General features: G+C 62.8%; 53 protein-coding genes (2 of these 53 cut by a window edge). 27 read left to right on the top strand and 26 right to left on the bottom strand.

Annotation, left to right across the window (positions count from 1 at the left end):
- Positions 1-684, bottom strand: the 5' end (the start) of a protein-coding gene (locus B0G75_RS08495; protein WP_106303112.1) for a GMC family oxidoreductase. Its footprint begins 1,029 nt before the window's first position; 684 of the gene's 1,713 nt are visible here — the first part of the coding sequence; the start codon lies at positions 682-684; the stop codon falls past the left edge of the window.
- 137 nt (positions 685-821) lie between these two features.
- Positions 822-2,360 carry a CoA-acylating methylmalonate-semialdehyde dehydrogenase gene (locus B0G75_RS08490; RefSeq protein WP_106303109.1) on the bottom strand — a complete coding sequence of 513 codons (1,539 nt, stop codon included), beginning with the start codon at positions 2,358-2,360 and terminating at the stop codon, positions 822-824.
- 145 nt (positions 2,361-2,505) lie between these two features.
- Between B0G75_RS08490 and B0G75_RS08485 the strand changes: the two genes are divergently transcribed.
- Together B0G75_RS08485 and B0G75_RS08480 are read left to right on the top strand one after the other, a co-directional pair.
- Positions 2,506-3,405, top strand: coding sequence for a LysR family transcriptional regulator (locus B0G75_RS08485; protein ID WP_106303106.1), 900 nt, complete (start codon positions 2,506-2,508; stop codon positions 3,403-3,405).
- Positions 3,406-3,720: 315 nt separating this feature from the next.
- Entirely contained in the window at positions 3,721-4,257 is a 537-nt protein-coding gene (locus B0G75_RS08480; protein ID WP_095417868.1) for a class IV adenylate cyclase, read from the top strand.
- Positions 4,258-4,306: 49 nt separating this feature from the next.
- Here B0G75_RS08480 and B0G75_RS08475 read toward each other — a convergent pair whose 3' ends face one another.
- Complete coding sequence (locus B0G75_RS08475) at positions 4,307-4,798, bottom strand: Lrp/AsnC family transcriptional regulator (protein ID WP_012434824.1); 492 nt, start codon at positions 4,796-4,798, stop codon at positions 4,307-4,309.
- Positions 4,799-4,945: 147 nt separating this feature from the next.
- On the opposite strand from B0G75_RS08475, the gene phhA reads away from it, so the two are divergent.
- Together phhA and B0G75_RS08465 are read left to right on the top strand one after the other, a co-directional pair.
- The gene (phhA, locus tag B0G75_RS08470) at positions 4,946-5,836 is read left to right on the top strand and encodes a phenylalanine 4-monooxygenase (RefSeq protein ID WP_219908272.1); all 891 of its coding nucleotides are present in this window, start codon (positions 4,946-4,948) and stop codon (positions 5,834-5,836) included.
- Between the two features lie 94 nt (positions 5,837-5,930).
- Positions 5,931-6,221 (top strand): 4a-hydroxytetrahydrobiopterin dehydratase, encoded by a 291-nt coding sequence (locus tag B0G75_RS08465; protein WP_106303100.1) that lies wholly within the window; start codon positions 5,931-5,933, stop codon positions 6,219-6,221.
- A 105-nt stretch (positions 6,222-6,326) separates the two neighbouring features.
- On the opposite strand, the gene B0G75_RS08460 is transcribed toward B0G75_RS08465, so the two are convergent.
- Positions 6,327-6,551 (bottom strand): DUF3717 domain-containing protein, encoded by a 225-nt coding sequence (locus B0G75_RS08460; RefSeq protein ID WP_012434827.1) that lies wholly within the window; start codon positions 6,549-6,551, stop codon positions 6,327-6,329.
- Between the two features lie 238 nt (positions 6,552-6,789).
- Here B0G75_RS08460 and B0G75_RS08455 point away from each other — a divergent pair, with 238 nt between their 5' ends.
- Together B0G75_RS08455 and B0G75_RS08450 are read left to right on the top strand one after the other, a co-directional pair.
- Entirely contained in the window at positions 6,790-7,476 is a 687-nt protein-coding gene (locus B0G75_RS08455; protein WP_007180058.1) for a response regulator transcription factor, read from the top strand.
- 134 nt (positions 7,477-7,610) lie between these two features.
- A complete protein-coding gene (locus tag B0G75_RS08450; RefSeq protein WP_106303726.1) occupies positions 7,611-9,116 on the top strand; it encodes a sensor histidine kinase in 1,506 nt (501 codons plus the stop codon).
- Between the two features lie 65 nt (positions 9,117-9,181).
- Here the strand turns inward: B0G75_RS08450 and B0G75_RS08445 are convergent, their stop codons facing one another.
- The 7 genes from B0G75_RS08445 to mnmC all read right to left on the bottom strand — a co-directional run bounded on the left by B0G75_RS08445 (position 9,182) and on the right by mnmC (position 18,393).
- Positions 9,182-9,706 (bottom strand): SET domain-containing protein, encoded by a 525-nt coding sequence (locus tag B0G75_RS08445; RefSeq protein WP_106303097.1) that lies wholly within the window; start codon positions 9,704-9,706, stop codon positions 9,182-9,184.
- 218 nt (positions 9,707-9,924) lie between these two features.
- Complete coding sequence (locus B0G75_RS08440; RefSeq protein WP_106303094.1) at positions 9,925-11,037, bottom strand: NADH:flavin oxidoreductase/NADH oxidase; 1,113 nt, start codon at positions 11,035-11,037, stop codon at positions 9,925-9,927.
- Between the two features lie 74 nt (positions 11,038-11,111).
- Positions 11,112-11,825: a glutamine amidotransferase gene (locus B0G75_RS08435; protein ID WP_106303091.1), complete on the bottom strand. Its 714-nt coding sequence runs from the start codon at positions 11,823-11,825 to the stop codon at positions 11,112-11,114.
- A 127-nt stretch (positions 11,826-11,952) separates the two neighbouring features.
- Positions 11,953-12,591 (bottom strand): MarR family winged helix-turn-helix transcriptional regulator, encoded by a 639-nt coding sequence (locus B0G75_RS08430; protein ID WP_106303088.1) that lies wholly within the window; start codon positions 12,589-12,591, stop codon positions 11,953-11,955.
- Between the two features lie 537 nt (positions 12,592-13,128).
- Positions 13,129-14,244 carry a YbdK family carboxylate-amine ligase gene (locus B0G75_RS08425; protein ID WP_106303085.1) on the bottom strand — a complete coding sequence of 372 codons (1,116 nt, stop codon included), beginning with the start codon at positions 14,242-14,244 and terminating at the stop codon, positions 13,129-13,131.
- 130 nt (positions 14,245-14,374) lie between these two features.
- Entirely contained in the window at positions 14,375-15,577 is a 1,203-nt protein-coding gene (locus B0G75_RS08420; protein WP_012434834.1) for a cation:proton antiporter, read from the bottom strand.
- Between the two features lie 845 nt (positions 15,578-16,422).
- Positions 16,423-18,393 carry a bifunctional tRNA (5-methylaminomethyl-2-thiouridine)(34)-methyltransferase MnmD/FAD-dependent 5-carboxymethylaminomethyl-2-thiouridine(34) oxidoreductase MnmC gene (mnmC, locus tag B0G75_RS08410; protein ID WP_106303079.1) on the bottom strand — a complete coding sequence of 657 codons (1,971 nt, stop codon included), beginning with the start codon at positions 18,391-18,393 and terminating at the stop codon, positions 16,423-16,425.
- Between the two features lie 494 nt (positions 18,394-18,887).
- Between mnmC and B0G75_RS08405 the strand changes: the two genes are divergently transcribed.
- Positions 18,888-19,166 carry an HU family DNA-binding protein gene (locus B0G75_RS08405; RefSeq protein WP_006050811.1) on the top strand — a complete coding sequence of 93 codons (279 nt, stop codon included), beginning with the start codon at positions 18,888-18,890 and terminating at the stop codon, positions 19,164-19,166.
- Positions 19,167-19,290: 124 nt separating this feature from the next.
- Here B0G75_RS08405 and B0G75_RS08400 read toward each other — a convergent pair whose 3' ends face one another.
- Positions 19,291-20,607, bottom strand: a complete 1,317-nt coding sequence (locus B0G75_RS08400) for a GTP-binding protein (protein WP_106303076.1) — start codon at positions 20,605-20,607, stop codon at positions 19,291-19,293.
- Positions 20,608-20,749: 142 nt separating this feature from the next.
- A complete protein-coding gene (locus tag B0G75_RS08395) occupies positions 20,750-21,196 on the bottom strand; it encodes a lytic transglycosylase domain-containing protein (protein ID WP_106303073.1) in 447 nt (148 codons plus the stop codon).
- A gap of 515 nt (positions 21,197-21,711) precedes the next feature.
- Between B0G75_RS08395 and gspD the strand changes: the two genes are divergently transcribed.
- The 3 genes from gspD to gspF are packed head-to-tail and all read left to right on the top strand — an operon-like array spanning position 21,712 to position 26,865.
- Complete coding sequence (gene gspD / locus B0G75_RS08390) at positions 21,712-24,090, top strand: type II secretion system secretin GspD (protein ID WP_106303069.1); 2,379 nt, start codon at positions 21,712-21,714, stop codon at positions 24,088-24,090.
- Positions 24,087-25,643 (top strand): type II secretion system ATPase GspE, encoded by a 1,557-nt coding sequence (gene gspE / locus B0G75_RS08385; RefSeq protein WP_106303066.1) that lies wholly within the window; start codon positions 24,087-24,089, stop codon positions 25,641-25,643. Before gspD ends, gspE begins: the two co-directional genes overlap by 4 nt.
- A 4-nt stretch (positions 25,644-25,647) precedes the next feature.
- Entirely contained in the window at positions 25,648-26,865 is a 1,218-nt protein-coding gene (gene gspF / locus B0G75_RS08380) for a type II secretion system inner membrane protein GspF (RefSeq protein WP_012434840.1), read from the top strand.
- 75 nt (positions 26,866-26,940) lie between these two features.
- Here the strand turns inward: gspF and B0G75_RS08375 are convergent, their stop codons facing one another.
- Positions 26,941-27,354, bottom strand: a complete 414-nt coding sequence (locus B0G75_RS08375) for a general secretion pathway protein GspC (RefSeq protein ID WP_106303723.1) — start codon at positions 27,352-27,354, stop codon at positions 26,941-26,943.
- A gap of 173 nt (positions 27,355-27,527) precedes the next feature.
- Between B0G75_RS08375 and gspG the strand changes: the two genes are divergently transcribed.
- The 8 genes from gspG to B0G75_RS08330 all read left to right on the top strand — a co-directional run bounded on the left by gspG (position 27,528) and on the right by B0G75_RS08330 (position 34,297).
- Positions 27,528-27,992, top strand: coding sequence for a type II secretion system major pseudopilin GspG (gene gspG, locus B0G75_RS08370; protein WP_012434842.1), 465 nt, complete (start codon positions 27,528-27,530; stop codon positions 27,990-27,992).
- 106 nt (positions 27,993-28,098) lie between these two features.
- Positions 28,099-28,680 (top strand): GspH/FimT family pseudopilin, encoded by a 582-nt coding sequence (locus B0G75_RS08365; RefSeq protein WP_106303063.1) that lies wholly within the window; start codon positions 28,099-28,101, stop codon positions 28,678-28,680.
- Between the two features lies 1 nt (position 28,681).
- Entirely contained in the window at positions 28,682-29,098 is a 417-nt protein-coding gene (gene gspI, locus B0G75_RS08360; RefSeq protein ID WP_106303060.1) for a type II secretion system minor pseudopilin GspI, read from the top strand.
- Positions 29,076-29,762 (top strand): type II secretion system protein J, encoded by a 687-nt coding sequence (locus tag B0G75_RS08355; protein WP_106303057.1) that lies wholly within the window; start codon positions 29,076-29,078, stop codon positions 29,760-29,762. The genes gspI and B0G75_RS08355 overlap by 23 nt, the downstream gene beginning before the upstream one ends.
- A gap of 481 nt (positions 29,763-30,243) precedes the next feature.
- On the top strand, positions 30,244-31,527 hold the full coding sequence (gspK, locus tag B0G75_RS08345) for a type II secretion system minor pseudopilin GspK (protein ID WP_181309201.1): 1,284 nt from the start codon (positions 30,244-30,246) through the stop codon (positions 31,525-31,527).
- Positions 31,528-31,555: 28 nt separating this feature from the next.
- On the top strand, positions 31,556-32,983 hold the full coding sequence (gspL, locus tag B0G75_RS08340; protein ID WP_106303054.1) for a type II secretion system protein GspL: 1,428 nt from the start codon (positions 31,556-31,558) through the stop codon (positions 32,981-32,983).
- Positions 32,980-33,483 carry a type II secretion system protein M gene (locus B0G75_RS08335; protein ID WP_106303051.1) on the top strand — a complete coding sequence of 168 codons (504 nt, stop codon included), beginning with the start codon at positions 32,980-32,982 and terminating at the stop codon, positions 33,481-33,483. The genes gspL and B0G75_RS08335 overlap by 4 nt, the downstream gene beginning before the upstream one ends.
- Before the next feature lie 34 nt (positions 33,484-33,517).
- Positions 33,518-34,297, top strand: a complete 780-nt coding sequence (locus B0G75_RS08330; protein ID WP_106303048.1) for a type II secretion system protein N — start codon at positions 33,518-33,520, stop codon at positions 34,295-34,297.
- A 375-nt stretch (positions 34,298-34,672) separates the two neighbouring features.
- Here B0G75_RS08330 and B0G75_RS08325 read toward each other — a convergent pair whose 3' ends face one another.
- Positions 34,673-36,244, bottom strand: coding sequence for an efflux transporter outer membrane subunit (locus B0G75_RS08325; protein ID WP_106303045.1), 1,572 nt, complete (start codon positions 36,242-36,244; stop codon positions 34,673-34,675).
- 188 nt (positions 36,245-36,432) lie between these two features.
- Complete coding sequence (locus B0G75_RS08320) at positions 36,433-36,804, bottom strand: hypothetical protein (protein ID WP_106303043.1); 372 nt, start codon at positions 36,802-36,804, stop codon at positions 36,433-36,435.
- Positions 36,805-37,055: 251 nt separating this feature from the next.
- Here B0G75_RS08320 and B0G75_RS08315 point away from each other — a divergent pair, with 251 nt between their 5' ends.
- Both B0G75_RS08315 and B0G75_RS08310 read left to right on the top strand, forming a co-directional pair.
- Positions 37,056-37,598 carry a MarR family winged helix-turn-helix transcriptional regulator gene (locus B0G75_RS08315; protein ID WP_106303040.1) on the top strand — a complete coding sequence of 181 codons (543 nt, stop codon included), beginning with the start codon at positions 37,056-37,058 and terminating at the stop codon, positions 37,596-37,598.
- Between the two features lie 134 nt (positions 37,599-37,732).
- On the top strand, positions 37,733-39,292 hold the full coding sequence (locus tag B0G75_RS08310) for a DHA2 family efflux MFS transporter permease subunit (RefSeq protein ID WP_106303037.1): 1,560 nt from the start codon (positions 37,733-37,735) through the stop codon (positions 39,290-39,292).
- Positions 39,293-39,366: 74 nt separating this feature from the next.
- Here B0G75_RS08310 and B0G75_RS08305 read toward each other — a convergent pair whose 3' ends face one another.
- The 4 genes from B0G75_RS08305 to ada form a co-directional block, all read right to left on the bottom strand.
- Entirely contained in the window at positions 39,367-39,867 is a 501-nt protein-coding gene (locus B0G75_RS08305) for a hypothetical protein (RefSeq protein WP_181309212.1), read from the bottom strand.
- Positions 39,868-40,079: 212 nt separating this feature from the next.
- Positions 40,080-41,696, bottom strand: coding sequence for a glutamate--cysteine ligase (gene gshA / locus B0G75_RS08300; RefSeq protein WP_106303714.1), 1,617 nt, complete (start codon positions 41,694-41,696; stop codon positions 40,080-40,082).
- A 328-nt stretch (positions 41,697-42,024) separates the two neighbouring features.
- Positions 42,025-42,942, bottom strand: coding sequence for a DNA-3-methyladenine glycosylase (locus B0G75_RS08295; RefSeq protein ID WP_106303034.1), 918 nt, complete (start codon positions 42,940-42,942; stop codon positions 42,025-42,027).
- Positions 42,939-44,117, bottom strand: coding sequence for a bifunctional DNA-binding transcriptional regulator/O6-methylguanine-DNA methyltransferase Ada (ada, locus tag B0G75_RS08290; protein ID WP_106303031.1), 1,179 nt, complete (start codon positions 44,115-44,117; stop codon positions 42,939-42,941). The genes B0G75_RS08295 and ada overlap by 4 nt, the downstream gene beginning before the upstream one ends.
- A gap of 396 nt (positions 44,118-44,513) precedes the next feature.
- On the opposite strand from ada, the gene B0G75_RS08285 reads away from it, so the two are divergent.
- The gene (locus B0G75_RS08285; protein WP_106303028.1) at positions 44,514-44,939 is read left to right on the top strand and encodes a VOC family protein; all 426 of its coding nucleotides are present in this window, start codon (positions 44,514-44,516) and stop codon (positions 44,937-44,939) included.
- A 23-nt stretch (positions 44,940-44,962) separates the two neighbouring features.
- Here the strand turns inward: B0G75_RS08285 and B0G75_RS08280 are convergent, their stop codons facing one another.
- A complete protein-coding gene (locus B0G75_RS08280; RefSeq protein WP_106303025.1) occupies positions 44,963-45,517 on the bottom strand; it encodes a YaeQ family protein in 555 nt (184 codons plus the stop codon).
- A 140-nt stretch (positions 45,518-45,657) separates the two neighbouring features.
- Entirely contained in the window at positions 45,658-46,635 is a 978-nt protein-coding gene (locus B0G75_RS08275) for a LysR family transcriptional regulator (RefSeq protein WP_106303022.1), read from the bottom strand.
- 187 nt (positions 46,636-46,822) lie between these two features.
- On the opposite strand from B0G75_RS08275, the gene B0G75_RS08270 reads away from it, so the two are divergent.
- The 5 genes from B0G75_RS08270 to B0G75_RS08250 all read left to right on the top strand — a co-directional run bounded on the left by B0G75_RS08270 (position 46,823) and on the right by B0G75_RS08250 (position 53,991).
- Complete coding sequence (locus tag B0G75_RS08270; RefSeq protein WP_106303019.1) at positions 46,823-48,271, top strand: aldehyde dehydrogenase family protein; 1,449 nt, start codon at positions 46,823-46,825, stop codon at positions 48,269-48,271.
- Positions 48,272-48,493: 222 nt separating this feature from the next.
- A complete protein-coding gene (locus tag B0G75_RS08265; RefSeq protein WP_106303016.1) occupies positions 48,494-49,498 on the top strand; it encodes an arabinose ABC transporter substrate-binding protein in 1,005 nt (334 codons plus the stop codon).
- 87 nt (positions 49,499-49,585) lie between these two features.
- Positions 49,586-51,133, top strand: coding sequence for an L-arabinose ABC transporter ATP-binding protein AraG (gene araG, locus B0G75_RS08260; protein WP_106303013.1), 1,548 nt, complete (start codon positions 49,586-49,588; stop codon positions 51,131-51,133).
- 81 nt (positions 51,134-51,214) lie between these two features.
- Positions 51,215-52,219, top strand: coding sequence for an L-arabinose ABC transporter permease AraH (gene araH, locus B0G75_RS08255; protein ID WP_106284922.1), 1,005 nt, complete (start codon positions 51,215-51,217; stop codon positions 52,217-52,219).
- A gap of 38 nt (positions 52,220-52,257) precedes the next feature.
- Positions 52,258-53,991 (top strand): IlvD/Edd family dehydratase, encoded by a 1,734-nt coding sequence (locus B0G75_RS08250; protein WP_106303009.1) that lies wholly within the window; start codon positions 52,258-52,260, stop codon positions 53,989-53,991.
- Between the two features lie 259 nt (positions 53,992-54,250).
- On the opposite strand, the gene sap1 is transcribed toward B0G75_RS08250, so the two are convergent.
- Both sap1 and speG read right to left on the bottom strand, forming a co-directional pair.
- The gene (gene sap1 / locus B0G75_RS08245; RefSeq protein ID WP_012434866.1) at positions 54,251-54,589 is read right to left on the bottom strand and encodes a surface attachment protein Sap1; all 339 of its coding nucleotides are present in this window, start codon (positions 54,587-54,589) and stop codon (positions 54,251-54,253) included.
- A 455-nt stretch (positions 54,590-55,044) separates the two neighbouring features.
- Complete coding sequence (gene speG, locus B0G75_RS08240) at positions 55,045-55,587, bottom strand: spermidine N1-acetyltransferase (RefSeq protein WP_012434867.1); 543 nt, start codon at positions 55,585-55,587, stop codon at positions 55,045-55,047.
- Positions 55,588-55,770: 183 nt separating this feature from the next.
- Between speG and B0G75_RS41205 the strand changes: the two genes are divergently transcribed.
- Positions 55,771-56,061 carry a hypothetical protein gene (locus tag B0G75_RS41205; RefSeq protein ID WP_258194249.1) on the top strand — a complete coding sequence of 97 codons (291 nt, stop codon included), beginning with the start codon at positions 55,771-55,773 and terminating at the stop codon, positions 56,059-56,061.
- Positions 56,062-56,210: 149 nt separating this feature from the next.
- Here the strand turns inward: B0G75_RS41205 and B0G75_RS40115 are convergent, their stop codons facing one another.
- Positions 56,211-56,486: a hypothetical protein gene (locus B0G75_RS40115; RefSeq protein WP_146142488.1), complete on the bottom strand. Its 276-nt coding sequence runs from the start codon at positions 56,484-56,486 to the stop codon at positions 56,211-56,213.
- A 122-nt stretch (positions 56,487-56,608) separates the two neighbouring features.
- Positions 56,609-56,878, bottom strand: partial view of an HIT family protein gene (locus tag B0G75_RS08230; RefSeq protein WP_106284957.1) — the 3' portion only. It continues 156 nt past the right edge of the window; only the last 270 of its 426 coding nucleotides appear in the window; its start codon lies beyond the right edge, outside the window; its stop codon occupies positions 56,609-56,611.

The following is a 56,878-nucleotide window of genomic DNA, read 5'->3' as shown; positions in this document are numbered from 1 at the left end:
GGTGATCACGGTGAGATTCGCGCGCTTGAGTGCGGGACGCAAAAACGCCTTCGACGCGTTCCAGCGAATGCCGCGTTTTTGATTCACGTCGAAATAGCCGACACCGGTGTTGTCGCCGCGGTTGAAATCGTCGGTGGCGGGAATGCCGGTCTCTTGCGCGGCGCGTGAAAACTCTTCGAGAATTTTCCATTTCAACCGCTGTTTTTCGACCCGCCACGGTCCGCCCGCGCCGTGCGATTCGCTGGCGCCGGCATGGTGATCTTCGCTGCGTTTGAAGACCGGCAACACCGAGTTCCATGACCAGGATGCGTCATTGGTGACGCGCGCCCATTCATCGTAATCTTCACGCTGACCGCGCATGTAGATCATGCCGTTGATGGAAGAACTGCCGCCCAAAACGCGTCCGCGCGGATATGACAGCGCGCGGCCATTGAGGCCGGCTTCCGCCTGCGTTTTATAGAGCCAGTCCGTGCGCGGATTGCCGATGCAGTAGAGGTAGCCGACCGGCACGTGAATCCAGTGGTAGTCGTCCTTGCCGCCGGCTTCGAGCAGCAATACCTGCACGTCGGGATCCTGGGTCAGGCGATTGGCCAGCACACAACCCGCTGTCCCCGCGCCCACGATAATGTAGTCGAATTCGCCTTCGAAACGCCGGGCCGTGGACGTCGTGTCGGTATTGCTCATTATTCAGTCTCCTAAGCTTTTTTGCCGATTAGTCGCATGGTTGCATGCGACTGCGGCGTTGGGCTCTATTTGTGTTTTCTGCCCTCGACATGCGACCAGGAACTCCGCTTGCCGAAGGCAACCGCCTGACCCTTACACTACTTAGCCACCGGCATCGTGAATTCAGCACCCTTGGCGATACTGTCGGGCCAGCGCTGCATGATGCTCTTGTAGCGCGTATAGAAACGTACGCCTTCTTCACCATACGCGTGATGATCGCCGAACAGCGACTTCTTCCATCCACCAAACGAATGCCACGCCATCGGCACGGGAATCGGCACGTTGATGCCCACCATGCCGATCTGGATCTGCCGCGAGAAAGCGCGAGCGACGCCGCCATCGGACGTAAACAACGACACGCCGTTAGCCAACTCGTTGGCGTTGATCAGTTCCACCGCGGACGCAAAATCCGGCACGCGCACTACGCAGAGCACGGGTCCGAAAATCTCTTCGCGATAAATCTTCATGTCGGTCGAGACATTGTCGAACAAGGTGCCGCCGAGGAAGAAACCCTTCTCATGACCACTGACCTGATGGCCGCGCCCATCGACCACCAGCTTCGCGCCCGCCTCGACGCCCGAATCGATATAGCCGACTACTTTCTCGCGATGCACCGCGGTCACCAGCGGCCCCATCTCGGCATCCGATTCCATGCCGTTGAGAATCTTCAAACTCTTCACTCGCGGCGTGAGTCGCTCGATCAGATCGTCGGCGATATGACCCACTGCCACCGCGACCGAAATCGCCATGCAACGCTCGCCCGCCGAACCGTACGCCGCGCCGATCAAGGCATCCACAGCCTGGTCCAGATCGGCGTCCGGCATCACCACCAGATGATTCTTCGCTCCGCCCAATGCCTGCACGCGCTTGCCGTGCTTCGTGCCTTCCGTGTAGATGTATTCGGCAATCGGCGTCGAACCGACAAACGACAATGCGCTCACTTCCGGATGCACGAGCAATGCGTCGACAGCGACCTTGTCGCCATGCACGACGTTGAACACGCCGTCCGGCAAGCCGGCTTCCTTCAGCAATTCCGCGAGACGATTCGAACAGGACGGATCGCGCTCCGATGGCTTCAGCACGAACGTATTGCCGCATGCAATCGCGACGGGGAACATCCAGCACGGCACCATCATCGGGAAGTTGAACGGCGTAATGCCGGCGACCACGCCGAGCGGCTGACGCAGATTCCAATTGTCGATGCCGCCGCCGATCTGATCGGTGAAGTCGGTCTTTAGCAGGTTCGGAATACCGCACGCGAACTCGACGATCTCGATGCCGCGCATTACCTCGCCCTTCGCATCCGAAAACACCTTGCCGTGCTCGCGCGTGATCAGCTCCGCGAGTTCGTCGTGGTGACGGTCGAGCAGTTCCTTGAACTTGAACAGGACCCGCGCACGCTTGATCGGCGCGGTTTCACTCCAGGCGGGAAACGCGGCCCTGGCGGCGGCGACGGCCGCATCGACCTCGGCGACGCTCGCCAGCGGCACGCGCGCGCTCACGCTGCCTTGCGCGGGATTGAAGACGTCGCCGAAACGGCCGCTCGTGCCCTCGAACGTCTTGCCGTTGATGAAATGGGTCAGCGCACGGGCGCTGGTCGCGCTGCGCTGGGTTTCGTCCTGATATGTCTCGCTCATGGTGTCCTCTTTCCTGTGAAGTCTTCCGCCCCGGCGTGCCCCGGGCGTGATAAAGGCGTGCTGAAGGTGAAGCGTACGGCGCTTCGGGCCGGGAAATCCAATGAGTAATGCTCAACTGCGCTATAAGGCGCGCTAATATCAGGATATGGATCTGACTCTGCTCCGGGCGTTCGTCACCGTGGCTCGCGAGGGCAACCTCACGCGTGCCGCCGTGCAACTGCACCTGACCCAACCTGCCGTCAGCCTGCAAATCAAGCATTTGCAGGAGACGCTCGGCGTCACGCTGTTCACGCGGACCTCGCACGGGCTCTCGCTCACGCGTGACGGACAAGCGCTGCTGCCTCACGCCGAACGCGCGCTCGGCGCGGCGAACGACGTGCAGCGGGCGGCGCAATCGCTGCGTCACGAAGTACGCGGACGACTGCGGATCGGCACGATCCTCGACCCGGCGTTTCTGCGCCTGGGCGGCTTTCTCAAACAGCTCGTGGAGAGCTGGCCGCACATCGAGACGGCCTTGCGCCACGGCATGTCAGGCTGGGTGCTGGACCAGGTTCGCGCGGGTGAACTGGATGTCGGCTATTACATCGGCTTGCCGTCCGAAGACGATCCGCGCGACGGCCCAGCTTTTTACGCGCTCACGCTGACTCACTTCCAGTACCGCGTGCTCGCGCCGGCCGGCTGGAAAGACCGCGTCAAGGGCGCGCGCGACTGGCGTTCACTCGCGGCGCTGCCGTGGATCTGGACGCCGCCCGCGTCGGCGCACAACCGGCTGTTGACGCGCTGCTTCGACGAAGCCGGTGTGAAGCCGGTCAAAGTGGCGGAAGTGGACCAGGAGCCGTCGATGCTCGATCTGGTCAAATCCGGCGTCGGTCTCACCCTTGCGCGCGACGCCACCGCCATCGCCGAAGCGCATGCACATGCGTTGACCATCGTCGAAGGTGTTACCGTGCCGACTCAGCTCAGCTTTATCACGCTCGCGCAGCGCAAGGAGGAACCGGCAATTGCCGCGGCGTTGAAGCTGATCGAGCAGCAATGGGCGACTTGAAGATTGCGTAAATGGTGCTTGCGTGATGGATACGACGGCGACGGCGAATGCGCGATATGAGCCGCTCTCATGACAGCCGCGGGCCGTGTGGCCATATCGCAATAGGTAACCTGCGCGATCTGGTTACACAGCAACCGCGGCCACTTGCCCCGCGCCTGAAACCACATCGTCACGCAGTTTTTGTTAGATTGAGGGCTCGCGCTCACGCGCCGGCTCCGCATCCTTTTCCGTTCCGCCTGATTTGTCCTTCCCGGCAGCTTCGCCCCGGCAACACCGCAAGCCGCCGACCCATCCATCCTTCAACAGGAACCTGACATGGCACGCAACATTGAAATCAAAGCCCGCGCCCAGCATTTCGAGCAACTCCGCGAACGCGCGGCGCAGCTCGCGCCGGACGCACCGCTGATCTTTCGCCAGCAGGACTTCTTCTACGACGTGCCGCGCGGCCGCCTGAAGCTGCGCCAGTTCGACGACGGCACGCCGGCCGAGCTGATCTTTTATCAGCGCGACGACCGCGACGGTCCGAAGGCGTCGTATTACACGCGCAGTCCGGTGACCAATCCGGAAGCCATGCACGCGCTGCTCGCCACCGCGCTGACCACGCGCGGCATCGTCACCAAGGAACGTCATGTGTATTTGACCGGGCGTACGCGGATTCATCTGGACCGGGTGGACGGTCTGGGCGACTTTGTCGAACTCGAAGTGCTGCTCGCCCAGGACGACGACGAAGAAGGCGGCCACGCCGAAGCGCATGCGATGTTCGCCACACTCGGCGTGCCGGAATCGGATCTGGTGGCGGTGGCCTACGTCGATTTGCTGAGCCCGGACAGCGAGCCGAAGCAAGCGGCATAAGACTGACGCAATGCGGGCCGCGGGCGGCGTCAGCGCGATCGGGGCCGCATCAAGGTGCGGCTGTCCCCGGCGACAGATGACCCAGCGGCAACGGGCCATTGCGCTTGAAAGTGGTGAGCACGATATTCGAGCGCACGCTGTCGACGCCCGGCACACGCATCAGCTTCTTCATCACGAACGTCGACAGATAATTCAGATCGGGCGCGACGATGCGCAACAGATAGTCGGCGTCGCCCACCACGGCATGACATTCCAGCACTTCAGGCAGCACGTCGATTTGCTGCTGGAATTGCTCGATGATCGAATCGCCGTGGTGCTTCAACTTCAGACTGGTAAAGGCGGTGACGCCGAGTCCGAGTTTTTCCGGCCGTAGCACCACGCGATAGCCGTCCACCACGCCCACCTGTTCCAGCCGCTGCAAACGCCGTCCAATCTGCGACGGTGACAGCGGAACCTGCTCCGCTAATTGCTGATGCGTTGCACGGCCGAAGCGTTGAAGCACGTCCAGCAGCGCAAGATCGAAGTGATCCAGTTCTAACATGTCGAATATCCGCATTGAATGGCTAATTTATGCACGATTATTGCATAAGTAGTCCATAATCCGCCATCATTGCGCCCATTCCGCGCTTCTGCCGCTCTACACTTGCACTACCGATATACATCAGCCGTCACTGTAGAGCGCAGCTTCATGTCCACCGCCAATACCGCGAAACTGAAAGAGCAATTCGACGCCGGCTTAGAAACCCGCGCCGATTTCACCATCGATCAACCGACCGAGCGCTACGGCGCCGTCGACCACGCGGTATGGCAACAGCTTTACGCGCGCCAGACAGCGCTGCTCAAAGGGCGCGTCTGTGACGAGTTTCTGACCGGCGTCGACACCATCGGCATGCCGCCCGACCGCGTGCCCTCGTTCGACGAGATCAACGCGAAACTCGCACCCGCTACGGGCTGGCAGATCGTCGCCGTTCCGGGCCTCGTACCGGACCAGGTGTTCTTCGAGCATCTGGCGAATCGCCGCTTTCCCGTGACGTGGTGGATGCGCCGGCCGGATCAGCTCGATTACCTGCAAGAGCCGGACTGTTTCCACGATCTGTTCGGCCACGTGCCGCTGCTAATCAACCCCGTATTCGCGGACTATATGCACGCATACGGTCGCGCCGCGCTCGCCGCCCACGACGTCGGTGCGCTGCCGCTGCTCGCGCGTCTCTATTGGTACACAGTGGAGTTCGGGCTGATCCGCGACGCGGCGAGTCCGAACGGCGTGAAGATCTACGGCGCGGGCATCGTGTCGAGCAAGGGCGAAACGCTATACAGCCAGCAGAGCGCCGCGCCGAACCGCCTCGGCTTCGATCTCGAACGCGTGATGCGTACGCGCTACCGCATCGACACGTTCCAGAAAACCTACTTCGTGATCGACGACTTCGCGCAGTTGTTCAAGGTGGCGCAAACCGATTTCGCGCCGCTGCTGGCAACGCTCGCCGCCGAACCGGCGTTCGCGGCGGGCGAAGTGTTCGAGCACGATCACGTCATCACGCGCGGCTCGCAGGAAGGCTGGCTGGCCGACGGCGATATCTGAAAAGTAAGGCCGACTGCGGGCAGACGTCATCCGTGAAAAAATAGGGATGCGCACGCCCACCGGCGTGCCTGTCCAGATTTAATGAGGTAGCACCATGATTCAGAAACTGACTTCCGAAGAACGCGCTGCGCGGCTCGCCGGCTTGCACGGCTGGCAAGCCGTGGCAGACCGCGACGCGATCCAGCGCCAGTTCAAATTCGCCGACTTCAACGAAGCATTCGGCTTCATGACGCGCGTGGCGATCAAGGCGCAGGAAATGGATCACCACCCGGAATGGTTCAACGTCTACAACAAGGTGGAGATCACATTGTCCACGCATGACGCCGGCGGCCTGACCGAGCGCGACATCAAATTGGCGACGTTTATCGATAGTATTACGGCGTAATACAAACGAACTACTGCGTCTCAGGCGTGCTTATGCGCCGAACACCGAGTAATTCGGCAGCAATGAAAGGCCATTGCAGGTAATCCCTTGTCCAAACCTTCAGTTCTACAGGCTATTCTTAAGGTGCACGTAAGAATCCCACGCTTGCCTGGCAATCCCGTCTAAACGATCCGGTGATAGCGTGTGCTGACGCTGTACAATCATCAGCGCATACGGCTTGGAGAGCGCGCTTGCCTCCTTGCACAGAACGAGTTCGTCGCCGCTCGAAGGTGAGCGGGCGCGCCAGAAGTTGATTGCGGCTTCCAGTTCGTGAATGCTTATCTCGGACATGACTTCGTGATCGCTTTCAGGAAAACGCCGGGTCGTCCAAAGTTATCCTGGCCCTTCGGGAGACTGGTGCGATGTGACAGGTTGAGAAGCGCCCGATTGGCGTTTCGAGGCCGCTCAATGCCTGCTTCGTGGCCGCTTCGTGCCAGTTCGGTACGGCCACGCCGCACGCTGCTGTGCAGCAGGCGCCCCGGCGAACCGCTTGCCCAAACGCCTAACCCATTGTACTTGAGCGAAACCCATGCGACTCCTTCTGATCGAAGATGACCGCCCCATCGCACGCGGCATCCAAAGCAGTCTTGAACAAGCCGGCTTCACCGTCGACATGGTCCACGACGGCATTTTCGCCGAGCAAGCCCTCACGCAAAATCGCCATGAGCTGGTGATCCTCGATCTGGGTCTGCCCGGCATCGACGGCATGACGCTGCTGTCGCGCTTCCGTCAGAGCAATCGTCACACGCCGGTGATCATCCTCACCGCGCGCGACGAGCTGAACGACCGCGTGCAAGGCCTGAATTCCGGCGCCGACGACTACATGCTGAAGCCGTTCGAGCCCACCGAACTCGAAGCACGCATCCGCGCGGTGATGCGCCGCAGTGGTCCGCACGGCGATATGCCGCGTCCCGAAGTGTCGTTGGGCGGTGTGCGCCTGTCGGGCGTCGATCGCCGCATTTTCAACGACGACAAGCCGCTCGAGCTCTCGCCGCGTGAATTCGCCGTGCTCGAAATGCTGTTGCTGCGTCATGGCCGCGTAGTCAGCAAGGCGCAACTGCAAGACCATCTGACGCATTTCGGCGGCGATCTCGGCGACACCGCGATCGAAGTCTATGTGCACCGGGTGCGTAAAAAGCTCGAAAGCTGCCGTGTCGAGATCGTCACGGTGCGCGGCTTCGGTTATCTGTTGCAGGAAATCCGTCAGGCCGCATAATCGTCATGACGGCCGCACGCTCCGCTGCGGCCTGACGGCGCCGGGCCGGCGCCGCGCACCCGGTGCGCACTTCGCCGGCATCCGGCGACATTCCGCGGTGCTTGCGCCGTTGCTCCTTTCCCGCGCGTTCGATCATGCCTCAGCCGGCCGCCAATAGTCTGCGCCGCACGCTGCTGCGGCGCCTCGCTGCTCCCCTTTCGCTGCTCGCGCTCATGAGCGGCCTGATCGCTTACTGGCTGGCGTGGCAGTACACGCAGCACGTGGTCGACCGTTCGCTCGCCGATCTCGCCACCGCCATCTCCAAACAGATCCAGATTGCCGGCCCGAATGCGCGCATCACGGTGCCGCCGCTGGCGCAGGCCATGTTCTCGGACCCCGTCGAACACCTCGTCTACCGGATCAGCACGGGCGAAACCGAAATTGCCGGTGATCACAATCTTCCGCTGCAAGGCACGAGCGTGCGGCGCATGCATTACGCGTACGTATTCGAAACGCAGCATCAAGGCGTGACAGTACGAGTGGCGCAGGTCCGGGTCGATCAGCCGACGGGCAATCCGATCGTCGTCGAAGTCGGTCAGCCGGTGCACCACCGGTTTCGCATCGCCGCCGAGTTTCTGGTCGCGATCATGATGCCGCTGCTGTTGCTGCTGCTGGCGGGATGGGTGATCGTGTGGCGCGTGGTCAACCAGCAACTCAATCCGCTTACCGATCTCGCCGATTCGCTCAACCGGCAAACTCACACATCGCTCGAACCGGTCGACGAAACCTATGTACCGGTGGAAATTCGCCCGCTCACTGGCGCGCTGAACGCGCTGCTCGGTCGCCTGAAAACGGCGCTCGACGGTCAGCGCAAATTCATCGCCGACGCCGCGCATCAACTGCGCACGCCGCTCACCGCCGTCAAGCTGCATGCGGAGCAAGCGGCCGTCGCGCGCGACCCGCAGCAAACCTTGACCGCCGTACGCGAACTGCGCGCCGCGGCGGATCGCGCGGTGCGGCTGTCGAATCAGCTGCTCTCGCTCGCACGCGCCGAGCCGGGCGAACAGGCGGCTCGCTTCGTCAACGTGGATATGGCTGCGCTCGCGTTCGACACGGGCGCCGAATGGGTGCCGCGTGCGTTGACGTTCCACGTCGACCTCGGTTTCCAGCGTCTGGACGACCCCAGCAACGGTCATCCGCTGATGGCGCGCGGCAATCCCGTGCTGCTGCACGAAGTGATCGCCAATCTGCTCGATAACGCGCTCAAATATGTGCCGCCGTCGCGCTTCGATGGCGGCCGCATCACGGTGACGGTGTCGCAAACGGTGATCGACGAATTGCGCATGGCGGAGATCATCGTCGAAGACAACGGGCCGGGCGTGCCGCGCAACCAGCAGGCCGATCTCTTCAAGCGGTTCTTCCGCGGCGACGGTCAGAGCGACGCCGGCGTAGATGGCGGCGCAGGTCTCGGCCTTGCGATCGTCCACGACATCATGGTGCTGCATCACGGCAGCGTGCATTACGAAGACGCCCCGGAAGGCGGCGCACGTTTCATCGTGCGCATTCCGCTCGTGCCGATCACCGTGCAGAGCGACGTGGAAGCCGTTGAACCGAGGCGCCCGGCAAAAAAATCGGCGCATTCGGCGCCGGTGGATATCTGACTGTCTGGAAGCTTGACGGGCGTCTGAATCGATCGCCAACGTGATCGATTCAGACAGCCCGCAGATCACTTCTTCATTACTTTCTTCGCTGAAGTTTTGCCCTTGCCGGCCGCCTTCCCGGTCTTGCCCGCGCCCTTCTCCTTTTCCGACGGCGCCAGCATCGTGCCGCGGCATTTACGCGCGCCGCAACGGCATTCATATTCCTTCTTGAGCTTCTTGGTCTGACGCGCGTCGATCACGAGGCCGTAATCGTAAAAGAGTTCCTCGCCTTCCGCGATATCGCGCAACGCGTGCACGTACACGTGACCGTCGATTTCTTCGGCTTCGCAGTTCGGCGCGCAGGAATGGTTGATCCAGCGCGCGCTATTGCCGTCCACTTTGCCGTCGATGACCTTGCCGCTGTCGAGCGCGAAATAGAACGTGTGATTCGGTTCGGCCGGATTATGCGGATGACGGCGCAACGCTTCTTTCCAAGAGATCCGCTCGCCTTTGTATTCGATCAGGCGCTCGCCGGCCGCAATCGGTTCGAGGGCAAACACGCCTTTGCCGTGCACACCCGAACGGCGCACGGCGATCCTGCGTGAACTCATTGAATGAATCCTTGTGAAGAACTGGGGGTGAAGTTTGGCAGCCGTCGAAAATGCCCGCGTCTGACGCGCTGCTTTTTTCTGACGCGGATAGCAAACGCGGCGCCTTGCGAGCGCCGCGTCGACCTGCGACGCACGTGCGCCACAACCGGCATCCTACACGCTGAAGACGGCTTCGTTCAACCGTCAAAAAGACGCGCGCCGATGACGGCTTGCCAACTTCACCGTTGTCCGAACGAAATGTCGCCGAACAATGCCTTTTGCTCGCGCGGTTGCGAACGCCAGTACTGCGGCGGCGCTTCGACCGTCGCGCCGAGCTGCGCCGCGGCATGCCACGGCCAACGCGGGTTGTACAGCAGCGCGCGGGCCAGCGCGATCAGATCGGCGTCGCCGGCTTCGATCAGTTGCTCGGCATGCAACGGGTCGGTGATGAGGCCCACGCCAATGGTCGTGAGGCCGGTGGCTTTCTTGACCGCCTTAGCAAAGGGGATCTGATAACCGGGTTCAAGTGGAATCTTTTGCAACGGCGAGACGCCGCCGGACGACACGTCGATCCAGTCGCAGCCGCGCTTTTTCAGCTCCTGCGCGAATGCGATCGTGTCTTCGAGCGTCCAGCCGCCTTCGACCCAGTCAGTCGCGGAGACACGCACGCCGACCGGTTTGTCGGCGGGAAAAGCAGCGCGCACGATATCGAAGATTTCAAGTGGAAAGCGCATGCGGTTTTCAAGCGAACCGCCGTAGTCGTCGTCGCGCTGGTTGGCGATCGGCGAGAGGAACTGATGCAGCAGATAGCCGTGCGCAGCATGCACTTCCAGTCCGTCGACACCGAGCCGCGCGGCACGGCGAGCCGACGCCGCGAATGCTTCGCGGATACGGTTCAACCCAGGCGTGTCGAGCGCCAGCGGCGGCTCTTCGCCGGCCTTGTGCGGCAACGCGGACGGCGCGTGCGGCAGCCATCCGCCTTGCGACACCGGAATCAGCTGGCCGCCTTCCCACGGCGCATGGCTCGACGCCTTACGCCCGGCGTGCGACAACTGCATCGTGACCTTGATGTGCGAATGCTTGCGGATCGCGGCCAGCACAGGCACGAGCGCGGCTTCGGTCACGTCGTCCCACAGGCCGAGATCGCCGGGTGTGATGCGGCCGTCCGGTTCGACCGAGGTCGCCTCGATGCACAGCATGCCGGCACCGGACAACGCCATGCTGCCGAGATGGATCATGTGCCACGCGGTTGCCTCGCCACGGTCGGCGGAATACTGGCACATCGGGGACACGACGATACGATTGGGAAGCGTCACGCTACGCAGCGTGAGCGGAGAAAAAAGCGCGCTCATGGATTACGCCCAGTAGAAACCCGAGAGCGATCGAGCATAGCACCGCAAGTGATTTAGTGCTGGCCCATAGCCTTTCAGGGTTTCGCCTCGACCTGATCGAGCCACTCGCCGAACATCCGGCACGCGGCGGCTTCGAGCGCGGGACCGAACTTCGCGGTCTCGGCCCGCAACTGGCGCGCGTCGATGCCGTGGCCAACAAGTTCTCCGGCGTTGCCGATCAGCCAGGGCTCGAAGCGATCGGTACGAATCTCCGGATGACACTGCAGACCCAGCACATGATTGCCCCAGGCGAACGCCTGGTTTTCGCAAGCCGGCGTCGACGCAAGACGTGTTGCGTTATCAGGCAGATCGAAGGTATCGCCATGCCAATGCAGCATGGAGGTCTGCGCGCCGTCCAGATGACGGACCGGCGAAGCGCGGCCGGCGTCGGTCAGCGTCAGCGGGGACCAGCCGAGTTCGGTTTGGCTTGCGGGATAGACGCGGGCGCCAAGGGCGCGCGCGATCAGTTGAGCACCGAGGCAGATGCCGAGAGTCGGCAAACCCGCCGCGATGCGTTTTTCGATCATGGACAGCAACGGCACGAGCGTCGGATAAAGCGCGTCGTCGGTTGCGCTGATCGGGCCGCCGAGCACCACCATCAGCGATGCGGAAACCGGGTTCGGCGCTTCGATGCGGGCAAAGCCGACATCGAGATAGCGGACCGGGCGCCCGCGCTCGCCGAGCACCAGCTCAAGACTGCCCAGATCCTCGAAGTGCACGTGGCGAATGGCCAGAACTTCGCGATTCATCGGCCTGTCCCACCTTCAGGTTGACTAAAGACTTACCGCCACGCGGCACCAGTCGGCTGACGGGCGGCAAACGCCGCCCGTCGAAGCCGGCTTGGCAGTGTAGCGGATTGTCCCGGAAGAAGCCGCCTTATTGGGCGAAGATCTTCCAGGTCTTCTTCTGGGTGGCGACATCGGCCGTCTCATACACCGAGCAGTCGAGGCGCAGATCCGTATCCGACATATTCATGTCGAGCAACGCGCAATGATGCGGCGTCTTCTTCGGGTTCTTGCTCGGCTCGAAATGCGTGCAGCTCAGACACATGCGGTGCGGCGGGATCGTGCCTTGCGCTTCCAGCTGATGAACGGTCTTGAGCAACGTGCGATAGAACACCGCCTGCTCATCGTCACGCAGCGTGCCGACCGCCTTGGCCAGGAAGTCCGGCCACTGCGCGGCGCGCTTCGCGGCCGTACGGCCACGAGCCGTCAGGCGGACCGCGAGCGCGCGGCCGTCGTCGAGAGCACGGCGCTTTTCGACCAGCCCTTTGGTTTCGAGCGTGCTGACTGCATCGCTGGTCGTCGCGGCGGTGAGCGCCGTTTCACGGGCAATTTCGCCGAGACGCATCGGGCCTTTGCGTTGCATCAGCAAGACCAGAATTTCGCCCTGGGTCGGCGTCAGGCCAGCGCCTTCCGCCCATTCCCAAGCCTGGCTCCGCATTGCCGTGCTCAATCGCAATAGGCTGTGGGTCACCCGCCCGGTCGCCTGTTCTCCGTATACGCCTTCGCTCATAATCTTCGATTGGTTTATTTACAGCTTTCGTACGACGCCGGCGAACTGCTTGCCGACCGCGCCCGTAGCCTGTGTGGGGTAGCCTCGCCCAACTGCGGACAAGACGGTTTTCTACTATCTCAAAAATTTACCGCCTTGCAAGGCAAAGCAGCGAAAACGACATTCTATGCGAGAGCGGCGAATCGTACAGCTAAGTTATCCAACACAAGCTGTGGATAACCACGGGAAAACTCAGGGATGGCTTGTGCGCCGATTTGATAAGCACCCCAGCCTGGTCCGCCTGTCACAAAGTTGTCCTCGTATACCGGCGCCGACCAGCTCACGATCAGTTCAGTTATGGTTTACGCAGCGCATTGACTTTGCAGGGAATTATTCAGTTGTCCACAGGCAGATGCAATGCTTGTTAACTACTACTACGTTTGTATACGTTAACGGTATAAAAACCTAAGGCACGCCGAGCTGGAAAATAATTTATTGAAAAAAAAGCCGCTCGAAGCGGGTTTCCTTACGATTTCACGCAGCCCATACCGCCTTCGGTTAAGCCCGCCACTGCAAACACTGCTGCCTGACGGCTTCATGCAGAGACTTTTCCCGTTCGACGACACCGCGTAACCAGGTTGCATCATTCACCTGACCGCGAGCAATCGCGCCGATCTCGGCAAGCGCGTTGCCCGACCCCAACGCTTCGGCGTGCGGAGCAATCAGGTCCAATGTTTCGAGGATGTCTTCGGAAATCGTCTTGCGCTCGCCCGTTTGCGGATTGATGCAGGTGCCGGCCAGACCGAAGCGGCATGCTTCGAAACGATTGAATGTGTAGACGAGGTAATCGTCTTCTTGCGGCGTGATCGGCTTGTCGAGCAGCAGATGCCGGGCGAGCGTCTGGATATAGCATGCAATCGCCGCCGCGCGATCCACCGACAAGGGCGTGTCCATCACACGAACTTCGATCGTGCCGAAACCCGGCTTCGGCCGGATGTCCCAGTAGAAATCTTTCATGCTGTTGACGACGCCGGTATGGACCATCTTCGAGAAATATTCCTCGAAGCTGTCCCACGTCAGCACGAACGGCGCGCGGCCCGACAGCGGGAACGCAAACACGGAATTCAGTCGTGCCGAATGAAAACCGGTATCGACGCCCTGCACGAACGGCGACGACGCGGACAACGCGATGAAATGCGGAATGAAGCGCGACATCGAATGCAGCAGATAGAGCGCGCTGTTTGGATCCGGGCAGCCGATATGCACGTGCTGGCCGAACACCGTGAATTGCTTGGCGAGATAGCCGTACAACTCGGACAGGTACTGAAAACGCGGCGTATCGACGATCTGCCGCTCGCTCCATTGCTGGAACGCATGCGTACCGCCGCCGCACAAGCCGACGTTCAAATGATCCGCCGCGGAAACCAGCGTATCGCGAATCTTGCGTAAGTCGGTGACGGCCTGCTCGTGTGTCGTACAAATGCCGGTCGACAACTCGATCATGCTTTCGGTGATTTCCGGCGTGATGTTGCCGGGGATCTTTTCGTCCTTGATGAGGCGCAGCAGATCCGAGCCGGCTTTGGTCAGATCATAGTCATGCGTATTGACGATCTGCATCTCGAGTTCGACACCGAAAGTGAACGGTTTCGAATCGATGAAGGGTTCGAGTGACATGGCGTCCCCTGAGTCAGGTCGGCCGGGTGTGGGTCACATGCCCGGCCGTTTTTGAATCGAATATAAGTTGGAAAAAGCGTGTCAAACATCGAGCTTCGAGCAGCGCAACGCGCTCTTTGGCTCGCGCTTGCTATTCGCGCCGCTCAGCTACCAGCGCCAGGCTGCGATAGACGAGCCACGGCCCGAGAATCTGCAGCACGAAAATGGAACACATCACGATCGCACGCAGTTGCGGGTCGAAGTTCGGATACAGGTTGTAGGTGTCGTCGACGAGCAGATACGCGAGCGCCGACATCGGTGATAAGGACAGACCGAGCGCCATCCCCTGCTTCCAGTTCAAGCCGCTCGGCTTGGCGAACGCCAGCACACCGACCAGTTTCGCCACAAGGCGCGCAACAATCAGACCCAGAGCCGCGACACCGCCGAGCGCGATGTCTTTCCATTCGAACGAAGTCAGCGTCAGCACGAACAGAATCACGGTCAACAACCAGCCGGCCGTGCCGAAGTGCTCCGGCCACAACTGCGGACGAGCTTCATGATTCTTCACGATGATGCCCGCGGCCAGCAACGCAAGAATGGTCGACAGCTTGAACAGATGCGCAATCGCGATGGCCAGCAGCACGAGGCCGAACAGCGCGACGAACGAGTGCTCGTCCTGCATGTTCAAACGTCGATAAAAGAACGTGCAGGTACGCGCGAGGAGATACGCGAGCACGAGCGAGCCGACCAGCAGATAAAGCGGCTGCAGGATGGTCGCGAATACGTTGCCGTACATCTCCTGATGCAGCCAGCTCGACACGAGCTTTTCGATCACCACGGCATACATGCTGTTCAGCGCGGTCAAGGTCAACAGACGCTGGGTGACCTGGCCTTCCGCGCGCAATTCCGTTTTCAGCTGAATCACCATGGCCGGCGACGTCGCCATGGCGATCGCGGCCAGCACCGTTGCCACCATTAGCGGCACGTTCAGAAACAGCAAGACCGGCAACACGAGCGCGAAAGTCAGCGTGGCTTCAGCGACGCTCGACAAAATCAACCACGGATTGCGACGAATCCAGCGCAAATCGAGCCGGCTACCGAGTTCGAACAGCAGCAAACCGAGCGCGACATCGAGCAGCGGCCGCGCGGCGCTCGCGGAATCCGCGTCGATCACGCCCGAACCAGCCGCACCGGCGATCAGGCCAATGACCGCATAGCCGGAAATGCGCGGTAAACGCCACGCGCGATAGCACAGCTCACCGCACAGCCCGGCGGCGAGCAATGCGAGACCAGCCCAAAAAATGGCGTCGGGTGAAAGCGGCCAGGCTGGAAAAAATGAAAACGCCGAATTCATCGTGATGGGTTCTCCTTAGCAGCAACGGCAGGCGACACGAACCGGCGCGAACACCGGCGAGCGGGTGGGCACATGAAGCGCTCACTGTCGCGATCGCTTCGCGTGGCCAGCGTTGCGAGTTTTTCAACGATCGGATGATCTGAATGCGCGGCAGCAGCAAGGAACCTGGCGCATTCGGGGTGCGGCCGTAGCAACCGGCACGGTGAAAGAGCGCCGTCGACTTTGAATCAGATTCTGATTGAGCGGCACCGTTCCGTTTGCTGCGTGTGCCGCTGTAGAGGCAAGGCACGACGCGGAAAAGAACGGCGATTGTGCCATAGCTTTTTCAGCCTTGACCGAAAAGGCGCGAACATGCCGGCAAAACGGTAAAAACGTACGTTATCTCACCGACATGAGGAAAAACCGACCGTTTTGAGCGCGAATCTGCCCGGTCAGAGGGCTAGTTTGAAGGCGGCAGATGTGCTTTTCGGGACATCGCGGAGGAAGTTTTCGACGGGTTCTGGAGCGGCTCGGACTACGCCGATAAGCTTTCCTCCAGCCACGGTCTTTCTGTTTACAGGTTTACCGTATGTATACGTAGTAACAGTTAACAAGGTGCCTCGGTTTCTGTGGATAACTCCTATTTACCGAAATGAATCATCGCCTTGCCGACGGCATAACCGGATGCACAGCATGTGCGGGAGCGGCGCGTGTACAAGGGTAACTTTTGGCGATTTTCGGCGACGGCAGAGTTACCCCGTTTACGTCCACAACGGTTCCACACCTGTTGCGCCGGTAAACCGCTTGGTTATCCACAACTTTCAGTGGATAACTCATCTGGCGAGCATGCTGGGCGGGGTCTGGGGTTAACTCACCGTTCCCTGACGCAATGCGCGCAACAGGAAGCGCGCCGGGTCGATGTCTTCAGCCAGATCCCGTTCGAGCGGCCAAGGCTCGCCTTCCAGTTGCGAGGCGATCAGTTCCGCACCGAGCGCTGCCCATACGAGACCTCGCGAACCGTACGCGAAAGCACCATAGAGGCCGTCGGTGCGCGGCAGATCGAGCGGCCATGCACCGCGCAGACGCTGGGCGTCGAGCGCTGCCTGCGCTTCGTCGGCGAGTTGGCCGATCATCGGCATGCGGTCGCTGGTGACGCAGCGGAACGCGACGCGCCCGGTTAACACAGTCGATCGAGCCGGATCCGCGACGTTTGCAAAGGCCGGCAGCATCTGCGCGACGCGTTCCAGGTTTTCCAGGTGGCCGTCTGCGCGCAGCGATGTGTCGGGGTCGTCGAGCTCATACGTGGCGCCGGTGAGCGTGACACCGCCCGCCAGCGGCACCGCATAGCCTTCACCGATTACCGGCATCTGAAGCGGCGGCAGCACGGTGCCGACCGGCAGCAAAGTGAGTTGACCGCGAATACTGCGAGTCGGCGCGTGCTGTAAACCGGCGATGCGCGCGGCATCGTGCGCGCTGGCGACGATCACCACCGGCGCCCGGGCGATGGTGTCGCCGGAGGTGTCGAATACAGTCCATTGACCGCCGGACCGCTCGATCCCCGCGACGTCCACCCCGAAGCGGCGCTCGAGCAGAGAGCCCGCTGCGGCGCACTGCGCGGCGCACAGCGACGCCGGGTCGATCCAGCCACCGTGTGGAAAGAACCATCCGCCGCGTGCGAGCGGCATGCCGGCGAGCCGCTGCGCTTCGGCTGCGGAAACGGGCGTGACGTAGTCGGACGGATAGCCGAATGCAGTGATCGCTTCGCTGATCGAGCGGGCCTCCTCGTCGTCCGCGGCGATCTGCAACAAGCCTGGACCGCCGCGCAACGGCGCGTGACCGAGCCGCTCGAGCGCGGCCCAGCGCCTGAGCGTATACAGAAAGCCGGCACGCGTAACGCGCGAGGCGACGCTGTCGTCGCGCGAAATCATCGGATGGAACACGCCGGCCGGATTGCCCGATGCCTCCTGCGCCACCGAAGCATGCCGCTCCAGCGACGTGACGCGCCAGCCGCGCGCGGCGAGCCGTTCGATCACCGCGCAGCCGGCCAGTCCCGCGCCGATCACCACGGCATGCCTTTCGTCGACCGCGAGCGGCGCTGGCGGCTCATGCCGGCGCACGCGCCAGCGCGGCGCGAAATGGCCGACCAGCATCGCCCGTTTCCAGCCGAAGCCGTCCACCTTGCGGTACTCGAAGCCGCATTGCGTCAACGCGCGCTTGATGTCGCCGGCGCTGCTGTAAGTGGCGAAGGTGGCGCCCTCGCCTGCCAGCCGCGCGAGCGCCTTGAAGATCATCGGAGTCCAAAGCTCGGGATTTCTGGCCGGTGCGAAGCCGTCGAGATAAAACGCATCGGCGCGCAGCCTCAAGGCCGGCAAGCGCTCCTGCGCGTCGCCGAAAACCAGCGTGAGCACCACGCGCCCTTCATCGAATTCAAGCCGATGCGTGCCGGGAACGAGCATCGGCCAGGCGTTCGCGAGCGCTTGCGCGAGGGCGGCAATCTCCGGATCGGAAATCGTCGCAGCAACCACCTTGCGTAAATCGCCGATGGTAAAGGGATGCTTCTCGGTGGATACGAAATGCAGCCGCTCGCAGCGCAACGGGTCCGCGCGCCACGCGGCCCAGGTCATCAGAAAATTGATGCCCATGCCGAAGCCGGTCTCCAGTACCGTGAAAATGCGGCGGCCCTGCCACCGGTCGGGCAGCGAATTGCCGTGCAGGAATACGTATTGGGCCTGTTCGAGACCGCCTACGGCGCTGTGATAGATGTCGTCGTAAAGCGGCGAAAACGGCGTGCCGTTGTCGCGGAATGCGAGGACGGCGGGGATCAGCGGATCGGTCATGCGCGACGGAAAATGACGCTCGGGAAAATGCCCCCGGACCTGTCGTTTCACGCCAGGCCCCGCGACGGGAATTGAAAAGATTTGAGGCGGCCGGTGGTTACTCACGCGTGGGATCGAACGTTACCGCGCGCGCGTAGCTCGCCGGACGGCGAAAAAGACCCGCCGAACGTTGGCAAAAACCAACGCCAAGCCCCGTCCATACTGGGTTTCAGGCCTCGGTTGGCGGTCGCCGAACGCAAAATTTGCGCTTTCCTTGCGATATCGACCCCGGAACCGCGTAAATCTTCGAAACCCTTGTCCTGATTGGGTTTGCGCTGCGCTATCATAGCAAGCGCCGCGACGGGAGCGGCAGCACGGCCGACGGGCAGTCATCTGTCCGGCGCCACTGGTCCGGAGGGGATCCGGAGCCGGCGCTGCTCGACGGCGCGGCCCGCGCACGTATAATCGGCGCGTTCGCGCTGTTCGTGTCAACCTAAACTCAGAAAGGAACCTTAATGAACAAACAGGAACTGATCGACGCCGTCGCAGGACAGACGGGCGCCAGCAAGGCTCAAACCGGTGAAACGCTGGACACGTTGCTTGAAGTGATCAAGAAGTCTGTGTCGAAGGGTGATGCGGTCCAGTTGATCGGCTTCGGCAGCTTCGGTTCGGGCAAGCGCGCAGCGCGTACGGGTCGTAACCCCAAGACCGGCGAAACTATCAAGATCCCGGCCGCCAAGACCGTTAAGTTCACGGCTGGTAAGGCGTTCAAGGACGCAGTCAACAAGCGCTAAGCAGATTACTGCCAGGCAGTTGACACCCGCCAACGGCGGGTTTTTTTTCGCCCGCGCATTGTGGGTGGAGAAGCCGCGACGGGCGTCGCGGCGTGATTGCGCCGAGCGGCGAAGGCCGATCAGTTCAGTCGTGACGATGCACGATTTCACCGTGGCCATGACCGTCGTGGTCATGATCATGACCATGATGATCGTGGTCGTCTTCGTCGAAGTCCCAGGCCGGGAACGGATCGGCGAATTGCTCCCAGGCTTGTGGTCCCTTCGCGTATTCCTCGTCGGTCAGCAGGCATGCGTCGAACTTCGCCTTCCAGACCGCCGCGTCGATGCCGACGCCGATCATCACCAGCTCCTGGCGACGGTCGCCAATACTCAGATCGTCAGGATCGCCGTACCAGTCCGCGGCGATTTCGGCGGCCAGCTCGTCGTCACCGTCGGGCCACTCGCTGCGATCCTGAGCGGCCCACCACATGCCCGCCGGACCGTGCCGGCAAGCACCGCCCGCTTGTGAAAGCGAACCGGCGATATCGTTACGCGTAGCCAGCCAGAAGAAGCCCTTGCTGCGCAGCACGCCCTTCCACTCCTGATGCAGCAACGCCCACAGGCGTTCCGGATGAAACGGCCGGCGCGCGCGGTAAATGAAATTGCCGATGCCAAATTCGTCCGCCTCGCCGTGATGAGCATGGCCGTGCTCGTGGTCATGCTCATGATTGAGCGATGCCAGCCAGCCCGGCGCGCTCGCCGCCTCGTCGAAATCGAAACGGCCGGTGTTCAGCACCTGCGCGAGCGGCACGTCGCCGAAACGGGCGACTACCTGCACCGCCCGCGGATTGATCCGGCCGAGGATTCGCTGCAGGCGCGTGAGTTCGTCCGCGCTCACCAGATCGGCCTTGTTCACCACCAGCACGTCGCAAAATTCGATCTGCTCGATCAGTAGCTCGACCAGTGTGCGGTCGTCTTCCTCGGTCGCGGCGATGCCGCGCTCGGCGAGCGCGTCGGCCGACCCGTAGTCGCGCAGGAAGTTGAACGCATCGACCACCGTCACCATCGTGTCGAGGCGAGCGACGTCGGCGAGCGACGCGCCTTCACCGTCGACGAAGGTGAAGGTCTCGGCGATCGGCATCGGCTCGGCCACGCCGGTCGACTCGATCAGGATCGCGTCGAAGCGCTGCTCGTCGGCCAGCCGTTTGATCTCGACCCGCAGATCGTCGCGCAGCGTGCAGCAGATGCAGCCGTTCGACAACTCGACGAGTTGCTCCTCGACGTGAGAAAGCGCGGCGGCATCGCGCACGAGAGTCGCATCGATATTGACGGCGGCCAGATCGTTGACGATCACGGCCACGCGCAAACCCGCGCGATTCGCGAGGATGTGATTCAGGAGCGTGGTCTTGCCGGCGCCCAGAAAACCGGAGAGCACGGTGACGGGCAATAGCGGCTGGTTCATCGCAGTACGGAGAAGCTAGAGGATTGGAAGGCGTGCCGGGCTAGGCGCCGCATGACTGCGGAGCGCAACGAGGTCGAGCCTCGACGGCAACACGAAGCCGCATTGTGCATCAAAACGGGAAGAGGTCGCTTGACAGGCCGGATCAGCGCGCAGCCGGCATCAGATTCCACTTGCGCAGGATCGCGGCGATCTGCTGCGCGTACTTGTCCCGCAGCGTCGGCGTCTCGGAGTGATAGGCGCCGATTGCCTGCCACGTGTTGCCGTACTTGTTCATCTGGCGACGCAGGTGCCATGCCGCTATGTAGACGTTCTTGCACGGCTCCATCAGCGTGCCTTGCGAAATGCCATACTGGGCGAGCACGGGCAGATGGATCGAATTGATCTGCATCACGCCGTAGTCGGTCGAGCCATTCGAATTTTTATGCGTTGCGTCTGGACGATTGTGTGACTCCTGCCACGCAATTGCGCGCAGAATCAGAGGGTTGACCTTCTGATACTTCGCTGCTTCGTCAAAGCAATCGGCGCGCGCGGACCCTGCTGCTATCAGCATGGCAAATCCTACTGCGACGGTGACGAAGTTTCGTTTCATCAGTCAAGACCACTAAGCAAAGCGCAAGAGTAAGGTTCGGTAAGGCATCGTATCGGCCATACTTCAGCCACTGACAGCCGCCGGGCCACGCTGGTCAGACGATTGTCGGACATCGGGGAAAACCCGCGTCGGCAACCCGCAACCAGGGACTCGAACGGCTCGTATCATACCGGCAGGCGGACCCCCGTCAAGTTGGCTAACCGACATAAGAAAGCAGAAAACGAAGCGCTTTCGCGCCCATCGCCCGGCTTTTCTTCAGCTTTCAAATGCTTGACAACAGACGGCGGTCTCTAGAGAAATCGCACGCGACAGTTCGTTTTGTGACAAATCAGACATGAAAAACTGTTACTGTTCATTTTTTTCGGACATCGGGCGGTGGGCAACGAGGGCGATGATCGTCCGCAAGGCCGGCCGGCAGATCGACAGGGCGGCGGCCTGCTCCCATGTCCACACTGCATGACCGTCGGCGGCTACGGCCGCCGGCATCGATACCTTATTCCATGAGAACAAATCGTATGGCTTTGCGTCGCGTCGCAACGGCGCTGCTGGTGGCTGGCTTGATCACCGCGCAGACAGCACAGGCACAGGTGACACTGAACTTCGTCAACGCGGACATCGACCAGGTGGCCAAGGCGATTGGCGCGGCAACCGGCAAAACGATTATCGTTGACCCGCGTGTGAAAGGTCAGTTGAATCTCGTGTCGGAAAACGCAGTGCCCGAAGATCAGGCGCTGAAAACCTTGCAGTCCGCATTGCGCATGCAGGGCTTCGCGCTCGTGCAGGACCACGGCGTACTGAAGGTCGTGCCCGAGGCCGACGCGAAGCTGCAAGGCGTGCCGACCTATGTCGGCAATGCGCCTGTAGCGCGCGGCGACCAGGTGGTCACGCAGGTATTCGTTCTGAAGAATGAATCGGCCAACAATCTGTTGCCGGTGTTGCGTCCGCTCATCTCGCCGAACAATACCGTGGCGGCCTACCCCGCCAACAACACGATTGTAGTTACCGATTATGCCGACAACGTGCGGCGTATCGCCCAGATCATCCAGGGCGTGGATTCTGCCGCGGGCCAGTCGGTATCGGTGGTGCAGTTGAGGAACGCCAATGCGATCGACATCGCCACGCAACTCAACAAGATGCTCGACCCGGGTTCGATCGGCAGCACGGACGCGACGCTGAAAGTGTCGGTCACCGCCGACCCGCGCACCAACTCGTTGCTGATCCGCGCGTCGAACGGCGCGCGTCTCGCGGCGGCGAGGACTCTGGCGAAAGAACTCGATACGCCGACCACGATGCCTGGGAACATTCACGTTGTGCCATTGCGCAACGCGGACGCGACAAAGCTCGCCAAGACTTTGCGCGGCATGTTCGGCAAAGGCGGCGACACCGGCTCGTCGAGCAACTCGAACGACGCAAATTCGTTCAACCAGAACAACACCGGCGGCATAGGCGGCAACAATTCGACGGGCTCGTCGGGTACGCCGCCGCTGCCGTCGGGCGGACTCGGCAGCAGTTCCCTGGCATCGCCGATGGGCGGTAGCGGCGGCGGCGGCGGATACGGCGCGGGCGGTTCCAATAACGGCGGCTTCGGCAACGAAAAGGAAAAGAGCGACGACAATCAGCAAGGCGGCATGATCCAGGCGGATTCCGCGACCAACTCGCTGATCATCACGGCGGCCGAGCCGGTGTACCGCAATCTGCGCGCGGTGATCGACCAGCTCGACGCACGTCGCGCGCAGGTCTATCTCGAGGCGCTGATCGTCGAGTTGAACTCGAACACGAGCGGCAACCTCGGCATTCAGTGGCAAGTGGCGAACAATTCGATTTTCGCCGGCACCAATCTGCAGACCGGCAGCAGCAACAGCATCGTCAATCTGACCGCGGCGGCCGTGGCGGCCGGGTCCACCGGCGGCCTCGCCACCGCGCTCGGAAGCGGGACGCTGCAGCAAGGCCTGAATATCGGCTGGATTCACAATATCTTCGGTGTGCAAGGACTCGGCGCGCTGCTCCAGGCGCTCTCGCAAACCGCCGATGCGAACGTGCTGTCCACGCCTAATCTCATCACGCTGGACAACGAGGAAGCGAAGATCGTCGTGGGTACGAACGTGCCTATTCAGACGGGTTCGTATTCGAATCTGACGAGCGCGACGGCGACTTCGGCGTTCAATACCTACGACCGCGTCGACGTCGGTCTGACGCTGCACGTGAAGCCGCAAATCACGGACGGCGGCATTCTCAAGCTGCAGCTCTACACTGAAGACTCGGCGATCGTCACCGGCACGAACAACGCGGCGACCAACCCGGCCGGCCCGGAATTCACCAAGCGTTCGATCCAGTCGACGGTGCTTGCTGATAACGGCGAGATCATCGTGCTGGGCGGCTTGATGCAGGACAACTACCAGGTCAGCAACAGCAAGGTGCCGCTGCTCGGCGATATTCCGTGGATCGGGCAGCTGTTCCGCTCCGAACAGAAGACCCGCAACAAGACGAACCTGATGGTGTTCCTGCGGCCTGTGATCATCAGCGATCGTGGTACTGCTCAGGCCGTGACGTCGAATCGCTACGACTACATTCAGGGCGTGCAGGGTGCGTACAAGCAGGACAACAACCTGATGAAGGACAACGACGATCCGGTGGTTCCGCCGATGCCGCTCGGTCCGAGTCAGGGCGGTTCGCCCGCGATGAATCTGTTCGATCTGGACAAGATGCGCCGTCAGCAGCTGGCGCCGCCGCCGGGTAACGGTGGAGCGCCTACGAACGGCGGAGCGGTAACCAACGGCGCCGCGGCAACCAACGGGACTGCCGTGCAGAGCAGTCCGGCCACCGTTGGGCCCGCCATACAGAGCAGCCCCGTCACGGTGACGCCTTCCACGGCGTCGCCTGGAGTGCGACCGTGAGTACGCCGTCCACGCCGCCGTCAGCGTCTGCTACGCCAGCCGTAACGCGAGCCGGTGCCGCAACGCTACCGCCCGCCGGCGCGGCGGAGCACGCCGGGCGCGAGGCGCCTTCGGCCATCGCCGCACGGCTCGTGCCGTACGGCTTTGCCCGCGCCGGCCAGATTCTGGTCGCGCATCAGCATGCGGACAGCCTCGAGGTCTGGATCAGCGAACGCACGAGCGACGCCGCGCTGTCCGAAGTAGCGCGCAACTTCGGCGCAGTGTCGATCGTACGTCTGCCCGCCGATGAACTCACGCAGGCGATCAACCAGGCGTATGCGCGCCAGGATGGCAGTGCTGCGCAGGTGGTCGGCGAAGTGGAAGGCGAAGTCGATCTCTCGCGCTTGATGCAGGACATTCCCGAGGTGGAGGATCTGCTGGAGTCGGAAGACGACGCCCCGATCATCCGCATGATCAACGCGCTGCTTACGCAAGCGGCGCGCGAGCAGGCGTCGGATATTCATATCGAGCCGTTCGAGACGTCTTCCGTGGTGCGCTTTCGCGTCGACGGCACGTTGCGCGACGTCGTGCGGCCGAAGAAAGCGCTGCACGGTGCGCTGATCTCGCGGATCAAGATCATGGCGCAGCTCGATATCGCCGAAAAGCGTCTGCCGCAAGACGGCCGTATCACACTGCGCGTGGGTGGCCGCCCGGTCGACGTGCGCGTCTCGACGCTGCCCACCGGCCACGGCGAACGCGCGGTGCTGCGTCTGCTGGAAAAAGACGCGTCACGCCTGAACCTCGAAGCGCTCGGCATGGCGCCGGATACGCTCGGCAAGTTCGACAAACTGATCGGCAGGCCGCACGGCATCGTGCTCGTGACCGGGCCGACAGGCTCCGGTAAAACGACCACGCTGTATGCGGCCATGTCACGGCTCGAAACCGCGACCACGAACATCATGACGGTCGAGGATCCGATCGAATACGACCTGTCGGGCATCGGCCAGACGCAGGTCAACGAACGGATCGGCATGACGTTCGCGCGGGCGCTGCGCTCGATTCTGCGGCAGGATCCGGACGTCATCATGATCGGTGAAATCCGCGACCTGGAGACCGCGCAGATTGCGGTGCAGGCGTCGCTGACAGGCCACCTCGTGCTGGCCACGTTGCACACGAACGACGCGGCATCCGCCGTTACGCGTTTGACCGACATGGGCGTCGAGCCGTATCTGCTGGCGTCGTCGCTGCTCGGCGTGCTGGCGCAGCGGCTGGTGCGGCGCCTGTGCCCGATATGCCGCGAAGAGCGCGTCGAGGAAGACGGCAGCGTGCGCTACCATCCGGTCGGTTGCGACCGGTGCGGCCATTCCGGTTATGCGGGACGCCGCGGCGTCTACGAATTGCTGCTGATCGACGACGACATCCGCACGCTGGTCCACCGCAACGCGGCCGATGCCGAAATTCTCGCGGCCGGCCGTGCGCAAGGCATGCGCACGCTACGCGAGGATGCGGACCGGTGGCTCGCCTCCGGGCTGACGTCGCTCGAAGAAGTGATCCGCGTCACGGGCGGAGTCTAAGCGCATGCCGGCATTTCGTTTCGAAGCGATCGACGCGACGGGCAAGGCGCAAAAAGGCGTGCTCGACGCCGACAGCGCGCGCGGCGCGCGGACCAATCTGCGCTCGCAAGGACTGACGCCGCTCGTCGTGGAACCGGCGGCCACGCGCACGCGCGGCGAGCGCAATCAACGGCTGTCGCTGGGGCGGCGTCTGTCGCAACGCGAGCAGGCGATCCTGACGCGCCAGCTCGCCAGCCTGCTGATCGCGGGCCTGCCGCTCGACGAAGCGCTCGCCGTGCTCACGGAGCAATCGGAGCGCGACTACATTCGCGAGCTGATGGCGTCGATTCGTGCGGAAGTGCTCGGCGGCCATTCGCTGGCCAATGCGCTGACGCAGCATCCGAAAGACTTCCCCGAGATTTATCGCGCGCTGGTCGCGGCCGGTGAACACACCGGTAAGCTCGGCCTCGTGCTGTCGCGGCTCGCCGACTACATCGAGCAACGCAACGCGCTGAAGCAGAAGATCGTGCTGGCGTTCACGTACCCCACCATCGTCACGATCATCGCGTTCGGCATCGTCACGTTTCTGTTGAGCTATGTGGTGCCGCAGGTGGTGAACGTGTTCGCCAGCACCAAGCAGCAACTGCCCTTCCTCACCATCATGATGATGGCGCTCTCCGGATTCGTGCGGAACTGGTGGTGGGCGATGCTGATCGGCGTGATCGTGCTGGTGTATCTGGTGCGCTCGATTCTCAGGCAGCCCGGCCCGCGCCTCGCGTTCGACCGGTGGCTGCTCACTGCCCCGCTGCTCGGCAAACTCGTGCGCGGCTACAACACCGTGCGCTTTGCCAGCACGCTCGGCATTCTCACGGCGGCGGGCGTGCCGATTCTGCGCGCGCTGCAAGCCGCCGCCGAAACGCTCAGCAACAACGCGATGCGCGAGAACATCGACGATGCGATCGTGCGTGTGCGCGAAGGCACGTCGCTGTCACGCGCGCTCGGCAATACGAAGACGTTTCCGCCCGTGCTGGTTCACCTGATCCGTTCGGGTGAAGCGACCGGCGACGTGACCACGATGCTCGACCGCGCGGCCGACGGTGAAGCGCGCGAACTCGAACGCCGCACGATGTTCCTGACGAGTCTGTTGGAGCCGTTGCTGATTCTGGCGATGGGGGGCGTGGTGCTGGTGATCGTGCTGGCGGTGATGCTGCCGATCATCGAGTTGAACAACCTGGTGCAGTAGGAGTGGATTGCGCGATTACCGCTAAAGGTGACCGCGCAATCGATTGAAGCGGCGCTGCTGTTCAGCGCCTGGGCTTCAGCGCACGTAGATGGTCGGACCTGCGGGGTTGGCTGGCAGGAACACTTCGGAATGCGCGCCATTGCGGTCGATGATGATCGAGCGGGCGCGGACTTCGGAGAGTTTGGTGCCTTGCATCAGCGCGCTGCCGAGCGAAACCGCATGCGGCGGTTCGCCGCCCACGCTGACGATGGCCGCGGCGCCTTCCCGCAAAGCGAGGATGCCGAACAGCCGCACGTCCTGGTTGGCGTTGCGCGTGAGTTGGCCGCCGAATAGCGTGGCAGCCTGCTCGGTTGAGATCTGCGCGTGCGCGGCGGCGGCGGGCAACGGCGCGCCGGACAACGTGCTGAGCGTGATGACCCAGTAGGTGAGCGTCGCGCAGAACACGGCGAACAGCGCGAGCGACAGAAGGCGGATTTGGATGGCGTTCATGCGCATCATTGTACGGACTATTGTGAAAATTGCGTTGGGCTGAAAGCGCCTTCTCACGGCCCTTCAACTGCATGACATTAAAATGACCGGCCGGGCGTGTTCAATGGCACCCTGATTGCCAAAACGCGAACCCCGCCCAGTCAAAAATTTCACCTGAAAAGAGGTAGCAAGCTATGCAACTGTCGACCACTCGCCGTCATGACATCGCGGGTCCGCGCAGCCGTCGTCAACGCGGTTTCACGCTGATCGAAATCATGGTCGTGATCGCGATTCTGGGCATTCTGGCCGCGTTGATCGTGCCGAAGATCATGAGCCGTCCCGACGAAGCGCGCCGTGTCGCCGCCAAGCAGGACATCGGCACGATGATGCAGGCGCTGAAACTCTATCGTCTGGACAACGGCCGTTATCCGACGCAGGAGCAAGGCTTGCGCGCGCTGATCGAAAAGCCCAGCACGGACCCGGTGCCGACCAACTGGAAAGACGGCGGCTACCTCGAGCGTCTGCCGAATGATCCGTGGGGTAACGCCTACCAGTTTCTGAATCCGGGCGTGCACGGCGAGATCGACGTGTTCAGCTATGGCGCTGACGGCAAGGCGGGCGGCGAAGGCAATGACGCCGACGTCGGCTCGTGGCAGTAAGCGCTTATGGGGGCGGTGTTTTCATGCGCGCGGTGGGATTGAGCCCCGCACGTTCCTGTCGATGCATCGTCGTTGGATTTTGAGTTGATCGTTCGTGGCCGGCACTATGCGATTGTCCCCTTGCAAGTCCCGTGTGGACACGCCCAGTACGGCTTCGTTGCCGCGCGCGGCGTGGGCCGGCGCGCGTGCGCGTGGCGTGCGCCGCCCGGGAGACTCGGACAGGCGCGGCGCCGGCAAACGCGCGGCGGGTTTCACGCTGCTGGAAATGCTGGTGGTGCTGGTGATCGCGGGCTTGCTGGTGTCCTTGACCGCGTTGACGATGACACGCAATCCGCGCACCGATCTGAACGAAGAAGCGCAGCGTCTCGCGCTGCTGTTCGAATCGGCCGGCGACGAAGCGCAGGTGCGCGCGCGGCCGATCGCCTGGCAACCGCTCGATGGCGGCTTTCGTTTCGACCTGCGCACCGAAGACGGCTGGCGTCCGCTGCGCGACGATCTGCTTGGGCCGCGTCGCTGGGAAGGCGGCGTGACCGGCGTCAGCATCAGCTATCCGGGTTCTGATTCGCAGCCCAGCCGTATCGTATTCGGCACCGAGGCGATCGACGTGCCTGTGCAGATCACGCTGTTTTCGGCAGCCGGGAGCGCGACGATCGTCGGCACCGGCAACGGCCGCTACGAGGTGCACTGAGATGCGTCGTTGCAGGAGCATGACGGCTCGCGAGAAGGTTCACGGCGCGCAGCAAGGTTTCACGATGATCGAAGTGCTGGTGGCGCTGGCGATCATCGCGGTGGCGTTGGCCGCGTCGTTGCGCGCGGTGGGGAGTCTCGCGAGCGGCGAGGCCGATCTGCACCGCCGCTTGCTGGCCGGTTGGAGCGCGGACAACACGTTGGCGCAGTTGCATCTGACGCATGCCTGGCCGAACGTCGGCTCGACGAGTTTCGACTGTTCGCAGGGCAACTTGCAGCTGGTCTGTACGGAGCAGGTGACGGCCACGCCGAATCCGGTGTTTCGTCGAGTGGAAGTGATGGTGACGACGCCGGGCGGGTCCGGCAATCTGGCTCAGATGGTGACGGTGGTCGCGAATGAAAACAACCGTTCGCTCTGAGCGCCGGCGCCGATTGGGCGCGAGGGGCGCGCGTGGTTTCACGCTGATCGAATTGCTGGTGGCGATTGCGATTCTGGCGGTGATTGCCGTGCTGTCGTGGCGCGGGCTCGACCAGATCATTCGTGGCCGGCAGACCATCACGAGCGCAATGGAGGACGAGCGCGTTTTTGCGCAATTGTTCGACCAGATGCGGATTGATGCGCGGCAGGCCGCGTCGGACGATGAGGCTGGGCAGGCGGCGGTGTCGGTGTCCGGCAGCGTGTTGCAGATCGTGCGGGAATTCCGGTTGCCGGGCGCGGCGCCGCGGTTGCAGGTGGTGAGGTATCGGGTGTCCGATGGACGCGTGATCCGGTATGCGTCGCCGCCGTTGGCGAATATGGGGGAACTGCGGCGGGCGCTGCGCGGTAGTGAAAGTGATGGATGGAGTGGGGTGCCGTTGATGGGCGGTGTTGGGTCTATTTCTGCTCAGGTTTATGTGCCTAAGGTGGGGTGGACTACGCAGATGGGGGATGTGCAGAGCGCCATTACCGAGGCGGACAATAATCTTAAGGTGCCCCAGTTGGGGAGTGCGCCGCTGCCGCGGTCTGTGACTGGGTTGCAGGTGAGTGTCGGGGCTAGGTCGTTGGCGCGGCCCGTTACTCGGGTTTTTCTCGTCGGAGAGTGATATGAGGTTCTCTTTTTTGTCTTTCCGACGGGGTTGGTCTTTGCGGGCTTTTGGTTTTGGCCTTTCCTTGAAGTCTTTGTGGTCTATTGGCGTTGCCCCTGTGCGGGGCGGCACTTACTTTCTTTGCCGCCGCAAAGAAAGTAAGCAAAGAAAGCGGCTTCACACCGCTAACGTACAAGCGGGTCCCCCGCACAGCCACTTTTGTGGCGCGATCAACGCACAATCCCTCGCTCAGCAAACGGCAGTGACCAGGCAGTCATCCGTTCCGGCGGCGCTGCGCGCGCCGAGCGGCAAGCAACCGAACCGCAGGGCCGTGGCAATGCTTGACGGCTCGTCACGGTATCTCCGGTTTGCTTCGGTGTCTGTGCGTGCATCCGCGCCTCCGGCGCCTCGCCGAGGCGAAGCCGATGGCCCCCGCTTCGCCAAAACGAAGCCACTGAGCTATACCCTTCCGGCAAGCACATCGTGCGAGGCGGGAGGTATGACGGCCTTGTCACGGGTGTTGAATGTGCGAGGTGACGGATTCCAGATGGTCCACTACCGGGGCTGCGCGGGGGATCCGCTTAGCATTGGCGGTGTAAAGCGGCTTTCTTTGCCTACTTTCTTTGCCGCGGCAAAGAAAGTAGGTGCCGCCCCGCACAGGGGCAGCGCTAATAGACCACAAAGAATTCAAGGAAAGGCCAACAAAACCCAACCCCAAAAAAACCAAACCGGCGTAGCCATAATCAGCGCCTTACTAGTAGTCGCGCTATCAGCGATCTTGGTGTCGGGCATGCTCTGGCGCCAGCAAGTCCAAATCCGCCGGATAGAAAACCAGCGCCTCCTCTCGCAAGCCCAATGGGTAGCCCGCGGCGCGTTAGACTGGACGCGCCTGATCCTGCGCTCAGAAGGCGACACATCAGCCGGCATCACGTACCTTGGCGGCCTATGGGGCGTCCCAATAGCCAAAACCCGCCTATCCGATTTTCTGGGCCAAATAGGCGAAGTAAGAGCACAACAAGGCGCAGAAACCTACCTATCGGGTTCAATCGAAGACGCCCAGGCAAAATTCAACCTGAGAAATCTGGTGGAGAGCCCAGCCCCAGGCGTGATGCAACTGGACATGGACCAAATCGGCGCCTACCAGCGCCTACTGGCATCGCTCGGCGCAAACAGCCAGCTGGCAAAAACCACCGCCATCCAGGTCCGCGCGAGCCTGGCACAATCGGCAACCCGTTTTCAGACCATCACGTCCACGAACGGCACAACCGCGACCCCGCCGCCGATCCAGGGCGGCGCCACCGGCGGCAGCTTCACCAACAAGCCGGGTATCGAAGACAGCGAGGACAGCTCTGCGAACGCGCCGATCCAGATGACCAGCGTCGACTCGCTGCTCGATATCCCCGGCTATACGCCCGAAATGGTCGCGCACTTGCGCCCCTTCGTCACCGTGCTGCCGACCGTCTCGGCAGTCAACGTGAATACGGCTTCGGCCGAAGTCATCGCGGCGGTCGTACCGGGAATGAGCGTGTCGACGGCGCAAGCCTTCGTCGCGCGCAGGCAAACGGTTTTTTTCCGCAATGCCGGCGACATACAGCTCGCGTTGCGCGGCGCCGGCGTGCAATCCGTCTCGATCGACCCGAGCGAGCTCGACGTCAACTCGAATTACTTCCTTATCCACGGCCGCGTGCAGCACGAACGCGCCGAGGTGGACCGCACGACCCTCGTCTATCGCGACGCATTGACTCACACTACGCGTATCGTGCGAGTAGAAGACCAACTATGAATAACGCCTTTCCCAGAGAGAGTGGCCTTTGAGCACGCTGATCGTTCTATTGCCGCCGCGTGATCCGGCGGTGCCATCGCAGGAATGGCAACTGCCGGAGCTGCCGTTCGTGCTGCTCGACAAGTCGGGCCGCGCCCAGCGCGCCGGCCGGTCGGCGCTCGCGCTGCTGCCGCGCGCCGCCACCACGGTGCTGATGGTCGCCGCGCGCGACCTGCTGATGATGCCCGCCACACTGCCGCCGCTGCGCGGCCCGCGGCTGCGTCAGGCGCTGCCCAATATCGTCGAGGATCAACTGATCCAGGACCCGCAGACCTGTCACATCGCCGTCGACCCGAAACCGCTCGCGGGCGGCCGGCAGTTGCTGGCGATCATCGACCGCGGCTGGTTCCGGTATATCTGCGAATCGTTCACCAACGCTGGCCATCGCAGCTTGCGCGCGGTGCCGGTCACGCGCTGCCTGCCGCAGGCGGCCGCACTCGATGCCGATGTGCCCGCCGAAGTCGCGGAAACGGTCAATGCCGGTGAGCCGGCCATGGCGGGCGCGGCCGGCGTGGCGACGTCGCTGCCGGGGAGCGCGCCGGTGCCGGCGCCTGGCGTCGCGGCTGCTGTGCCGATGGTGGCCGCGGTGCTCGGCACCGTGGTGCAGACGGCGCCCGCCCTGCTGCTCGAAGGCGTGGCAAACAGCGCAGGCGACCGAGGCGTGCCGCGCGTCGAACTGGCGATTGCGCGCGGAGTGCAAGGCGAAGGCCTCGCAGTGCCGGCCAGCGCCGTGAACGCGACGCTCAGCGCGCTCGCCGGGGCGGCGCCGGTCTCGCTGCACATGCTCACCGAAGTGCCCGGCAACGAGCCGAGTCTCGCGCCGAATAGCCCGGCGCGGCTGGCTGCGCACATCCACGGCGCCAGTCCCCTGCCGTTCGAACAGCTTGCGCGGCGCGCGCTGGAGTGCCGCTTCGACCTGTGCCAGTTCGAGTTTGCTTCGCAGCCGTGGCGGCTCGACCGCGCGACGCTGCGGCGTCTGCGGCTGCCGGTCTTGCTCGCGGTCGGCGCGCTGCTGGTTGCGATCATCGGCGCAAACGTGCAGTGGCTGATGCTCGCGCGCCAACGCGATGCGATCAACACGCAGATGACCGAACTGCTGCTCAATACCTTCCCCAAAACGACCGTCGTGCTCGACGCGCCCGACCAGATGTCGCGCCAGTTGCAGCAGTTGCGCGTCGCGGCGGGCGAGCTGTCGCCGGACGATTTCCTGCCGCTCGCGGATGGGCTCGCCCGTTCGCTGGCGCCGGTGCCGGTCAACGGGATTGCCGCGCTCGACTATCACGACCGGCGGCTCGACGTGAACTTCAAGCCGGAGGTCAAGCTCGATCCCGATTTCCCGAAGCGCCTGGCGCGTAACGGCTTGAGCGGCGCGATCGACAGCAATACCGGCAAGTGGACCATCAGGAACGGACAATGAAAGCTGAACTCGCTCAAACATGGGCCGGATTCTGGGAGCAGCGCACCGAGCGCGAAAAAGCCCTCCTGACGTGGGGCGGCGGCGTGCTCGCCGTGGTGATCGCGTGGTCGGTGCTGTGGGCGCCGGCGCAGGAAGGCCGCTCGCATCTGCGTGAATCGCTGCCCGCCATGCAGCGTCAGTTGGCGCAGATGACCGCGCAGGCGAACGAAGCGCGCCAATTGGCGGCGGCGGCTCAAGGCGTCGCGCCGACCGGCGCCGCGCTGAAGGACGCCCTTACCGCGTCGCTCAGCGATCACGGCCTCGCGGCGACGCAGGTTCAGGTGGTCGGCAACGCGGTCCAGATCCAGTTGAAGAACGCGTCGTTCCCGGCGTGGACCGCCTGGGTCGACGACGTGCGCAAGCAGTTCAAGGTGCAAGTCTCGGAAGCGCATGCCACGGCGCTCAAGGAAGACGGCCAGGTGGACCTGACGGCGTCGTTGCAGCCGTCCACCGCGAAATGAAATTAACCGCGACCTCGCCGTCACAGGATCTCGCATGAATTACTGGATGCGGCGCTTGCGCGTCGCGGCGCCTTGGCTGGTGGTGGCGGTTCTCTCCGCCGCGGCCGTGATGCTGGCTATGCTGCCGGCCGCCTGGATTACCCCGCAGTTCGCCAAACAGACGGGCGGCCACGTCAATCTCGTCAATCCGGCCGGTTCGCTGTGGCACGGCTCGGCCACGCTGATGCTGGCCGCCGGCTCCGACATGAGCGCGGCGACGCTGCTGCCTGGACGAATCGAATGGCACACGGCGTTCTGGCCGCTGTTTACCGGCCGCGTGCGCATGATCATGCGGCACAGCGAAGCGATGCCGGAGCCGATCACCGTCGACGCCACGCCGCGCACCGCGACTGTTACGCCTGGCGCGATCGCCGTGCCGGCTTCGCTGCTGAGCGGTCTTGGCGCGCCGTTTAACACGCTCGATCTGCAAGGCAATGTGCAGCTGTCCTGGTCCGACTGGCGCAGCTTCAATCGGGAGGCGTTCGGGCAACTGACCATCACGTTGACCGACGTCAGTTCGCGCGTCTCGCTGGTCAAGCCGCTCGGCTCGTACCGCGTGCTGTTTCAGGCGCAGGGCGAGTCGTCCACGCTCGACCTGACCACCACCAAGGGTCCGTTGATGCTGACCGGCAATGGCACGGTGTCGGCGGCGTCGACGTCGTTTCATGGGACGGCCAGCGCCGCGCCGGAGGCCCGCGATAACCTTGCAGGATTGCTGAACCTGTTAGGGCGGCCGAGCGGGCCGGACACGGTGGCGTTGACGTTCGTGCACTGAGGCGCGCGGTCTGGCGCTGCGGCGCAGGTTGGTTCAGCCGGGGCATTGCCTCGTTGCATGAGGCGGCCAGCGCCGCGCCGGAGGCCCGCGACAATCTGGCGGGATTGCTGGGCCTGTTGGGGTGGCCGAGCGGGCCGGACGGTGGCGTTGGCGTTCGTGCAGTGAGGCGCGCCGTCTCGCGCTACGGGGCGGGACGATTGAGACGCAGGGCATCGATGTCGTTGCGTAGAGCGGCCAGCGCTGCGGCGTAAGAGCGCGCTAACCTCGCGGCGCTGCTGAATCGGTTGTGGTGCAGAGCGTCCACGGAATAAAAAACGAGGCATGGTCGCGTTCCACGGCCATGCCTCGTTTGTTTCGCCTGGACGGCCAGTGCTTCTACTCGGCTTGCGTTCGTGGCAGCGTCGTCGCGCCGCTTTGCGCGACAGGCGCAGCCGACGCAGCCGGCAGCGGCGCCGGCGCCGCTACATCGCCGGTTTCGCGATTCATTTGCGAGGCGTCCCAGCCGCCGCCCAGCGCCTTCACCAGTCCCACCGACGACACCATCCGCTGCCCGGCGATGTTCTCCAGCTTCTGCTCGGCCGTGAAAGCCGTCGTCTGCGCCGTCAACACGTTGACATAACCGACCGTGCCGGCCTTGTACTCGTTCGTGACGATGGCGAGCGCCTGACGCGCCGAGTCCACGGCTTGCTGTTGCACGACGATTTCCTGCGCGAGAATGCGCTGCGACGCGAGGTTGTCCTCGACGTCCTGGAACGCGGCCAGCACCGTTTGACGGTAGGTCGCGACGTCGCCGTCGTAGGCAGCGCGCGCGGCGTCGGTCTTAGCCTGGCGCAGGCCGGCGTCGAACAGTGTCGCCGCGAGCTGCGGGCCGAGCGTCCAGAAGCGCGACGGCGCGGTCAGCAACTGCGAGAACACCGAATTTTCGAAGCCGCCTGAAGCCGATAGTGTCAGCGACGGGAAGAACGCGGCGATGGCGACGCCGATCTGTTCGTTCGCCGCCGCAGCCTTGCGTTCCGCCGAGGCGATGTCCGGACGCCGCTCGAGCAGCGCGGACGGCATCTGCGCCGGCACGGTGGGCGGCGTGGCGGTGAGCGGCGTCGGCGGAATCGAGAAGGTGGAGGCCGGTTCGCCGACCAGGACGGCGATCGCGTGCTCGTCCTGAGCGCGCTGGACGCCGTTGTCGATCGCAGACGCCTGCGCCGATTGCAATTGCGTCTGCGCCTGAATCACGTCGGAGCGCGCAGCAACGCCGGCCGCGTACTGGTTTTGCGTGAGTTGAAGCGAGCGCTGGTAGGCCGCGACGGTTTCGTCGAGCAGCTTTTGGGTCGAATCGAGCGCACGCAGCGAGAAGTAGGTCTGGGCGAGCGTGGCCTGTGCCGACAGCCGCGCGTTGGCGAGGTCCGCCGCGGCGCTTTGCTGGCCGGCTTTCTGCGCGTTCACCGAGCGGGTGACCGAACCCCACAGGTCCGGCTCCCAGCTTGCGTCGAGTTGCACGTTGAAACTGTTGCCGACGCCGGAGCGGCTCGTCGCCGTGGTCGAGTTGCCGCCGGAGGACTTCCCGTTGCCGGAACGCGTTGCGCCTGCCGATGCACCGATAGTCGGGAAATACGCCGCGCGCGCCTCGCCGACCAGCGCGCGCGCCTGCCGGTAGGCGGCAGCGAATTGGGCGACCGTCTGGTTGGCGGTGTTCAGGCGCTCCTCGAGCGCGTTGAGCTGAGGATCTTCGTAAATGCTCCACCAGTCGCCGCGATCCTGCTGATCGGCCGGTTCAGCCACTTTCCAGCCGGGCGCGGCTTCCTTGTACGACGCCGGTATCTCGGCGGCAGGCCGCTTGTAGTCGGGCCCGACCGCGCAAGCCGCCAGCAGGCCGGCGAGGGCTGCAGCCACAGCAATAGTCAGGGCGCGAGGCGCAAGCATCCGCGCGCGCGAGATTCGATCAGACTGCATGCAATGAATTCCTTCTGGACGCCGCGGCGCGGCCAATGGCGGCACCGCCGGCCGGGCGAGATCTTGGTCTGCCGGAATGTTAGCGTATGAGCCCGCGGGGCGCGGGAAACTGAAAGGGTAATGCGAGGAAGGAGGCGGGTGTGTTACGGAGGGTGTCGCGAAGGTTACGCGCCGTTACCGGCGAGGCGTCAAACCCGTGATTCCGTCGACTTGGCCTGGCGGGCCAGCTTACCGGCGGCGGCCCGGCACGGCGCATCGCCGCGCGCCTGGCAGGCGCCGGCGGGACCTACGTGCTTGTCCGCGCCGGTAGGGGCGACAGCGGCGTTCACCGCGGGCACGGCCGCCGCTACCAACTGGAGTTTCGCCGTCCTGGCGCCCTTCTGTCCCCGCCGATGCTCAAACCACGCCAGCACCGCCATGCCGACCGATCCGCCAGGCAACACGAACAGCACGGCGAACAACGCGAGTTTCCACCAGCGGTGCGGCCCTTGAAAGGTGCTAAGTGCGGAATCGGTCAGGGAGCGGCTCAGGCCGCCAAGCGTGTTTTTAAGGTACAGCATCGGGGAAATCCTTTTTCACGCGTCGCGGTCGGGCGCGCAGACAAGCGGTCAGAACATGGTCTCGGGTGGCGCGGGTCGCGCGTAACTCGTTGCCTATAATAATATTGACTATGCAATTAAATTTCAAGATACTTCCACCCGCGAACGTCGGCTGTGTTGTTTTCCTGTCGTTCGCACTACGCGAAACCAAATTTGACTTGTCTGCTTAGGCAGCTAAAATCCGTTCTGCTCGAGACGTTCCCGGATACACGATGACTGACGGTCCCTACAAGGCGGACGAGATTCACCTCGAATCGAGTCTCGGTTACTACCTGACGAAAGCTCGAAACGTACTGGTCGAGCGGACGGATCGTGCGGTCAAGCCATTGGGACTGACCACGCAGCAGATCGGCGTGATCCTGATGTTGTCGTCGCGGCGCGCGAGCACTCCGTTCGAGCTGTCGCGCGCCATGTCGTATGACAGCGGATCGATGACGCGTCTGCTCGATCGCCTTGAAAAGAAAGGCTTTATCGAGCGCTCGCGTAGCGAGACCGATCGGCGGATGGTGAAGCTGGAGTTGACGCCGCAGGGCCACGACGCCGCACGGCAATTGCCTGGTTTAGGCGCGGCAGTGCTGAACGAACAGCTGCGCGGGTTTTCGGCCGCCGACCACGCCACGTTGATCGACCTGCTCGGCCGTTTCATCGCGAACGGCATCGACGCGGGAGCAAGCGCGGGATGCGGTCTGGGGCCGCAGCAGGAATCGCTGGACGAATCACCCGAAGCATCGCCGCGGGAACACGGCGAACACTAACTTAGACGCGTTTTCCAAGCGCGTCGTCGTCTGAAGATGTCTGTCTGGGCAGAGAGTGATGCGGCATGTAAGCGCACCACCGAAAGTCGCGGATAAAGCTGCCGCGACAAGCTTTCCAGCTGAGGAGAAGAATTATGAACGCCACGGCTTCCGCCGCCCTACCCGCCGCTGAACCCGCCCCGCTCAAGGGCGGCGCCCTGGCTTTGCTCACGGTCGGGCTTGCGCTCGGCACGTTCATGGAAGTGCTCGACACGTCGATTGCGAATGTCGCGGTGCCGACCATTTCCGGCAGCCTTGGCGTAGCGACCAGCCAGGGCACCTGGGTGATCTCGTCGTATTCCGTCGCCTCGGCGATCGCCGTGCCGCTGACAGGTTGGCTCGCGCGGCGTGTCGGCGAAGTGAAGCTATTCACGTTGTCCGTCTTGCTTTTCACGATCGCTTCGGCGCTGTGCGGCTTCGCGCACAACTTCGAATCGCTGATTGCGTTCCGGCTGGTGCAGGGGCTCGTTTCCGGGCCGATGGTGCCGCTTTCGCAGACCATTCTGATGCGCTCGTATCCGCCGGAAAAGCGCGGACTCGCGCTGGGCCTCTGGGCAATGACTGTGATTTGCGCGCCCATCTTCGGGCCCGTGATGGGCGGCTACATCACCGACAACTACACTTGGCCGTGGATCTTCTACATCAACGTGCCGATCGGTCTGTTCTCGGCGGTATGCGCGTTCCTGCTGTTGCGCGGCCGTGAGACGAAGACCACGAAACAGCGCATCGACGCGGTCGGCCTCGCGCTGCTTGTGATCGGCGTGTCGTGCCTGCAGATGGTGCTCGACCTCGGCAAGGATCGCGACTGGTTCAACTCGACGTTTATCGTGACGCTGGCGGTGATCGCGGTGATCTCGCTCGCCTTCATGCTGGTGTGGGAGATGACGGAGAAAGAGCCGGTAGTCGATCTTTCGCTATTCAAGGATCGCAACTTCGCGCTCGGCGTGGTGATCGTGTCGTTCGGCTTTATGGCCTTCTTCGGCTCGGTGGTGATTTTCCCGCTCTGGCTGCAAACGGTGATGGGTTACACGGCCGGGTTGGCTGGTCTGGCAACCGCGCCGGTCGGTCTGCTCGCGCTGTTTTTGTCGCCGATGATCGGCAAGAACATGCACCGGCTGAACCTGCGCGTGGTGGCGAGTTTTGCGTTCATCGTGTTCGCGTTCGTCTCGTTCTGGAACTCCACGTTCACGCTCGACGTGCCGTTCAATCACGTGATCTGGCCACGGCTCGTGCAAGGCATCGGCGTAGCCTGCTTCTTCGTGCCGATGACCACGATTACGCTCTCCAGCGTGCCGGATGAGCGGCTGGCGAGTGCATCCGGTTTGTCCAATTTTTTCCGGACGCTGTCTGGCGCGATCGGCACGGCGATCAGTACGACGTACTGGGAGAACGACACGATCCGCCATCACGCGATGCTGACCGATTCGGTCAACGTCTATGCCGCGAACACCAATGCTTATACCAATGCGCTGGCCGGTATCGGGCTCTCCGGCGACGGCATTACCGCGCAGTTGAACCAGGTAGTGACGGCGCAGGCTTATATGATGGCCACCAACGATTTCTTCCGCATTTCATGCGCGGCGTTTATCGTGCTCGCGGCGCTGGTCTGGGTCACCAAGCCACGCAAGGGCGTGGGCCCTTCAATGGGGCATTGAGGCCTGACGATGCAATAAGCGGACGCGCGCCGAAGCAATATTTTTCCTTCGACTCTTCGCGCGCGTCTCAGCCTTTATTGCGTGACGGCTTCGCCATTCGTCGCCGGGATCGATTGACCCTGCATGGCGTCCGGATGCGGTGCCATTGGCGCGGCTCGCGGGGGTTTAGCGCCGCTCTGCGGCGCGCCGGCCGCAGTCCCCCGCACGTATTGCTTGAAGTCGGCGCCAGCTTCCCATGGGTTCGGCTTGCAACCCATCGAGCCGTCGCAATGAGCGGCAAAGCCGATCGTTGCCGTGCCGTCCGGATTCGCGGCGCGCGTGATCTGATACGCCAACGCGCGCTTGCCGCCATCCGGGCCGGCGGTCTGGATCAACGTGTCGGTCGAGGCATCGATCTTGTACGTGGAATGGCTCGCCACCCACGCTTGCGCCCGTTGCCACCAGACATCGCATTCCATTTTGTTCGAACACGTCAGCGGCGTGGTCGCGATCTGCATGACGTCCGGATCGACCTGTCCTTGCGTCGAACATCCCGCCGCCGCTACGCACAGCATGGCCAACAGACTTTTCTTCATCACGTTGAATCCCCCCTCTGTGGTGCGCGTCATGTCAGTTTGGACTACGGCGCGGGTACGGTGTTTCATCTGGATCAGAGAATCGTTAGAACGCGCGGAGTATTTGCCGATGGCGTTTGAAACGCACCGCACATTGCGTAGGCGTTACCGGCATGGAATAAAAAAAGCGGCCATATTGGCCGCTCTTTCGTCACGTCACCCGCGAGCGTTATTCAGACGCTGAACCGGTTCAGCGTGTACGCCCGATACGCGGCGACGAACGCGTCGAACGAACCGACTTCTTCCTGTTCCAGTTTGGCTTGCTCGGCAAGCGATTGCGCGGCGAGATCGGTGAAAGCTTGGGTCTGCTGTGCATCCAGCGGACGCGCGCGGAAATATGCGGCGTGCGCTTCGCTTTGGTCAAGACCGAATGCGAGGAAGCTCTGCCGCTTCTCGCGCATGGTTTGCAGCACGCGCGCCGACGGCGTCAGCGATGCATCCACCAGCTTCGCGCGCTGAACCGCGACGGCGCGTGCATGCGCGTCGCCGCCATGCAAAGTGTCGAGCGCGGCCGCGGCCGCGTCGATCTTGATTAGCAGTTCGTTCGCCCAGTCCGTCATCGCAACTGGTTGGCCGTCCCGGGTCAGTTCGAGGCCCGGCTTGCGCCCTTCCATTGTCACGCGGCCGAAATTCTGGTTGGCTTCGGCGTAAGCATCAGGCGGCAACAGCGCGCTTTCGTCGAGCGCGCAGACCAGCAGGTAAGCGTCGAGAAAGCGCGACGTCTCGAGCGAAATGCCGGTCGGCTCGAACGGGTCGATGTCCATGCAACGCACTTCCACGTATTGCACGCCACGCGCCGCCAGCGCGTGCAGCGGACGCTCGCCCGGATGCGTGATGCGCTTCGGACGGATTGTCGAGTAGAACTCGTTTTCGATCTGCAGCACGTTGGTGTTGATCTGCACCCACTCGCCGTCGCGTTGCGTGCCGATTGCCTCGTACGCGGGATACGGCTGGCTCACGGCTTTCGCGAGCGCGTCGAGGTAGCCGGGCAGCGTGTCGTAATCGGCGCGCAACTCGGCTTGCGCCGCGGTGTTCGAATAGCCGAGGTCGCTCATGCGCAAACTGGTTGCGTACGGACGATAGAGCGTGTCGGCGTCGAACGAATCGAGCGTGTGTTTGCGATCGCGGAGGAAACGCCGATCCAGCGCCGGCGACGCGCCGAACAGATACATCAACAGCCAGTTGGTGCGGCGGAAGTTGCGGATCAGCGCGAGATAGCGGTCGGACTGGAAGTCGACCGCGTTCGCGGTGGACTGCTGGTCCGCATGCAGCCGCCGCCACACTTCTTCGTTCAGCGAATAGTTGTAGTGGATGCCCGCAATGCACTGCATCGTGCGGCCGTAACGAAGCGCGAGGCCGATGCGGTACACGTACTTCAGCTTGCCGATGTTCGAACTGCCGTAGTGCGCGATCGGAATGCCGTCGTCCGTGTCAGGCAGCAGGCCCGGCATGGAGTTGTTCCACAGGATCTCGTCGCCGAGTTGCGCGTAGACAAAACGGTGGAGCGTGTCGAGCTTCTCGAGCGTGAGCGCGACGTCGTGCTCAGCCGGCGTGATCAGTTCGAGCAGCGCCTCGGAATAATCCGTGGTGAGCGACGGATGCGTGAGCGCCGAACCGAGCGCGCGCGGATGCGGCGTCAAGGCGAGCTTGCCCTCGTGCGTCACGCGCAGGCTTTCCTTTTCGATGCCGCGCAGGCCGCGTATCAGCGCGTCGCGCTGCGGGCCTGAGGTCAGCACGGACAGGCGGTGCGAGAACGCGTCGGTCGTGCGGGAAGGTGTCGTGTTTGGCATTGATGCGAGTCGGGCGTTGTCGGCCGCCATGTGCCGCAGCACTGCGGTTGACAACGTTCGGCGGAATTTTCGGTAGCGGGCACTTTAACATCTCGCCAGAACGGCTGCTTGAGGCCGCTTCGGCGGGTCGTCGGAGCATGGCGGGCCACTTCTTTTTCGGGCCAATCTCGCTATATTTCGCGCCAGTCCGTCGGGTCTGTGCCACATCAGTCTATTCCGCCACGCGCCTTGCGCGCGATCCGCATTTCATCTCCTCAAACCGCGCGATGCCTCGGCCACCATCGGCGCCGCGCGGCGCCGCGTCAAACGACAGGCGCGACGCGGCGACTCACCCGCCACGCGCGGCGCCCGCGCGGTCCGCTACTTCATTCCACAGATGCATCGCCGCGTACGCGCGCCACGGCCGCCATGTGTCGGTGCGGGCGCGCTGCTGTGTAGGCCGCACGAGCGACGGATCGCGCGCGCAGATCGACTGCATCAGCACGAGGTCCCATGCGGGCCACGCGTCGGCATCGCGCCATGCGCGCATGGCCACATACTCGACGGTCCACGGGCCGATGCCGGGCAGCGCGAGCAGCGCGGCGCGCAGACTGTCGGCGTCGGCCGTGTTGCTGTCGAGCGGCACATCGCCGGTGGCGACCGCGTGCGCGAAACCCTGCAACGCCGCTACACGTTTACCCGGCATGCCGATTTGCGCAAGATCCACGGCGGCCAGCGCGGCGGGCGTCGGAAAGCGCCAGGCGGTGTTCTCGTGCGGATGCCCCTCGATGCGCTCGCCAGCGCGCTGCACCAGTCTGCCGATGATGGTGGTCGCCGCCTTCACGCTGACCTGCTGCCCGACGATCGCACGCACCACCAGCTCGAAGCCCGACCACGCGCCCGGTACGCGCAAGCCGGGCACGGCTTCGATCAGTGGCGCGAGCCACGGGTCCACGGCGAGATCGGCGCCGATCTTCTTCGGATCGGCGCGCAGGTCGAACATCTTCGAAATCGGCGCGACGAGTGCGTCGGCGTGACGGCTCACCGGCCCGTCCATGCTCGCGACAAGGCAACGCTTGCGCGGATGCAGACGCACGCTCAGCGTGCCGCTGTCGCCGGCCCAGGCGATCGCGCGACGGTACGCGCCGTCGTCCACCGCTTCGACGCCGGGCGTCGCGCGTCCGCCGAAGAAACGCAGCAGGCGCGGCCAGTCGAAGGGTGGTTTGAACGGCAATTCAAGGGTAGCGACTTCGTCAAGCGTACTCACGCGGCGTGGTCCAGTTTGGTGGTGGTTTCGATTTCGATGTCAGAGTCTGCATCGGCGCGGCGGTTGCGCTCGGCTTGGCCGCCTGAAAAGTCGCCGGCGTGCTGCGCCTCGTTGTCCAGCAGCGCGGCCTTGCGTGGCAAACCCCAGCGATACCCCGCCAACGCTCCACCTTTGGCCACCACGCGATGACAAGGAATTGCGAGTGCCACCGGATTCGTTGCGCACGCGCTGGCCACCGCGCGCACCGCGCGGGGCGCGCCGACCGTTTCGGCGATTTGCGAATAGCTGCGCGTCTCACCGTACGGGATGCGTCGCAACGCGTCCCACACACGCTGCCGGAATGCCGTCGAGGCGATGTCCAGCGGCAGATCGAAATCTTGACGGGTGCCGCGCAAATAGGCGTCGATCTGCGCGATGAACGGCGCCATGTGTTCGGTATCTTCCAACACGTCGGCGTTGGCGAATTCGCCGCGCAGGTCGTCGGCGAGCATGGCTTTGTCGTCGCCGAAACCGATTTTGCAGATGCCCTTCTCCGTCGCCGCGACCAATACATAACCGAGCGAGGTCGGCGCGCTGGCGTAGCGAACGGTGAGTCCGGCGCCTTTGCGGCGATACGCGGACGGCGCCATGCCCAGTTCGGCCGACGCGCTGTCGTACATCCGCGACGGCGAGCCGAAGCCCGCGTCGAGCGTGGCGCGCGTGACGTCCGAGCCGCTCTGGAGCGCGTCGCGCAAGGCGGCGCCCCGCTGCGCGGCCTGATATTGACGCGGCGACACGCCCACCACCCGCTTGAAAAGACGCTGCAGATGGAACGGGCTGACGTGCACGGCGTCGCTCAATTGCGCGAGCGTGAGGCGCTCTTGCGGGTCGGCGTCCAGCGCGGCGCACGCCCGATTCACGATTTCCAACTCGCGCGGCAGGCCGCCGGGCTGGCAGCGCTTGCAATCGCGAAAGCCAGCGGCGCGCGCGGCGGCGGCATCGGTGAAGAAAGCGACGTTCTCACGGCGCGGCAGGCGCGAGGCGCACGACGGACGGCAGAACACGCCGGTCGTTTTGACGGCATAGAAGAACGCTCCGTCGGCTTGCGATTCGCGGTGCGTGACGGCTTCCCAGCGCGCGTCGTCGGAAGTCCAGTGGCTGGCGCCGGGCGCGGTATCGGTAGATTTGCGGTTCATGATGGTCCGAAGAGACGGTGTCGATGCTCACCAATGTAGGCCGCATGCCGACACACTACGCTCCGGTTCTTGCTCTGTCATTGCGCTTCTTCGTAGACCCGAAACCCCGCCAGGCGTCCGTTTAGCGGAAAACTGCGACAATTTGGCACGATATCGGGTTTTCCCTTAAAAAGTTATTGCGTCGCACCAGGCCGATGTGTATATTAGTACTTGTCTCCTCCATGTCTCCTCCTGATATGGATTCAGCCCGCTCCACATAGAGCGGGCTTTTTTTCGCCCATACGGTCCTGATCCGGCCCTCACGGCGGCTTTCACGACCTGCATTCGCAGCGCCGCCCTTTCTTCTTCTACACTGGCAATTCACCGGTTCTGCGAGCTAGCCAAGGGGCGTCCCACATGAAAATCCACATTCGCGAGATCGATCACGTTGTCATTCGGGCGAGCAACGCCGAGGCCATGGCGCGTTTCTATTGCGACGTACTCGGCTGCAGCGTCGAGAAGGAACAGCGGGATCTGGGCCTGACACAGTTACGCGCAGGGCGTTCGCTGATCGATCTGTTGCAGGTGGGCGCCAAACTCGACCACGCTGAAAACGGCGTGCCGGGCACTGGGCGGAATATGGATCACGTGTGTTTGCGCATCGATCCGTTCGACGCCGAAGCGCTCAAGGCGCATCTGATCGAACACGGCGCGCGGCTGGGGGAACTGGGGCAGCGCTACGGCGCGGACGGCTATGGACAGTCGCTGTATCTGTTCGACCCGGAAGGCAACATGGTCGAACTCAAGGGGCCGCCGGAAGCGGCGCGCGTCACGTCGCTCTAAGCCTTAAGCCATTGAAGGAAGCGTCAGGCGTTGGCAGGCGCCTTCAACACCGTCCATTCGATTTTGACCGCATCGGCCTCGGCGCTGCCAAGCCACGCTTCGCCGTCCTGCACGGTGCATTGCAGCCGCATGGTCCGTTCGGCCAGTGAGCCGAGAGCGGTGGCGACGTCTTCGCCGAGCGTCCATACCGTCACGTTGCGCATGCGTTCCACCTTGTTGCGCACGCCTTGCCACCAGATGTCCGACGCGCGCCCGCCGTAGGCGATCACGATCACTTCGTTCGAGCGGCCGCTTGCTTTGGCGATGCGCCGTTCATCCGGCTGGCCTACTTCGATCCAGGTTTCGATCGCGCCGGTCAGATCCTTCTCCCACAGATCCGGCTCGTCCACGTCCGACAAACCTTTGCAGAATTCGAGCCGTTCCTGCGCGAACAGCGCGAACGCGGCGACGCGGACCATCATCCGTTCGTCGGTCTCTGAGGGATGGCGTGCGATCGTCAGCGAATGGTCGGCGTAGTAATGCCGGTCCATGTTGGCGATCTGCAGTTCCGCCTTGTAAATCGTCGATTTGAGAGCCATGCCGTTGCTAAACCAGGCGCTCGCTCCACCGGAGCGAACTGAAAAAGAATCGTCGACGGCGCGTTGCCGTTTTCCGTGTTTGTTGTACATCTTATGTCCCTCCCGCGCCGCCAGCCGGCTGTCATACCACGGGAGAGCATTTACCGCGCCAGTGTCGGTTCAAAAGCGGTGCCGTAGACCTCGCCGGCGGCTTCCCGCAAGGCTTCGAGCACCACCGAGGCCGCCGGAGAAAGCAGGTGCGACTGGCGCGTGATGATACCGAATGTATCCATCCTGCACGGCAAATCGATCGGTATCCGCTTCAGAACGCCATACTGTTGGTACTGACGCGCCACTTCATCTGGTAAAACCGCCAACATGTCGCTTTGGAGCAGCAGGCTCGAAATCGCCAGAAAATTGTTGGTGTTGACCACGTTCTGCGGCGGATTCAGCCCGATTTGCGAAAACATCAGATCAAAGCGATGACGCAAAACGCTGCCCGGAGGATGTAAAACCCAGCTCGCGTTGACGATGCCGCGCAGTGTCAAACCTGTCTCATTTTCGAGATGATGGCCGGGACGCGCCACCACGCAAAGCGGTTCGTCGGCGAGCGGTTCGTAGCGGACTTCGGTCTTGAACTGATTCTGCCGCTCCAATACGCGGCCGATCATGATGTCCAGTTCGCCTTCCGCCAGTCGCGGCAGCATCACGTCGGAGGTTTCGACTTCTGCCCAGATTTGCAGTTGCGGATAGCGTTCTTTCACGCCGGCGATCGCGCGCGGCACCATGGTCGCCGCGGCCGCCGCGATCACGCCGATCCGCACTTGCCCCGCCAGCCCCGCGCGCAAGGCAGAGATTTCGTCGTGCGCATGACTCAGATTCGACAGCACCATGCGCGCATGACGGATCATCACCTCGCCGTACAGCGTGGCATGCATGCCATGCGGCGTGCGGTCGAACAGGCTCACTTCCAGCATGTCCTCGAGCTCTTTCAGCAGACGCGACGCGGCGGGCTGGGTCATGCCGAGCACGTCGGCGGCACGCCGGACGTTGCCTTCCTCTTCCATTGCCGCCAGCAATAGCAACTGCCGCGTCTTGAGCCGCGCCCGCACGAACCAGTTCGAGTAGCTACGCGTCATGGCCTGTCTCCGACCGGTTTCGATGAGGCGGTCCGCAGTCACGTGCCGCGAACTCTGCCAAGCAAGGCTCCATCATGCCATACCGGAATTGATATCGGGATAGCCTAAAAAGGGATTGGAAAGTTATTGGGGCGGCCCATACCATTCGTGGACTTTCTGAGCTTCCTTACGTGGCGCCTTTCCGTCGATGAACCGCGATCCGCTCGTCCCACTCGTTGCAAGTCCGTTCCGCCACTACATCAATGGCGGATGGGAGACGGGCGCGACCACAGGCGTCTCGTTCAATCCATCGGACCTGGACGATCCGGTCGGCGAATATGTACGAGCCGACGTGCGGCAAACCGATATGGCCATCGAAGCGGCGCACGCGGCCTTCCGCGAGTGGTCGTTGGGTTCGGCGCAGCGCCGCGCGGACGCGCTCGACGCCATCGGCAGCGAGATGCTCGCGCGCCGCGACGAACTCGGCCGGCTGCTGGCGCGTGAAGTCGGCAAGACGCTGCCCGACGCCTTAACTGAAGCGACGCGTGCCGGGCAGATCTTCAAGCTGTGCGCGGCCGAGGCAATGCGCGCCTTTACCGGGCCGGTCGCGTCGGCACGTGCCGGCGTAGAGATCGACGTGACGCGCGAACCGCTCGGCGTCGTCGGCATCATCGCGCCATGGAGCGCGCCGCTGGCGATTGCCGCGGCGAAGATCGGCGCGGCGCTCGCCCATGGCAACTGCGTCGTCTTCAAGCCGGCCGAATCGACGCCGGCTTGCGCGGCGGCGCTGGCCTCGATCATCAGCCGCGCTGGCTTGCCCGCGGGCGTGTTCAACCTCGTGATGGGCAGCGGCCGTCAGGTCGGCGCGCGAATCGCCGCGCATCCGCTGACGGCGGCAATCAGCTTCACCGGTTCGGCGGAAACCGGCACACGCGTGCTGCAAGCTGCCGTCGCGCGCCAGGCACGCGTGCAACTGGAAATGGGCGGCAAGAATCCCTTCGTCGTATTGGCCGACGCCGATCTCGACGGCGCCGTTGAGGCCGCCTTGAGCGGCGCCTATGGCGCCACGGGCCAACGCAGCACCGCGGCGGCGCGACTGATCGTCGAAGGCGCGGTGTTCGAACCGTTCGTGGACGCATTGCAGGCGAAGCTCGCCAGACTCTCGATCGATCATGCCATGAAGCACGGCACGGATATGGGTCCCGTGGCCAACGCCGCGCAGTTGGAGCGCAATCTCGACTACGTGCGCATCGGTCAGCAGGAAGGCGCGCAATTGCTGCGCGGCGGCCGGCAGCTGGAACGCGCGACACGTGGCTATTTTTTCGAACCGGCGCTCTTTATCGGCGAATCAGAACACCGTGTCGCGCGGGAGGAAATCTTCGGCCCCGTCGCCGTCGTGCTGCGCGCGGACGATTACGACCACGCGCTGCATCTCGCGAACGACACCGCTTACGGTCTGTGCGCCGGCGTTTGCACGCGCTCGCTCAATCGCGCGCGGCATTTCCGCCGTCATGTGCATAGCGGCCTCGTCACGATCAATCTGCCGACCACGGCCGTCGAGCATCACGCGCCCGGCGGTGGCCGCAAAGCGTCAGCTTACGGCGCGACGGACTCGGCCTTCTGGAGCGCTGTAAAAACGGCGTACGTGGCGGGCTGATCGCTATGAAACTTGCACACTCCATCGCTCACCGGGCCGCTCGTCGCTCCGAGTGCAACGCCGAACATCCACGCGCTCGCCACGCCGCTCGCTTTGGGGTTCAGCCGGTCAGCCATCGAGCCACGCACCCCAACGTTCACCCGCGTCCCCGCTGACGCCGCCGTGCATCACCCGCTGCAATCAAACAAATCAACGCAGCTTTTTTAACTTCAGGAGACAGATATGACCAGCAAGCTTCGCCGTTTGACGCTATCCGCGATGGCCGCCGCCGCCCTCGCCGCGCCTTTTGCCATGCAACTTTCCGCGCACGCGGATGCGCCGCTCAAAGTCGGCTTCCTCGTGAAGATGCCGGAGCAGGCATGGTTCATCAACGAACAGAAAGCCGCGAGCGCGCTCGGCCAGAAGGACGGCTTCTCCGTGGTGAACATCGGCACGCCGGACGGTGAAAAAGTGCTGGCCGCGATCGACAACCTCGGCGCACAAGGCGCCAAAGGCTTCGTGATCTGCGCGCCCGACGTGCGTCTCGGACCGGCGATCCAGGCGCGGGCGAAGCGCTACAACATGAAGTTCGTCACCGTCGACGATCAGCTCGTCGACTCCACCGGCAAGCCGCTGCCGAACGTGCCGCATCTGGGCATGTCCGCGTTCAAGATCGGCAATCAGGTCGGCACTGCCATCGCCGACGAGATGAAACGCCGTGGCTGGAAGCCGGAAGAAGTCGGCGCGCTGCGCATTACGAACTACGAATTGCCGACCGCGAAACTGCGCACTGACGGCGCGACGCAATCGTTGCTGGCCGGCGGCTTCAAAAAGGAAAACATCTTCGACGCCCCGCAAAAAACGACGGATGACGAAGGCGGTTTCAACGCCTCCTCGCCGGTGCTCGCACAGCATCCGAACATCAAGAAGTGGGTGATCTTCGCGCTCAACGAGGAAAGCGTGCTGGGCGGCGTGCGCGCGACCGAGCAATTGCACATTCCCGCCGCGGACGTGATTGGTGTCGGCATCAACGGCGCGGGCGAAGCATTCGCCGAATTCCAGAAGAAGGAACCGACGGGCTTCTACGGCACGATCGCCGTGAGCTCGACGATGCACGGTAAGGAAAGCACGGAGAACCTGGTCGAGTGGATCAAGGACGGCAAGCAGCCGCCCGCCGATACGCAGACCACCGGCAAGCTGATGGTGCGTAGCAACTGGCAGGACGTGCGCAAAGAACTCGGTATTTAAGCGGCATTCGAGTTTGCACGTTGCGGGCCGTCTCTCGCTCAGGCGAGAGCGGTCCGCACAGGTTGTTCACCAGCTTGAGGTTTTTTGATGACGTTCTCACACACCGAGTCCCACACCGCGGAAGCAGCGCCCTCGCCTGCACTCGCCTCCACCGAGCCCTATCTGCGGCTCGACGGTATCACCGTGCGCTTTCCCGGCGTGCTCGCGCTCGACCAGGTGTCGCTCGAAGTGCGGCGCGGCGAAGTGCACGGCTTGATGGGCGAAAACGGCGCCGGCAAGTCGACGCTGCTCAAGGTGTTGTCCGGCGTGAATCAACCGGCGGCGGGTACGTTGTCGCTCGACGGCGTCGAACAGCAATTCATCACGACCAAGGCCGCAATTGCCGCGGGCGTGGCGATCATCTATCAGGAACTGCATCTCGTGCCGGAACTGACGGTTGCGGAAAATCTGATGCTCGGCGCCCTGCCGAATCGCTTCGGCGTACTGGACGAAAAAGCGCTGGTCGCGCGTGCCGTGCGCGAACTGGAACGGCTCGGCGAAAAAATCGATCCGTCGCAGCAGGTCAAGAATCTTTCGATCGGCCAGCGGCAAATGATCGAAATCGGCAAGGCGCTGATGCGCGACGCGCGCGTGATCGCATTTGACGAACCGACTAGTTCGCTGTCGTCGCGTGAGACGACGCAACTGTTCCGGATCATTCGTGCATTGAAGGCCGAAGGCCGCGCGATCATCTACGTCACGCATCGGATGGATGAAGTCTACGAACTGTGCGATCGCGTAACCGTGTTTCGCGACGGTCTCCGCATCGATACATTTGAAGCGGGTGAAGGACTCGACCGCGATCGCCTGATCAGTTGCATGGTGGGCCGTTCAATCGCCGACGTGTACGGCTATCGCTCGCGCGATCTTGGCGACGTGCAACTCGACGTGAAGGAAATGATGGGACGCGGCCTGCGCGAGCCGGCTTCTTTCACCGCACGCAAAGGCGAAATCGTCGGCTTCTTCGGGCTAGTCGGCGCGGGACGCTCCGAGCTGATGAAGCTCATCTATGGCGCGGTCAAACCGGATGCCGGCGAGATTACGCTCAAAGGCAAGCGCGTGAGTTTTGCCACACCGCGTGACGCCGTGCGCGCGGGCGTGGCGCTGTGTCCCGAAGACCGCAAGCAGGAAGGCATCGTTTCGATCGCCTCGGTATCGGACAACCTCAACATCAGCTGCCGACGCCATTTCAGCCGCTTCAACGTGCTCTACGGACGCAAGGAAGCGCAGACCGCCAAAGAGTTCATCGGCAAGCTCGCGATTAAGACGCGCAACGGCGACACGCCGATCGGCACGCTGTCCGGCGGCAATCAGCAGAAGGTGATTCTGTCGCGCTGGCTCGCCGAAGACATCGACGTGTTTCTGATGGACGAACCCACGCGCGGCATCGACGTCGGCGCGCGCAGCGAGATTTATGGGCTTCTGTATGGGCTCGCCGAAGCGGGCCGCACAGTGATCGTCGTGTCGAGCGATCTCGCCGAAGTGATCGGCGTGACGGATCGCGTGATCGTGATGAAGGAAGGCCGCATCGTCGGCGATCTGCCCAAGGCGCAGGCCACGCCGGACGCGCTGATCAAGCTCGCCCTGCCCCGCTGACGCCGCCTTGAATTCTCAACACAGCGAAAGCAACCGAATCGAATCGAATCGCGGCATAGCCATAGAAACGGAATAAACACCATGCAGACACCCTCAACCGATTCCTCGACCCCAGCCGTCGCCTCAGCGGGCTTGAGCGCGCGCGCCGCGCGCACCTGGGACCTGATCAACAAGTCCGGCATCGTGATGGTGTTCGTGATTCTGTTCGCGGCTTTGTCGTTCACCGTGCCGGATTTTTTAAGCTCGCGAAACATCCAGGGCCTGCTGCTCTCCGTCACGCTGATCGGCTCGATCTCCGTGACGATGATGTTCGTTCTCGCGCTCGGCGAAGTGGATTTGTCGGTGGCGTCGATCGTCGCGTTTGCGGGCGTGGTGGCGTCCACCTTGATCACCGCGACGCATAGCGTGATGCTCGGCGTCGCGGCCGGCGTACTTGCGGGTGGCGCGGTTGGGCTCGTCAACGGCGTGCTGGTAGCGCGCTACAAGATCAATTCGCTGATCGTCACGCTGGCCATGATGGAGGTCGTGCGCGGCCTCGCCTACATCACCTCGAACGGCGACGCCGTGATGATTTCCGAAGAACGTTTCTTCGACCTTGGCGGCGGCGCGTTCCTCGGGATTTCGTATCCGATCTGGAGCAACATCGTCGGCTTCGTGCTGTTCGGCTTTTTGCTGAAGAAAACCGTGTTCGGCAAGAACGTTCTGGCCGTCGGCGGCAATAGCGAGGCTGCGTTGCTGGCGGGCTTGCCGGTGACGCGGATCAAGATCACAGTGTTCGTATTGCAGGGCCTCGTCACCGGATTTGCAGGCGTGATGCTTGCGTCGCGTATGAGTCTGGGCGATCCGAAGACCTCGGTCGGCCTCGAACTCGGCGTGATTTCCGCATGCGTGCTCGGCGGCGTCTCGCTCACGGGCGGTGTCGCGACGATTTCCGGTGTGCTGGTCGGCGTGCTGATCATGGGCTCGGTGCAGGACGCCATGAGCCTGCTCAACGTACCGACCTTTTACCAATACCTTATTCGCGGCGGGATCCTGCTGCTGGCGGTGCTGTTCGACCAGTTCCGCCGTAGCAAGCGCGTGCACTGACGCGCGCCCCGCCCCCACGTTTGCCAACAGGAGATTTCATGGCTGATTCGAACCAGACTAAAAAGCCGCTACGCAGCCAGGCGTGGTTCGGCCTCAAGGACCGCGACGGTTTTCTACATCGCTCGTGGATGAAAAACCAGGGCATCCCGCACGACGAATTCGACGGACGCCCGGTGATCGGCATTTGCAATACATGGTCGGAACTGACGCCGTGCAACGCGCATTTTCGCGAGCTGGCGGAGTACGTGAAAAAAGGCGTGCATGAAGCCGGCGGCTTGCCGCTCGAGTTTCCGGTGATGTCGCTCGGCGAGACCAATTTGCGGCCTACCGCGATGCTGTTTCGCAACCTCGCATCCATGGATGTCGAGGAATCGATTCGCGGCAATCCGATGGACGGCGTGATTCTGCTGGTCGGCTGCGACAAGACCACGCCCGCGCTGCTGATGGGCGCGGCGTCGTGCAATCTGCCCGCGCTGGCCGTTTCCGGCGGCCCGATGCTCAACGGCCGGTTTCGCGGCAAGAACATCGGCTCTGGCACGGGCGTCTGGCAGATGTCCGAGGAGGTGCGCGCCGGCACGATGACGCAGGAAGAATTCACCGAAGCCGAGTCATGCATGAACCGCTCACGCGGCCACTGCATGACGATGGGCACGGCGTCGACCATGGCCTCGATGGTCGAATCGCTCGGCATGGGCCTGCCGCACAACGCGGCGATTCCCGCCGTCGATGCGCGCCGCCAGGTGCTCGCGCATCTCGCGGGCCGGCGCATCGTCGACATGGTTCGCGAGGATCTGACGATGGACAAGATCCTCACGCGCCAGGCCTTCGAAAACGCGATCCGCACGAATGCGGCGATCGGCGGCTCGACCAATGCGGTCGTCCATCTGATTGCGCTGGCCAAGCGCATTGGCGTGGAGTTGTCGCTGGAGGATTGGGAGCTGGGGTCGAACGTGCCGTGTCTCGTGAATTTGCAACCGTCCGGTGAATATCTGATGGAGGACTTTTACTACGCGGGCGGTTTGCCGGCGGTGTTGAAGCAACTCGGCGAGCAAGGGCTCTTGCACAAAGAAGCGTTGACCGTGAACGGCAAGACCCTTTGGGACAACGTGCGCAACGCGGCGAATTACGACGAGAAGGTCATCACGACGTTCGCCGAGCCGTTCAAGCCGAAGGCCGGCATCGCGGTGCTCAAGGGCAATCTCGCGCCGAATGGCGCGGTGATCAAGCCGTCGGCGGCTACCGCGGCGTTGCTCAAGCATCGCGGTCGCGCGGTGGTGTTCGAGAACATCGAGGAGCTGCACGCGAAGATCGACGACGAGTCGCTCGATATCGACGAGCATTGCATCATGGTGCTCAAGGGCGCGGGGCCGAAGGGTTATCCGGGCTTCGCGGAAGTCGGCAATATGCCGCTGCCGAAAAAAGTGCTGCAAAAAGGCATCACGGACATGGTGCGCATTTCCGACGGCCGCATGAGCGGGACGGCGTACGGCGCGGTAGTGCTGCATGTGTCGCCCGAAGCGGCCGCGGGCGGGCCGCTGGCGTTCGTGCAGACCGGCGACATGATCGAACTGGATGTCGAAGCACGCCGCCTGCACCTCGACGTCACCGACGCGGAACTCGCGCGCCGGCGCGCCGCATGGCAGGCGCCTGAGGCGCCAAAACGCGGCTACTACAAGCTCTACGTCGAGCACGTGCTGCAAGCGGACCAGGGCGCGGATCTCGACTTTCTGGTGGGATCGAGCGGCGCTCCGGTGCCGCGCGATTCACACTGAGCGGCTGGTCATGCGTTAAACGATTGTTCCCTGCGCTTTGCGAGAAGGCGTACTGCCGATGCGGATCGAAATGATCCGCATCGGCTTTTTTCTGCCCGTCTAAAAGCGAAGCAGGCGCACGCGAATAAAATCGGCCGAGCATTGTCATGCCCAGCCGATTTTTTAACTTACAGCTTTACCGCCTCCGGCTTATCGAGTCAGAGGACAGACGCGCGCAAAATCACATTCCGGCATTTCGCCGGAATGGACGACGTTCAGCTTATTGCTTGATGAATCGATCGTTTGCCCAAAGGCCTTGCGTATCGCTATTACCGGAATTCACGAATTCGATGTCGTGACCGACCACGCGGACAACACGGAAGCTCGAGTTTTCCGGGGTGGAAACACATTGATATCCGGAGAAGAATTCCTGCATTTTTTGCTGTTCACCGGCTTGCGCATGCTGGTCGGCGGCGTCGAGTTTATCCTTCGACAGACAGCCATATGCATTGGCCTTGAACTGGATGGTTTGCTGCGGCTTGATCATGACGTCTTGCGCCTGAACAGTAGCGGCAGCCAATCCCGCAATGGCGAAAACAACGGCGATTCGCATTTTCATATTTTCCTCCGGTGCGGGTGGATACTCAGGTTAGCTATGTATTTAACTTTAACTTTGAACCCGCATCTTGCACTTTAGGAGAACGCGCGAGAACGACAAGCACATCTTGTGTGCGGTCGCAACAGCGGCGAATTGTCGCACCGTCAATTACACGCGCTTAATCGTTGGGCAACGGCTTAGATAGACGTGATTGTGACGGATAACTAAAAGATGGGCAGGGCACGCCGCTTTAACCAGTAAAGCTTTGCGGCGCGTATTCGCGTAAACGAGAGGGCACCAATTAAGTGATTTACTACAATTAATCGACGCATTTGGTGCGTTGCACACAAAGTCATTCAACCGACTAAAGCAAAATCACGAAATAACGGTGCGCTTGCAGAAGATAAAGAGTGCCAGCATGACGACGGTGCGCGCACGGGTCGGCAAAACGGCAGCCCGCACGCACCTGCATGGAGTCAGTCGACGCGTCGATTCGCCTCGAAGAACTCGGACTGAAACATGCACATCCGCAAGGCGTTGTGATAGCTGCCATTGCCGAAAAATTCCTCGATCAATTCGGCTTCGTGCCTGAAGCCGCACTTTTCATAAACGTGGATCGCCGCCGTATTCGACTTGTCGACGATCAGATAGACCTTGCGCAAGTTCAGCACGGAAAACGCATAGTCGGTGGCGAGCTGAGTGGCGAGGGTCGCGTAGCCACGGCCTTGCGCATGCGGCGCGATGATGATCTGGAACTCACCCCGCCGATGGATATAGTCCAGCTCGATCAACTCGACCACACCGACCGTCTGCCCCTCGTTGTCGATTGCCACGAAACGTCGCTCGCGCAGATCGTGCACGTGCTGGTCGTAAAGCTGGGTCAGTTCCGAGAAGGTTTCATATGGCTCCTCGAACCAGTAACGCATGATTTTCGCGTTGTTGTTCACTTCATGGACAAAGCGCAGATCGGTGCGCTCGAGCGGGCGCAGAGTGAGTTCGCTGCTACGTTCGGTCGTCATTGGATTCCCCTTGAGAATTTTTTGGTTTGAATGCGCGCGGTTTGTGTAGGCCTACGCGTTTTCCAGCGTTTTCCAGTTAGTCAGGGCGCCGTGCGGGGAGTTCTTGCAAGCTATCTCGCCCGCACGAGACTTTCTTACGATAAGCCGGGCGGCATGCGGGGCCGGAACGAGCAGGGCGTCGCGTTGTCGCAGGGCCGCGCCCGGCGCGAACGCGGCTATTGTGAGGTGAGCGGCACGGTACGGGTACGCGCGGTGCTCTACAATGAAATCATGCTCCTGCAATTGGAGGCTGCCGTGATCGAGAACCTGATATTGGGCGCGTTTCTGGTCATTCCGCTGCTCATCGTCGCCTTTCTTTTCTCCGACGAATTGTGGCAAGAACACCGGCATCTGCACGAGATGCGACCGATGCACGTGAGACCGCGCCGCATCGACTGGCGGCATCCGCTGCGGCGTTCGCGGGATCGTCTCTGACGCGTTGCGCTTGCCCATCCCGGTCCGCCTGCGTGCCGCCCTGCACGAATCAACCCGCCGCCCTAAAATAGCGGCCCGTTGAAGAGGAGGATTCGTGCGCAAACTGATGTCATTGATGCTGCTGGCTGCAAGTACCATCGCCTTCGTGCCTACTGCCGCCGAAGCGCATTCGCGTGTGGTGTGTAAGCGCGTATGGGTGCATGGCCGTCTGGTGAATCGTTGCCACCGCGTGCCGGTGCCACATCACCACCGTCATCATCGTCGTCCGCCGCCGCATCACGGACCTGCGCCTTACCATCGGTAGTGAAATGAAACCCGCCGCGTGCGGGTTTTTTAACGCGTGCCGCGAGCGCGGCGGCGAGGCAACCCAAAGGCGTGCAAATAAAAAAGCCTGCCCGTTTCGGGCAGGCTAAAAAGAGATCCACACTCAATGCCTTGGAGAACCAAGGCAACGACCAGTCTAGTCGTACGGCGCACACCGCTGGTTTCAGCGGCCTTTACACATGTTACGGCGCATGACCGCGGTGGAACCGAGCGATGCATCGCGTCAGTCGGCGCGCCAATGCGAGCGAATGCGCTTGGCGAGCGCTTCGAGCGTGTCCGCGTCGGCGACATCGCGCGCATGCATTCGCAGCGGCTGGCCTTCCCAGCGCGGGATCACATGAAAATGCACATGCGGCACCGTTTGTCCCGCAGCGGCGCCGTTGAATTGTCCGATGAACACGCCGTCCGGCCGTAACGCCGCGCGCACCGCAATCGCGAGCTTTTGCGTCATGCGCATGCAGGCCACCGTCGAAGCATCCGACAATTCGAAAAT

This window comes from Paraburkholderia sp. BL18I3N2 (assembly GCF_003001875.1).
Classification (GTDB): Bacteria; Pseudomonadota; Gammaproteobacteria; order Burkholderiales; family Burkholderiaceae; genus Paraburkholderia; species Paraburkholderia phytofirmans.
Note: the sequence above shows the minus strand (reverse complement) of the source record. Positions and strands in the feature narration are given on the sequence as shown.

Bases quoted from the DNA above. Each gene is read 5' to 3' on its own strand.
- B0G75_RS08490 (WP_106303109.1), bottom strand. From the start codon at position 2,360: ATGAGCGAGACATATCAGGACGAAACCCAGCGCAGCGCGACCAGCGCC.
- B0G75_RS08485 (WP_106303106.1), top strand. From the start codon at position 2,506: ATGGATCTGACTCTGCTCCGGGCGTTCGTCACCGTGGCTCGCGAGGGC.
- B0G75_RS08480 (WP_095417868.1), top strand. From the start codon at position 3,721: ATGGCACGCAACATTGAAATCAAAGCCCGCGCCCAGCATTTCGAGCAA.
- B0G75_RS08475 (WP_012434824.1), bottom strand. From the start codon at position 4,798: ATGTTAGAACTGGATCACTTCGATCTTGCGCTGCTGGACGTGCTTCAA.
- phhA (WP_219908272.1), top strand. From the start codon at position 4,946: ATGTCCACCGCCAATACCGCGAAACTGAAAGAGCAATTCGACGCCGGC.
- B0G75_RS08465 (WP_106303100.1), top strand. From the start codon at position 5,931: ATGATTCAGAAACTGACTTCCGAAGAACGCGCTGCGCGGCTCGCCGGC.
- B0G75_RS08460 (WP_012434827.1), bottom strand. From the start codon at position 6,551: ATGTCCGAGATAAGCATTCACGAACTGGAAGCCGCAATCAACTTCTGG.
- B0G75_RS08455 (WP_007180058.1), top strand. From the start codon at position 6,790: ATGCGACTCCTTCTGATCGAAGATGACCGCCCCATCGCACGCGGCATC.
- B0G75_RS08450 (WP_106303726.1), top strand. From the start codon at position 7,611: ATGCCTCAGCCGGCCGCCAATAGTCTGCGCCGCACGCTGCTGCGGCGC.
- B0G75_RS08445 (WP_106303097.1), bottom strand. From the start codon at position 9,706: ATGAGTTCACGCAGGATCGCCGTGCGCCGTTCGGGTGTGCACGGCAAA.
- B0G75_RS08440 (WP_106303094.1), bottom strand. From the start codon at position 11,037: ATGAGCGCGCTTTTTTCTCCGCTCACGCTGCGTAGCGTGACGCTTCCC.
- B0G75_RS08435 (WP_106303091.1), bottom strand. From the start codon at position 11,825: ATGAATCGCGAAGTTCTGGCCATTCGCCACGTGCACTTCGAGGATCTG.
- B0G75_RS08430 (WP_106303088.1), bottom strand. From the start codon at position 12,591: ATGAGCGAAGGCGTATACGGAGAACAGGCGACCGGGCGGGTGACCCAC.
- B0G75_RS08425 (WP_106303085.1), bottom strand. From the start codon at position 14,244: ATGTCACTCGAACCCTTCATCGATTCGAAACCGTTCACTTTCGGTGTC.
- B0G75_RS08420 (WP_012434834.1), bottom strand. From the start codon at position 15,577: ATGAATTCGGCGTTTTCATTTTTTCCAGCCTGGCCGCTTTCACCCGAC.
- mnmC (WP_106303079.1), bottom strand. From the start codon at position 18,393: ATGACCGATCCGCTGATCCCCGCCGTCCTCGCATTCCGCGACAACGGC.
- B0G75_RS08405 (WP_006050811.1), top strand. From the start codon at position 18,888: ATGAACAAACAGGAACTGATCGACGCCGTCGCAGGACAGACGGGCGCC.
- B0G75_RS08400 (WP_106303076.1), bottom strand. From the start codon at position 20,607: ATGAACCAGCCGCTATTGCCCGTCACCGTGCTCTCCGGTTTTCTGGGC.
- B0G75_RS08395 (WP_106303073.1), bottom strand. From the start codon at position 21,196: ATGAAACGAAACTTCGTCACCGTCGCAGTAGGATTTGCCATGCTGATA.
- gspD (WP_106303069.1), top strand. From the start codon at position 21,712: ATGGCTTTGCGTCGCGTCGCAACGGCGCTGCTGGTGGCTGGCTTGATC.
- gspF (WP_012434840.1), top strand. From the start codon at position 25,648: ATGCCGGCATTTCGTTTCGAAGCGATCGACGCGACGGGCAAGGCGCAA.
- B0G75_RS08375 (WP_106303723.1), bottom strand. From the start codon at position 27,354: ATGAACGCCATCCAAATCCGCCTTCTGTCGCTCGCGCTGTTCGCCGTG.
- gspG (WP_012434842.1), top strand. From the start codon at position 27,528: ATGCAACTGTCGACCACTCGCCGTCATGACATCGCGGGTCCGCGCAGC.
- B0G75_RS08365 (WP_106303063.1), top strand. From the start codon at position 28,099: ATGCGATTGTCCCCTTGCAAGTCCCGTGTGGACACGCCCAGTACGGCT.
- gspI (WP_106303060.1), top strand. From the start codon at position 28,682: ATGCGTCGTTGCAGGAGCATGACGGCTCGCGAGAAGGTTCACGGCGCG.
- B0G75_RS08355 (WP_106303057.1), top strand. From the start codon at position 29,076: ATGAAAACAACCGTTCGCTCTGAGCGCCGGCGCCGATTGGGCGCGAGG.
- gspK (WP_181309201.1), top strand. From the start codon at position 30,244: ATGACGGCCTTGTCACGGGTGTTGAATGTGCGAGGTGACGGATTCCAG.
- B0G75_RS08335 (WP_106303051.1), top strand. From the start codon at position 32,980: ATGAAAGCTGAACTCGCTCAAACATGGGCCGGATTCTGGGAGCAGCGC.
- B0G75_RS08330 (WP_106303048.1), top strand. From the start codon at position 33,518: ATGAATTACTGGATGCGGCGCTTGCGCGTCGCGGCGCCTTGGCTGGTG.
- B0G75_RS08325 (WP_106303045.1), bottom strand. From the start codon at position 36,244: ATGCAGTCTGATCGAATCTCGCGCGCGCGGATGCTTGCGCCTCGCGCC.
- B0G75_RS08320 (WP_106303043.1), bottom strand. From the start codon at position 36,804: ATGCTGTACCTTAAAAACACGCTTGGCGGCCTGAGCCGCTCCCTGACC.
- B0G75_RS08315 (WP_106303040.1), top strand. From the start codon at position 37,056: ATGACTGACGGTCCCTACAAGGCGGACGAGATTCACCTCGAATCGAGT.
- B0G75_RS08310 (WP_106303037.1), top strand. From the start codon at position 37,733: ATGAACGCCACGGCTTCCGCCGCCCTACCCGCCGCTGAACCCGCCCCG.
- B0G75_RS08305 (WP_181309212.1), bottom strand. From the start codon at position 39,867: ATGAAGAAAAGTCTGTTGGCCATGCTGTGCGTAGCGGCGGCGGGATGT.
- gshA (WP_106303714.1), bottom strand. From the start codon at position 41,696: ATGCCAAACACGACACCTTCCCGCACGACCGACGCGTTCTCGCACCGC.
- ada (WP_106303031.1), bottom strand. From the start codon at position 44,117: ATGAACCGCAAATCTACCGATACCGCGCCCGGCGCCAGCCACTGGACT.
- B0G75_RS08285 (WP_106303028.1), top strand. From the start codon at position 44,514: ATGAAAATCCACATTCGCGAGATCGATCACGTTGTCATTCGGGCGAGC.
- B0G75_RS08280 (WP_106303025.1), bottom strand. From the start codon at position 45,517: ATGGCTCTCAAATCGACGATTTACAAGGCGGAACTGCAGATCGCCAAC.
- B0G75_RS08275 (WP_106303022.1), bottom strand. From the start codon at position 46,635: ATGACGCGTAGCTACTCGAACTGGTTCGTGCGGGCGCGGCTCAAGACG.
- B0G75_RS08270 (WP_106303019.1), top strand. From the start codon at position 46,823: ATGAACCGCGATCCGCTCGTCCCACTCGTTGCAAGTCCGTTCCGCCAC.
- B0G75_RS08265 (WP_106303016.1), top strand. From the start codon at position 48,494: ATGACCAGCAAGCTTCGCCGTTTGACGCTATCCGCGATGGCCGCCGCC.
- araG (WP_106303013.1), top strand. From the start codon at position 49,586: ATGACGTTCTCACACACCGAGTCCCACACCGCGGAAGCAGCGCCCTCG.
- araH (WP_106284922.1), top strand. From the start codon at position 51,215: ATGCAGACACCCTCAACCGATTCCTCGACCCCAGCCGTCGCCTCAGCG.
- B0G75_RS08250 (WP_106303009.1), top strand. From the start codon at position 52,258: ATGGCTGATTCGAACCAGACTAAAAAGCCGCTACGCAGCCAGGCGTGG.
- sap1 (WP_012434866.1), bottom strand. From the start codon at position 54,589: ATGAAAATGCGAATCGCCGTTGTTTTCGCCATTGCGGGATTGGCTGCC.
- speG (WP_012434867.1), bottom strand. From the start codon at position 55,587: ATGACGACCGAACGTAGCAGCGAACTCACTCTGCGCCCGCTCGAGCGC.